The sequence below is a fragment of the Pantoea sp. X-Soil-ISGK-421 genome (assembly GCF_059730785.1).
This window is the reverse complement of sequence record NZ_AP035979.1, coordinates 3726440-3782730: the sequence shown is the minus strand read 5'-3', so window position 1 is coordinate 3782730 and position 56291 is coordinate 3726440. Positions and strand designations below refer to the sequence as shown.

Below are 56291 nucleotides of genomic sequence, written 5' to 3'. Positions count from 1 at the left end.
GATATCAATCCGGATGCGCTGTTTGACGTACAGATTAAGCGACTGCATGAGTACAAGCGTCAGCACCTCAGTTTGCTGCATATGCTGCACTGCTATCGTCAGCTGCGCGATAATCCGGACAATCCTGATGTTGTGCCGCGCGTATTTATCTTTGGTGCCAAAGCCGCGCCCGGCTATTACCTCGCCAAAAACATCATCTATGCCATCAACAAAGTCGCGGACGTCATCAACAACGATCCGCAGGTCGGCGATCGCCTCAAAGTGGTGTTTATCCCGGATTACCGCATCACCGCCGCAGAGCTAATTATTCCGGCCGCCGATCTCTCCGAGCAGATTTCCACGGCTGGTTATGAGGCTTCCGGTACCGGCAATATGAAGCTGGCGCTGAATGGCGCGCTGACCATTGGCACGTTAGACGGCGCCAACGTGGAGATTGCCGAGGCGGTGGGCGAGAAGAATATCTTTATCTTCGGCAATCGCGTCGATGAGGTGAAGGCGCTGAAGGCCGGCGGCTACCACCCGAAAAAGCTGCGCAAACAGAATCCTTATCTGGATGGTTTGCTGAAGGAGTTGGAGAAGGGCACGTTCAGCGATGGCGATAAGCACGCGTTCGCCCTGATGCTGCAAAGCCTGACGAAGAACGGCGATCCGTGGCTGGTGCTGGCCGATTTTGATGCGTACATCGCGGCGCAGCAGCAGGTGGAAGCGCTGTGGAAAAACCAGGAGGCCTGGACGCGCGCAGCGATCCTGAACACCGCCCACACTGGCCGTTTTAGCTCTGACCGATCGATTCGTGATTATCAGCAGTTGATTTGGCAGGCGGCAAGATAATGTGCCAATTCCCTCGGCGATTTGTAGCGGCGCAATTTATTGCGCATTGTCTGGATGGGCACGACGCCGCCATTAAAATGCGCGATAAATCGCGCCGCTACGGTAAGTGCACACTTTATGATCAGGAGAAAGGATGACGCTCAATAAGTTGGATCAGGCGGCACAGGATGCCGGTATTGCACTGCGCTTTATCAATGCCCATGGCGAGCCGGAAACCATCAGCGATGACACCAAACGCGCGCTGCTGGCGGTAATGGAAACACCCACCGGCAAGGCACCACCATTGCCGCCGGTGCAGGTATTTGCCGCTCGTGCTAAACGCCAACTCACACCGCAAGGCAATGGCACCTATGCATGGCAACTGCTCACTGAACAAGGCAAAAACCTCGATGGTGAGGTGCAGGGCGGCGAACCATTGATACTGCCGCCGCGTCTGCCGCAAGGCTATCATCAGCTCACGCTGCGCAAAGGTCGTCAGCAGTGGCAAACGCGCATCATCATTGCCCCGCGGCGCTGCTATCTGCCTGAACCGCTTGAGCAGGGCGAAAAACGCTGGGGCGCGCTGGTGCAGCTCTATACGCTGCGTTCAGAAAATAACTGGGGCATTGGCGATTTTGGCGATTTGAAATTGATGCTGGAGGAGATTGCCGCTCAGGGTGGCGATTTTGTTGGCCTCAATCCGCTGCATGCGCTCTATCCGTCGCTGCCGGAACATGCCAGTCCGTATAGTCCAACGTCGCGTCGCTGGCTCAATGTGTTGTATATCGACATCAATCAGCTAGAGGATTTTCAGCACAGCAAAGAGGGTCAGCGCTGGTGGAAGCGCGCCACAACGCGCAAGACGCTGGAGAAAGCGCGTGCCAGCGAGTTTGTCGATTACAGCGCGGTGGCTGAACTGAAATTAGCCGCGCTGCGTTTTGCCTGGCAAAACTATCAGCCACGCGCGGCAGCTGACGTCGAATTCCAGCAATTTATCGCCGACGGTGCCGCGCATCTGCGCTATCAGGCCGCTTTTGACGGCATTCTCGCCGAGCGCTGCCAACAGCATCCCGATGAATGGGGCTGGGCAAAATGGCCGGAAGGCTGGCGCAACGCGTTGTTGCCGGAAGTGCAGCAATGGTGTGCAGAACACGACGATGAGATTCAGTTCTGGAGCTGGCTGCAGTGGCTGGCGCAACAGCAGTTTGCCGCGTGCTGGCAGCGCAGCCAACAGCTCGGTATGGCGGTGGGTTTATATCGCGATTTAGCGGTCGGCGTGGCGCAGGGCAGTGCCGAAACCTGGCAGGATCCGGAACTCTATAAGCTTGGTGCATCAGTCGGCGCACCGCCGGATCGTCTCGGTCCGCAGGGACAAAACTGGGCGTTACCGCCGCTCGATCCGCATGTCATGCGTGCGCGCGGCTATCAGCCATTTATCGATCTGCTGCGCGCCAACATGCGCGACTGCGGCGCACTGCGCATCGATCACGTGATGGCGCTGCTGCGTTTATGGTGGATACCCTACGGCGAAAGTGCCGATAAAGGGGCTTACGTAGCGTATCCGGTGCACGATCTGCTGGCGATCCTCGCGCTGGAGAGCCAGCGCCATCGCTGTATGGTGATCGGCGAAGATCTCGGCACGGTGCCGAAAGAAATTGTCAGCCTGCTGCGCAACAGCGGCATTTTCTCGTGGAAAGTGCTGTTCTTCGAGCAGCATAGCGATGGCCGCTATCGTCAGCCGCACGAGTATCCCTCTCAATCAATCGCCAGTGCCAGTACGCATGATTTGCCGACGTTAAGCGGGTTTTGGCACGCAGATGATTTAGCGCTGGGTGACAAGCTGGGCATTTATCCCGGCGACGGCGTGCTGCAATCCCTGCAGCAACAGCGGGTGAAGCAAAAGCAGGCGCTGCTGGATGCACTGCATCAAGCCGCTACGCTGCCCGCACGCAGCGGTAAACGCGCCGACGGTTTGGCATTATCTCCCGCGCTAACGTTGGCGTTTCACCGCTATCTGGCGCGTACTAACAGCACATTGCTTGGGCTACAACCGGAAGATTGGCTGGGTATGTCTACGCCGGTTAATGTGCCGGGCACCGTTAACGAATACCCAAACTGGCGGCGCAAGCTTAGCGTCACGCTGGAAGCCATGTTTACAGAGGAGGTACAAAAGGTATTAAAAGCGGTGAGCGAAGGAAGGAAAGGAAAATAAAAACGCGCGGCAGCATCGGGTTGCTGCCGCGTGCTAAATCAATAGTAAGAGTGTTCGCCGCGCTGGTGCTCGGTCAAATCACGCACGCCTTTCAACTCCGGGAAGGCTGCCAGCAGCTCTTTCTCGATGCCATCTTTCAGCGTCACGTCGATCATCGAACAACCGTTACAGCCACCGCCGAATTGCAAAATAGCGATGCCGTCATCGGTGATTTCCATCAGCGATACGCGACCGCCGTGGCCCGCCAGCTGCGGGTTAATCTGCGCTTGCAGCAGATATTCCACGCGTTCCACCATCGGCGCATCGTCAGAGACTTTACGCATTTTGGCGTTTGGCGCTTTCAGCGTCAGCTGTGAACCAAGGTTGTCGGTAACAAAGTCGATTTCCGCGTCATCGAGGTACGGTGCGCTCAGCTCATCAACAAAGGCTGACAGTTTCTCGAACTTAAATTCTGTATCAGTCGCTTCTACTGCATCAGGTGGGCAGTAAGAAACACCGCATTCTGCGGTTGGCGTACCCGGATTAATGACGAATACGCGAATCTGAGTGCCATCTTCTTGTTTTGACAGCAATTTTGAAAAGTGCTCTTGCGCAGCATCAGTAATAACGATCATGGCGATTGCTCAATAGTTGACTAAATTACTTGGTTATAATACGCCCAACACCGACGCTCTACAAGGTACGGCACAGGCAACCAATGTGTACGCTGGCCGCGCCTTGCGCCAGCAGGATGCGGCTTATTTCCGCCACGGTACTTCCGGTCGTCACAACATCGTCGATAAGCAGGATATGGCGTCCGCGTACCGGCATTTCAAGGCGAAAGGCACCGCGTAGGTTCTTTTTACGCGCGCTGGCACTCAATGAGTGCTGTACCGCGCCGTGGCGCACACGTTTTACGCCTTCGCGATATTCACAGTCCAGCCAGCGTGCCAGCGGCTTTGCCAGCAGCGCCGCCTGATTATAGCCGCGTTGCCAGGCGCGCCGACGATGGAGCGGAACGCTCAGCACCAAATCTACACGCGGTAGCCGATAATCACGACGCATTGTTAACAATTTTAACAAAATCAGCCGCGCCAGCATCACCCTGAGTGCGGTTATGCGAGAAAACTTCAGCTGTTGCACCCATTCACTCACTGGCGGCAGATAATCGCTGACGCAGGTCAGGCTGTGCCACGGTGGCGGATGGCGCAGGCAGCGCCCGCAAGGTTGTGTAGCGCTGGCCGGTAAACCGCAGCACGGACAGAGTTCCGGCAGCCGCGGAATTTGTTGAACACAGCGGCTGCACAAACCGTGGCTGGCAATCTGCAACGGCAGGCGGCATAGCCAACACAGTGCCGGGATTGGTAGCATAGCGACCTCCTTTTCACTTTTCCGGAGTGTAACCGATGAGTTCGCTTTACTGGCACACCACAGGCACGGGCGATCGCGATCTTGTGCTGCTGCACGGCTGGGGTTTGAACGCCGAAGTGTGGCAAGGCATTGTTCCGCGACTCAGCCCGCATTTTCGCCTGCATCTGGTGGATCTGCCGGGCTTTGGCCGCAGCCAGGGTTTTGGGCCGCTGACCTTAGCGGAAATGGCGCAACAGCTGTTGCCGCAGTTACCGGATCGCGCGGTGCTGATCGGCTGGTCATTGGGGGGATTAGTCGCCAGTCAGCTGGCATTAACCCAGCCGGATCGCGTTGAAGCGCTGATCAGCGTGGCGTCATCGCCGTGTTTTACCGCGCAAGAGGCGTGGCCGGGCATCAAACCCGAAACGCTGCAAAATTTCCAGCAGCAGCTCGGCACTGATTTCCAGCGCACCGTGGAACGTTTTCTGGCGCTGCAAACCATGGGCACGGAAAATGCGCGGCAGGATGCGCGTCAGCTGAAAGACGTGGTGTTATCGCAGCCAATGCCGTCGGTTGAGGTGCTGGAAGGTGGCCTGGAGATTCTGCGCCAGGATGATTTGCGCGCATCGCTCGACGATCTGACGCTGCCGTTCCTGCGGGTTTATGGTTATCTCGATGGGCTGGTGCCGCGGCGTATCGCAGAGGAATTGGATACACGCTGGCCACATTCATCATCGGTGGTGATGGAGAAAGCCGCGCACGCCCCGTTCATTTCGCATCCTGAAGCGTTTACTCAATTGATAACGAACTTCATCCGCGCAGCCACATAAATTGCCACGCAGCCAGCGTTATTGGCTGGCTGCCATCCATCTTCTCCCCGCTAATCACGTCCTGCACATGTCGCGCCAACGGTAACTGCGTCGTGACGTCATGATTGCTGAGATTAAACACGCACAGTAAACCCTCTCCGCTATCCGGCTGATGCCGCCGCAATACCAGCAAGGTATTTTCGCTCTCCAGCAGCGTCATGGGATTATCGGGATGAAACGCGGTCTGGCGCGTACGCAGCTGAATCAGCGCGCTGAGGCGTTCAAACACCTGCTGCCGTAACGAATTGCCGCCGCTAATCCACTGCTCCATTTCACGCAGGCTGTACTTCTCACGGTTGATGGCGCGGTTATGACCGGCGGCGCGCACGCCCTCGTTATCATTGCGCGAGCCAAGAATGCTTTGAATGTAGATCGCCGGTACGCCGGGAAACGCCAGCAGAATCGCGTGCGCCAGCAGGAAGCGGCGCAGACGTGTGTCATCGTCGTCGCTTTGCTGATTAAGCGCATCAAAATAGGTCACGTTGATTTCGTACGGGCTGGTGGTGCCATCGGCATTGTTCTTGTAGGAGACCAGCGCGCCTTCCAGCGCCAAATCGCGTACCAGCGCCACAATCTCCACTTCCGATAAAATGCCGCGCGCCGGATTCAGTCCAATGCCGTCATGCGAGGCGAGAAAGTTAAAGAAAGTGGTAGTGCCGCCGCCTAAATCCAGTGTGCTGGCCCACTGACGCAGCGCGCGCGCCGATCCGGAGTGAATGGCGTGCAACACCAGCGGTGGCAGCGAAAACTGATACACCATTTGCGCTTCATCTTTGCCGTTGCCGAAATAGCTGATGTTGTCTTTGTGCGGCACGTTGGTCTCGGTAACGATCACCGTGCCAGGCGCCACTTCATTGGCGATGGCACGAAACAGCTTCACCAACTGATGCGTTTTCGGCAGATGAATGCAGTTGGTGCCCGGCGTTTTCCACATGTAGCCCACCGCGTCGAGTCGCACATAATCCGCGCCTTTGATCAGGTAATCGAGCAGCACATTTACCATGCGAATCAGCACGTCCGGATTACCAAAGTTGAGGTCGATCTGGTCGGCGCTAAAGGTGGTCCAGATATAGCGCGTCTCGCCATTGGCCATGGCAAACGGGGTAAGCAGCGGTGAGGTACGTGGGCGCGTTACCGCGCTGAGATCGGTCGCGGGCGGCATGCTGATAAAGAAATCATCCCAACCGGGATCCTGCGCCAGAAAGTGGCGAAACCAGCGGCTATGCGCCGACATGTGATTGCAGACAAAATCGAACATCAGGCGTGTTTCGCTGTGCAGCGCGCTGATGTGCTGCCAGTCGCCGCAGATCGGATTGACCTGATGATAATCGATAACCGAGAAGCCATCGTCTGAGGAATAGGGGAAGAACGGCAACAGATGCACCAGACTAAAAGTGGATTGCAGGTGCTGCTGAAAAAAACGCGAGAAGCTGGCGAGCGTCGGTTGTTCGGGTTCGCGGAACTGATCGGCGTAGCTGATCAGCACCACATCTTTCTCATCCCAGTGCGCCTTGCGTGGCAATTTAACCGTATCGCGCGCGGCACGAATGTGCGAAAGCAGGCGTTCACGCGCCGCGACAGGAAAGTTGCCGTGATAAATCTCATCGATTAAGGCGTTGATAATATCCATTGGATCGCAGAGCCACGCGGAAGGTTATTTTTTCAGCGTAGTTGGATGAGGAGATTTATCAAGCTGATACGCGCGGAGACATCTCCCTCTCCGCGCGTTATTTACAGCAGGAACTTAGCGTTTTTTACCCAATGCCGCGGCGAGCGCATCGCCCATCGCGCTGTTGCCGGCAGGCGAGCTGGCGGGTTTGCCACGACCTTTGTTATTGGCCGCTGGACGGGTGTTTTCCTTACCTGCGCTGCGGTTGCTGCCGCGCGCATTACTTTCACCTGGCTGCTCATCCAGACGCATGGTGAGCGCAATACGTTTACGCTGCATATCCACTTCCATCACCTTCACTTTGACGATATCGCCGGCTTTCACCACCTGATGCGGATCTTCAACGAACTTGTCGGAAAGGGAGGAGATGTGCACCAAACCATCCTGATGCACGCCGATATCGACGAACGCACCGAAGTTGGTGACGTTGGTCACCGCGCCTTCCAGCACCATGCCAGGCAGTAGATCGTTAAGCGTTTCCACGCCTTCCGCAAACTGCGCGGTTTTAAACTCAGGACGTGGATCGCGGCCCGGTTTTTCCAGCTCTTTGATGATGTCGGTTACCGTTGGCAAGCCAAAACGCTCATCGGTAAATTCGCGTGCATTGAGATCGCGCAAGCTGCCGGGATTGCCCATCAGCTCATTGAGCGCCTGCTCAGTGGCGGTCAGAATGCGCTCAACCAGCGGATAAGCTTCCGGGTGCACGGTGGAGGCATCCAGCGGGTTGTCGCCGTGATTAATGCGCAGGAAGCCCGCGCACTGTTCAAAGGCTTTTGGCCCGAGACGGCTCACCTTCAGCAATTGCTGACGATTCTGGAAGCGGCCGTTCTCATCGCGCCAGCTGACAATATTTTGCGCCATCATGCGGGTTAAACCGGCCACGCGGGTCAACAGCGCCACTGATGCGGTGTTGAGATCGACGCCAACGGCGTTCACGCAGTCTTCCACCACCGCATCCAGTTTCTTCGCTAACTGGCTTTGGCTGACATCGTGCTGATATTGGCCTACGCCAATGGATTTCGGATCGATCTTCACCAGCTCGGCGAGCGGATCCTGCAGGCGACGCGCGATGGACACCGCGCCACGAATCGAAACGTCGAGATCCGGGAACTCCAGCGCTGCCAGCTCAGATGCCGAATACACCGATGCGCCGGCTTCGCTGACAATCACTTTTTGCGCGTTGATGTGCGGGAACTGCTTTTGCACGTCGAGGAAGAAACGCTCGGTTTCGCGCGAGGCGGTGCCGTTACCAATCGCCACCAGTTCAACCTGATGTTTAGCGCAGAGCGCAGCGACAGCCGTTGCCGCTTTTGCCGCCTGGCCGGTATGCGGATAAATGGTATCGGTGGCGACCAGTTTGCCGGTGGCATCCACGACTGCCACTTTTACGCCGGTACGCAAGCCTGGATCGAGGCCCATGGTGGCGCGCATGCCAGCCGGTGCGGCCATCAGCAAATCGTGCAGGTTACGGGCAAATACGTTGATGGCTTCATCTTCAGCGCGTTCACGAATGGTGCCCATCAATTCGGTTTCAAGGTGCAGCAGCACCTTGATGCGCCACGTCCAGCTCACTACCGCTTTACGCCAGCTGTCCGCCGGTGCGTTATTCAGGCGCAAGTTGAGATGTTCGGCGATCAGCGTTTCGCCATAGCTTTCACGCGGGGCTTCTTCGAACTGCGGATCGGCATTCAGCGACAGTTGCAGCACGCCTTCGTTGCGGCCGCGGAACATCGCCAGCGCACGGTGCGACGGCACGCCGCTCAGCGCTTCGTGGTGATCGAAGTAGTCGCGGAATTTCGCGCCTTCTTCCTCTTTGCCTTCCACCACGCGTGCCACCACATGCGCGTTCTTCCACAGATATTCACGCACTTTGGCCAGCAGCGTGGCGTCTTCGGCAAAGCGCTCCATCAGAATGTAGCGTGCGCCATCCAGCGCGGCACGAACGTCGGCAACACCTTTATCGGCATCAACGTAGCCGGCAGCCAACTGCTCGGGATCCTGTGAGGGGTCCTGCCACAGCGTTTCGGCCAGCGGTTCCAGACCGGCTTCAATCGCGATCTGTCCACGCGTGCGGCGCTTCTGTTTGTACGGCAGGTAAAGGTCTTCCAGCTCGGTTTTATTCAGCGTGCTGTTGATGGCGGTGGCAAGTTCAGGCGTGAGTTTGCCCTGTTCGTCGATAGATTTCAGAATCGACTGGCGACGATCGTCCAGCTCGCGCAGGTAACCCAAACGGCTCTCCAGCAAACGCAGCTGGGTGTCGTCCAGTCCACCGGTCACTTCCTTACGATAACGTGCGATAAACGGCACGGTGTTCCCTTCATCAAGTAAGCGAACGGCAGCATCTACCTGGTCGGCGCGTGCCTTCAGCTCACCTGCGATAATCTGGCTCAGTGAATCTTTCATCATCATTAACAATGCTTACACAGGGTTGGAAATAGGGGACAGTTATACGGAATGAGGCCGAAAATTGCCAGCCAGCGGCCAGTGAATCCGTCTTTTTCTGAATGCAGCGCGCGCAATCTTGCTGATGGCGAATCGGTCGCTTATTGTTAGCCTCTTTGCTGCGAAGAAACGCCGTCACCACGAGTTGAAGTCATGAAAACCCAACTGATTACCCGCGAAGGCTATAACAAGCTGCGCGCTGAACACGACCATTTGTGGAATGAAAAGCGTCCCGAAGTGACCAAAATCGTCTCCTGGGCGGCCAGCCTGGGCGATCGCTCGGAAAATGCCGATTACACCTACAATAAACGTCTGCTGCGCCAGATCGATCGCCGGGTGCGCTATCTGCGCAAATGCCTCGCCGATTTGAAAATTGTTGATTACGCGCCGCAGCAGGAGGGCAAAGTGTTTTTTGGTGCCTGGGTGCAAGTGGAGAATGAGCAGGGCGATGTGAAGCGTTTTCGCATTGTTGGCCCGGATGAAATTTATGGCGAGACGATGAAAGAGTATATCTCGATCGATTCGCCGATGGCGCGCGCGCTGATCAAGAAAGAAGTGGATGACGAAGTGGTGGTCAACACGCCTGAAGGGCAGAAGATGTGGTTCGTGAACAGCATCGAATATGTGAAAGAGACGCCTTAAAGAGCGTGTGCTGGTCGCCATGAATGGCGACCCTACGACGGATGTGCGCGTTCGTATTATTTGCCTGGCGTGGTCGCGGTGGTGGTTGACGTGCTGCTGCCTTTATCGCCACCGCCCATGGTTGCTAACGCCACACCCAGCAGCGCGCCTACGGCGCCAACACCGATAGCATCAGAGTTACCTTTCGCGGTCGTGGATGCCTGCGCACCCGCCGCTTCGCCCGCGCTGGTGGCAGCCTGAACCTGAGTGAAGCTGGTCAGTACTAATGCGCCCAGCAGAATTACGGTTTTTTTCATTTTTATCTCTCCACATGAACTCAATGACCGCAGTGTCAGAGATCGCGTGTTGAGAAGAAAGGGCTGTTTATTTACTGATTTATCAGCCTTTATTTAATGCTGGTCTTGTTTGTTTTCGGCGTGGAATTGTTCCGAGAGCAGTTGCGCGGCCCAAAGCTAAATCACGAGATTTTATACTGCCCACCGCACGCTGAAAGTGTATTCCGCACCGTGTCCTTAAGCCAAATTGCGCTGCGCGCCGTTCTGCGCGTGAGAATTTCTGTCATGAACCAGTAACAGAAAGAAAATGCGCCAAATTTTCAGATAAGCGCTAAGCAGCTTGAAAGCACAGATAAAAAACGCGAAGCGAAGCGCATTTCAGGGCTAAAAATAAATATAAGCCGCTGTTTAATATGCTTTGTAACAATTTCGGCTAGAATATAAACCATTAATGACTGTCACACTGAGGCCTCTTTTTTTAACAATATTGGCTCAGGCAATGGCGCCTTTGGGAGTTGAACATGCAAGAGAACTACAAAATTCTGGTCGTCGATGATGATATGCGTCTGCGTGCGTTGCTGGAGCGCTATCTCACCGAGCAGGGCTTTCAGGTGCGTAGCGTTGCCAACGCCGAGCAAATGGATCGACTGTTAACCCGCGAATCCTTCCACTTGATGGTGCTCGACTTGATGTTGCCGGGCGAAGATGGTTTGTCTATCTGCCGCCGTTTGCGCAGTCAAAGCAACCCAATGCCAATCATTATGGTCACCGCGAAGGGCGAGGAAGTGGATCGTATCGTTGGGCTGGAAATTGGTGCGGATGATTACATTCCAAAACCGTTCAACCCGCGCGAACTGCTGGCGCGTATTCGTGCCGTATTACGTCGTCAGGCTAACGAACTGCCAGGCGCGCCTTCGCAGGAAGAAGCGGTTATCGCCTTCGGTAAGTTCAAGCTGAACCTCGGCACGCGCGAGATGTTCCGCGAAGATGAGCCAATGCCGCTGACCAGCGGGGAGTTTGCCGTGCTAAAAGCGCTGGTGAGCCATCCGCGTGAGCCGCTGTCACGCGATAAGCTGATGAATCTGGCGCGTGGCCGTGAATACAGCGCCATGGAACGCTCCATCGACGTGCAGATTTCCCGTCTGCGTCGTATGGTGGAAGAAGATCCGGCGCACCCACGCTACATTCAGACCGTTTGGGGTCTTGGCTACGTATTCGTTCCGGACGGCAGCAAAGCATGAGGCGATTGCGCTTCTCACCCCGCAGTTCGTTTGCCCGCACCTTGTTATTGATTGTTACCTTGCTGTTCGTCAGCCTGGTAACAACCTATTTGGTGGTGCTCAATTTCGCCATTCTTCCAAGCTTGCAGCAGTTCAACAAGGTCCTCGCGTACGAAGTGCGTATGTTGATGACCGATCGGCTGCAGCTGGAAGATGGAACACAGTTGGAAGTGCCACCGGCCTTCCGACGCGAAATTTATCGTGAGCTGGGCATCTCGTTGTATACCAACGCGGCGGCGGAAGAGAGCGGTTTGCGCTGGGCGCAGCATTACGAATTCCTCAGTGAACAGATGGGCCAGCAGCTGGGCGGCCCCACCGACGTGCGTGTCGAGGTCAATAAAAACTCGCCGGTGGTGTGGCTGAAAACCTGGCTGTCGCCGGATATCTGGGTGCGCGTGCCGCTCACTGAAATCCATCAGGGCGATTTTTCCCCGCTGTTCCGCTACACGCTGGCAATTATGCTGTTGGCGATTGGCGGTGCCTGGCTATTTATCCGCATCCAAAACCGACCCTTAGTGGATTTGGAACATGCGGCGTTGCAGGTCGGTAAAGGCATTATTCCGCCGCCGCTACGCGAATACGGTGCATCTGAAGTGCGTTCGGTAACGCGGGCGTTTAACCAAATGGCGGCCGGTGTGAAGCAGTTGGCCGACGATCGTACCTTGCTGATGGCGGGGGTCAGCCATGACTTGCGTACGCCGCTGACGCGCATTCGTCTCGCCACCGAGATGATGGGCGAGCAGGATGGTTATCTGGCGGAGTCGATCAACAAAGATATCGAAGAGTGCAACGCGATTATCGAGCAGTTCATCGATTATCTGCGTACCGGTCAGGAGATGCAGACCGAGCGCGCCGACCTCAATAGCGTGCTGGGCGAAGTGGTCGCGGCAGAGAGCGGCTACGAGCGCGAGATTGAGAACGCAGTGATGACCGAAGATGTGATGCTGGATATCAACCCGTTATCGATTAAACGCGCGCTGGCGAATCTGGTGGTCAATGCGGCGCGTTACGGTAACGGATGGATTAAGGTTAGCAGCGGCAAGGAGCTGAACCGCGCGTGGTTCCAGGTGGAAGATGATGGTCCGGGCATTAAACCAGATCAGTTACAGCATCTGTTCCAGCCATTTGTGCGCGGCGACAGCGCGCGTAGCACTAGCGGCACCGGCCTCGGTTTAGCGATTGTGCAACGTATTATCGATGCGCATGAAGGCTCGCTGGAGATTGGCGAAAGCGATCGTGGTGGGTTACGTATCCGCGCGTGGTTGCCGATCCCAGAAGGCAGCGGCAGTACCGCGGTAGTGAGTATTAATCATAGTGTTTGATGCCAGGTGCGCATGAATGCGCCCCCTACGGTTGGTTTGTAGGGTGGGCATTTATGCCCACCTGGATTTCACATCACAGCTGTGGACCGGCCTGCACCAGCGCCTTCCCGGCGTCGTTATCGGTATACTTCTCAAAGTTGGTGATAAAGCGCTGCGCCAGATCCTGCGCGGCTTGCTGCCAGGCTGCTTCCGTTGGCCAGCTGCGGCGCGGATCGAGAATTGCGCTGTCCACCTGCGGTAAATGCTTCGGCATCTGCAGATTAAACACCGGCAAGGTTTCCGTCTCAACATCGTCCAGCTCACCCGCCAGAATCGCGTTGATGATAGCGCGCGTGTCTTTCAGCGAGATGCGCTTGCCGCTGCCATTCCAGCCGGTATTCACCAGATACGCCTGCGCCCCCGCCGCTTCCATGCGCTTCACCAGCACATCCGAATACTGCGTAGGATGCAGCGTCAGGAACGCCGCGCCGAAGCAAGCGGAGAAGGTCGGCGTCGGCTGGGTTACGCCGCGCTCGGTGCCGGCCAGCTTGGCGGTAAAGCCAGAAAGGAAGTGATATTGCGTCTGTTCTGGCGTTAGGCGTGAAACCGGCGGCAGCACGCCAAAAGCATCGGCGGTGAGGAAAATCACCCGCTTCGCATGGCCCGCTTTTGAGACCGGCTGCACGATGTTTTCGATATGCTCGATCGGGTAAGAGACGCGGGTGTTCTCGGTCTTGCTGCCGTCGGCGTAATCAACAGTGCCATCGGCGCGCACCACCACGTTTTCCAGCAGCGCATCACGGCGAATAGCACGATAAATTTCCGGCTCCGCCTGCGCTGACAGATTGATGGTTTTGGCGTAGCAGCCCCCTTCAAAGTTGAACACGCCATCGTCATCCCAGCCGTGCTCATCATCGCCAATCAGCTGACGATCCGGATCGGTGGATAAAGTGGTTTTGCCGGTGCCGGAGAGGCCGAAGAACACCGCCACATCGCCCGCTTTGCCGACGTTGGCCGAACAGTGCATCGACGCGATGCCTTTCAGCGGCAGCAGGTAGTTCATGATGGCGAACAGGCCTTTCTTCATTTCGCCGCCGTACCAGGTGCCGCCAATCAGCTGCATGCGCTCGGTCAGGTTGAAGGCGACAAAATTCTCCGAGTGCAGACCCTGCGCCTGCCAGTCCGGGTTGGTGCACTGCGCCGCGTTCATCACCACGAAATCGGGTGTGAAGTTAGCCAGTTCGGCCTCGCCCGGACGGATAAACATGTTTTTCACGAAGTGCGCCTGCCAGGCCACTTCCATCACGAAGCGCACGCTGAGGCGCGTGTCAGGATTGGCACCGCAGAACGCATCAACCACAAACAGACGTTTGCCGGAAAGCTGCTGGGTGCAGCGATCTTTCAGCGCCTGCCAGGTTTCCTGTGACAGCGGCTGGTTATCATTTTTGCCGTTGCCGACATCGTTCCACCACAGTGTGTCACGCGTGGTGTCATCCCGAACAATGTACTTATCTTTGGGCGAGCGCCCGGTGAAGATGCCGGTATCCACGGCAATGGCGCCGCTCTGCGTCAGAATGCCTCGCGCATAACCTTCCAGCTCTGGGCGAGTTTCTTCCTGAAACAGGGTGTCGAAATCAGGGTTGTACACCACTTCCGTGGTGCCGCTGATGCCCATAGAGGCGAGGTCTTGCGATGTCAGGCCGTTAACGCGCATGTGACTGCTCCTTTAATCGGTATCTGTTACTGCATATTTTTTATGGGGGATTCTGCTGCCTGCCTGCATAGCCACGCAGGGCAGATCGCGCGCAGTGTACTCTTATGAGCACAGCGGAAAAGAGAAGATAGTCAGAAATGCGAGCTGGAACGTGACAAGTAGAGAAATCTGCCACTTATGAAACTAAAGTCAGCGTTATTAAGCTAATAACCGTGATAAATGATAGGGATACGTTCAGAAGAAATGCGGGCGGATGAACCGCCCGGCAGGCGATTAATGCACTTGATCGCTGTTGTTGGTCGGCGCGTTACGAATGGCGGCAATATCCACAGCATCGTAAACATAGTGCGAACCGCAATAGTCGCAATGCATATCGATTTTGCCATCTTCTTCAAGGATTTCGTCCACTTCTTCCTCTGGCAGCGTTCTCAGCACTTCGCCGCAACGCTCGCGGGAGCAGGTGCACTTGAAGCTGACCGGCGACGGATCGAACACGGTGGCTTCTTCCTGATGATACAGGCGCCACAGCACGTCGGTAGCGGGCAGCTCAATCAGCTCTTCGCTTTTCACGGTTTCGGTCAGCGTGGCAAGGTGATTGAAATCATCCAGGCTTGGCTCTTGCGCTGGCAGCACCTGCAACAGAATGCCCGCCGCACCTTGCTCGCTGGTGCGAATAAACAGGCGCGTTGGTAACTGCTCAGAACGCATGAAGTAATCTTCCAGGCAGCCCGCCAGCGTATCCGCTTCCAGGCCAACTACGCCTTGATAACGCTCGCCTTTCTCTGGCGAGATGGTGATTACCAAATAACCGTTGCCCACCATCTCTTTCAGGCTGCTGCCCGGTGCGATCTCGGCGTCTTCTTTCACGCGCGCCACGCCACGCAGCTCCTGGCGGTTGTTACCGTTGATCACCGCCAGCGTCAGCGGACCGTCGCCCTGCACTTGTACCGTGATGTCGCCATCAAACTTCAGCGTCGCCGTCAGCAAGCTGGTGGCCACCAGCAGCTCGCCCAACAAGGTTTTTACCGGTTCAACGTAGTCATGATTTTTGACGATTTCACGCCAGGTTTCCGTCACGTTAACCAGCTCGCCACGCACGGCGACATTTTCAAACAGGTAGCGGTGCAGTTGATCGTTTGCAGACATAGTGTTTCTCTCGTTGGGGGCGCGTTATTTATCGCCCGACAATTTAAATTTCATCAGATCGCGGCGCTCTTTCTTGTCCGGGCGGCGATCGGGGTGCGGCATGGTTAAGGAATTCATCTTGCGCGCCAGCGCGGTCTTTTCACGCTTTTCGATGCTGGCGGCCGTTTCGGCATACAGCGCCTGGGCTTCAGTGGCCGGACGGCGCTGATCGGTGACGGCGGTAATCACTACCGTGCGTTCATCGTTGCCCTGACGCAGCGTCAGTTCGGCGTTCAGCTCCACCAATTTGCTGGGCTTGCTGCGCTGGCCGTTGTAATGCACTTTGCCGCCTTCCACCATTTCGCGTGCCAGCGCACGCGTTTTGTAGAAACGTGCGGCCCACAGCCATTTGTCGAGGCGGACGCCTTCGCTCACTTTCTCTTTCATCGTATTGCGGCTCCTGCTTTAGCGCAGCGTCTCACACAATTGACGATAATCTCTTACCGCCGGATGGCGCTGGAAACATAGATCGGGCCGGCCGGAATCCGGATTACTGACGCCTAAACACCAGCGAATACCCCAGCGTGTGGCTGCATCAAGAATCGCTTCGCTATCATCAATGAATAGCGTGCGCGCGCTGTCAAACGCAGTGTGTTGCTGAACGGCCTGCCAGAGACGCGGATCCTCTTTCGGATATCCAAAGGTATGGGTGGAAAGTAATAAATCAAGGTGGGCAGCTAATCCGGTCTGCTCCAGTTTGACATCCAGATTGTACGGATGCGCATTGGTCAGCAGAATCGTGCGCTTACCTGCAGCACGCAGCGCCTGCAATAGCGGCAGCGTATCTTCACGCATTGCCGCGCGGTGGCGCTTCTCCCACGTCATGGCGCGAATATCCAGCGCCAGTTCCTGCGACCAGTAATCGAGACAATACCAGTTTAGCGTATGCACCACGGCCTGATACTTCTGCTCAATCAGCTGATGCGCTTCGCCGAGCGTGATGGCGCGTTCACGACTTAAGGTTTCCGGAACGTGTTCCAGCCAGAAGTGGCGGTCGAAGGCGAGATCGAGCAAGGTGCCGTCCATATCCAGTAGCACGGTATCAATCTCTGACCAGTTAAGCGTAACCTGCATTTTCTTTCTCGCCGCAAAAAAGTGGGCGACAGGGTAGCACAGAAGGGAAGGGCTCAGAACAGCGAGCGCACGCTCTGCATAGTGTTCAGATTGTGGTTGAAGCACTTATCGTAATACTGCTGAATTTCCGCCATGCGCAGGCGATTGCGATGAATACGACGCAGCGCCAGCAAGCCGTTGATCACGACGCTGGCAATCAGCACCAGCATCAACAGCGCGGTACCCAAATAACGCCATTGCGCCATGGCATCGGGTTCGTTATGCAGCGCGATATGGCGCGTGCCATTTGCATCGGTGGTAATGCTAGTAATGATGCCGCTGGCGGCGAACGGCGTGTGCAGCAGCATGCCGGACATCCGTTGCAACTCGCGCCATTGCGAAGGGGCATCCAGATCGAACAGCGGTACCGACGGCTGCGGCTGCGTCACCATCTGACGACCTTCATCACTGATAATCAGGAAGCCACCCGGCGGCGGGCTATTAAGGTTTTCCGCCGCGCGACGGGTTTCACGCGAGAAGAAGCTGGACGTGGCGGTGTTAACCAGGTTTTCCAGCGCTTCCGCACTCACCGGGCGCAGCAGTACGTTCATGCCATTCAGCTTGCCGGAATCGGCACGGTGGATGAGCGAATCCCAATCCTTAGCATTGCCGAGATTCACCAGCGCATTTTTTAGTCGTACACAATCCTGCTGCTGGCTGCACAGATCCTGAGTTTTCAATACCAAATCGGAGAAGTCATCCAGCAGAATCATGCCCGATTTCTGAATCGCTGAGGCCAGTTGCGGATTGAGTTTCGGATCGGTGTTGGTTTCCGGATGCAGCTGATGCGTGGTGGTATCAAGCAGCGCGGAGGCTTTATCGATAATGTCCGATTGCGGCTGTGGCAGCGGGGCCGCGTTGTTCCAGTAAATCGCTGAACAGTCGAACGGCAAGTAGGCGTAGCTGCGGTTGCTTTGATAATTGCCTGGCACCGAACACATACCGGTGCCGCCCACTTTCAAACTATCGCCAATGTGCAGCGGCAGCGCATTTAGCTTATCAACGCTGTTTACTTCAATACTTTCAGTCCCTTTTACCCATGCCAGACTGAGTTTGATCGGCATGCTAAGCGGAATCCAGGTGAACAACATCACCAGCACCAACAGCGAGCCGCACGCCAGCACCAGATTTTTACGCCAGCGCTGCACCGGGAAATTACGCACTTCGTCCTGCAACGACAGGAAGCGGCCCTGACGCACCACCTGACGATTGAGGTACATGTCGACATCGGTGGTCTGACCTAAATCGTGCGCGACATACGGTTGCCAGTGCGTAGGATAGATGAGATCAATAATGCCGAGCGAGATGTTGCTCTGTTCTTGATTCGATTCGCCGAACAGGCCCCAGCGCTTAGGCGCACCGCGCAGGCAATGCACATCGCGCAAACCTTTGGCGCCGGGGAAGCGATAGAGGAACCACAGGCTGACGGCGATCATCAGACAGCCGAGCAAGGCAATCCACCCCATTAAACTGCCGGGCAGTACCAGACTCAGGAAGAACAGCAGAAAAGCAAGACAGATGACGATCGCTTCACGCGTGCCGTCGGCGCGTGACAGTTGATACTCTTCTGCAGTCTCTTTACGAACCTGCAGTAGCTCAACGTTCTCGCTCTCTTCTTTGCGAATCGATGCGTTGGTGGACACAGGGCGCACCAGCGGCGGCAGCGCGGGTTGTTCCACGGCGTAATTCACCAGCGAGTGACCGTTGAGCGAAATGACCAGCGGCAGCGTTTGCGTGCGGATGAGCTCAACGTAGTTCTCTTCGGCGATGTACTGTTCCCACAGCGGCGGCAGATGCACTTCGACTTCGTCGAGATAGTAGCGCCACTTCTGTGGATCGTCGGTGGAGAGACCATAGCGGGTGATGGAACGCGTTACGGGGTAGACATTATTGCTTTGTGCGGTGAGCGTCAGCGCTTCAGGTTCGCGTGACTTCTTTACAGATTGTGCACTGCTCTGTTGTTGCTGTTTGGCCAGCAACGCAAGGTACTTTTCAACGGCATCGCGCTCTTCGTCAGTGAGCTTTCGATTTGGCGGACTGATAAACGGCAGCGGTTTCGCCAACGGCGGACGATGCCGCATAGCGTACCAATAGCCGATACCTGCTAATAAGGAACAGGCGAGCATGACAGCCAGAATGACAATATAAGTGCTCATGCTTTGCTCAATCCAGCCAAAAAACTGCCTTCACGTTAACGATGTGCTCCCGATGAATCCATCAATAAAGTCAATTTTGGCGAGCAGATGTCATTCTGACAAGGGAAAAGTCAGATAAAATAACGCGCAAAATCATTTAATTATAGTTTGGTAGATTATTCCTCAACGGGATGTTAACCAGACACGACTCAATTAAATATCGGCATTTTCTGAATTTAACAAAACACCGTTGACTTATTGTGAATTTCTAACTGTATAGATAACAAGAAGTTGTTAGCAGCAGTAAGTGAATGTGTGTCACCATAGTTTACTTTAGCTGCGTGTCGCACAATAGTTCTGGCTTCGGTATGCTGGCGTCATCACGTTTCACAGGGTTGTGCTAAGTTTGAGGCTGATATGAAAACCCCAATGAAAAAACCTGACATCCTCCATGTGGAAGCGGTTGCCCGTTCCCGCCTGTTCACCATTGAAGCGATCGATCTCGCTTTCAGCAATGGCGCGCGCCGCGTCTATGAACGCATGAAGCCATCCGACCGTGAAGCGGTGATGATTGTGCCCATCATCGGCGATGATGTGATCCTGATTCAGGAGTACGCCGTGGGTCTGGAAAGTTACGAACTGGGCTTTCCGAAAGGGCTGATCGATCCTGGCGAAAGCGCCTTTGAAGCGGCCGATCGCGAACTGAAAGAAGAAGCGGGATTTGGTGCCACCAAACTGGAAGCGCTTGGCAAGCTCACCATGGCGCCCTCTTACTTCTCCAGCAAGATGAACATCGTGGTAGCGGAAGGCTTGTACGAAGAGAAGTTGGAAGGCGATGAGCCGGAGCCGCTGATTGTGCATCGCTGGCCGCTGAATAATTTGCTGGCACTGTTGGATGAACCCGATTTCCGCGAAGCACGTAATGTCAGTGCGCTGTTCATGGTGCGCGAGTGGCTGGTGAAGCAGGGTCGGTTAAGCTACTAAAATCATTTCACAGAATAAAAAAAAGCCGGCAGAGTTGCCGGCTTTTTTGATCAGAACAGTTCGTGGCTTTCGCCGTTGTCCATGATGGTGGTACCTACATCATGAACCGAATACTCCGTCGGCTGGGTACCGTTGATGAAGTACTCCTGGCGCGAATTGCCGCCGTTAGCCAGCTTGCCGGTGCCACGATCGATGTTGACGGTGACCACGCCATCCGGCGGCGTCAGCGGCTGCACCGGCACGCCTTCCAGCGCAGATTTCATATAGTCATCCCACGCTGGCTGCGCACTCTTCGCGCCGCCTTCGTAACCGGAGATTTGATCCGGAATCGCGCCTGACATGGTTGAACGACCCAGCGCGCGTGAATCATCGAAACCAATCCACACTGACGTCACCACGCCCGGACCGTAACCTGAGAACCACGCATCTTTCGAGCTGTTGGTGGTACCGGTTTTACCGCCGATATCGTTACGTTTCAGATCGCGACCGGCACGCCAACCCGTTCCCATCCAGCCGGGTTCGCCGAAGATGTTGGTGTTCAGCGCACTCTTGATCAGGAATGACAGCGGCGTGTTGATCACGTGCGGTGCATACTGCTGCTCGCCACCAGGCTGCGCAGGAACTTGCTCCAGCTCAGGCTGGGGCACGGTTTGGTTCTGCGATTGATCGGAAGTGGCGACATTTTCAATGCTCTCTTCATTCAGCGCCACCGACTTTTTGGTATCGCCATAGATCACCGGCAAGTTGCACTGCGGACAGGCAATTTTCGGTTTCTCTTCAAAGATCACGCCACCTTGTTCGTTCTCAATCTTACTGATGAAGTACGGATCGACCAGGAAGCCGCCGTTCGCCATCACCGCGTAGCCGCGCACCACCTGCATCGGGGTAAATGAAGCCGCACCTAGCGCTAACGATTCGGTATGCACGATGTTCTGCGCCGGGAAGCCGAAACGCTGCAGATATTCCGCCGCGTAATCCACGCCCATCGCACGCATCGCGCGCACCATCACCACGTTTTTCGACTCACCCAAACCCTGGCGTAAACGGATAGGACCGGCATAGGTTGGCGGTGAGTTTTTCGGACGCCAGTCGGCACCGGCACCGGCATCCCAGCGCGAAATCGGTACGTCATTGAGAATTGATGCCAGCGTTAAACCGCGATCCATCGCTGCGGTGTAGAGGAACGGCTTGATGTTGGAGCCGACCTGGCGCAGCGCTTGGGTTGCGCGGTTGAACATGCTTTGGTTGAAGTCGAAACCGCCGACCAATGCGCGAACGGCACCATCTTCTGGATTGAGCGACACCAGCGCGGAGTTCACTAATGGAACCTGGCCCAGCCACCAATCGTTATTCACTTTACGCACCCAAATCTGCTGGCCGGCTTGCAGCACCTGCGTCACACTGCGCGGCGTTGGGCCTTGCAGCGTGTCAGATTTGTAAGGGCGCGCCCAGCGTACACCCGCCATGTTGAGTGTCACGCTGCTGCCATCTTTCAACATTGCCGTGGCTTGATCGGCGCTGGCGCTGGTGATCACGGCCGCATTGAGCGGGCCATACGTTGGCAAGTTTTTCAGTGCGTTCTGAATGCGGGTTTGATCCCAGCTGGCTTCGCCCACTTTCCACAGCACGTTGGTCGGTCCGCGATAGCCGTGGCGCATGTCATACGCCATCACATTGTTACGCACCGCCTGCTGCGCGGCTTCCTGAAGGTGACGCGTAACGGTGGTGTAAACCTTGTAGCCGTCTTCATAAGCCTTATCGCCGTAACGCTTCACCATCTCCTGACGCACCATTTCACTTAAGTAAGGTGCCGAGAAAGCGATTTCCGGGCCGTGATAGCTGGCCGTGAGCGGCGAGTTGCGTGCTTCGTTATATTGCTGCTGCGTGATGTAGTTTTGATCCAGCATACGCGCCAGCACCACATTACGACGCGACAGCGCACGCGTATGAGAATAGAGCGGGTTAAAGGTTGACGGTGCTTTCGGCAGACCGGCAATCATCGCCATTTCACTCAGCGATAGCTGATCAATAGGTTTACCAAAATAGACCTGCGCCGCTGCGCCCACGCCATAAGCGCGATAGCCGAGATAAATCTTGTTGAGATACAGCTCAAGAATTTCATCTTTGCTCAGCAGCTGTTCGATGCGGATGGCGAGAAACGCTTCCTTAATCTTGCGCATTAAGGTGCGCTCTGGACTGAGGAAGAAGTTACGCGCCAGCTGCTGAGTAATGGTACTGGCGCCCTGTGAGGCGTGACCGGACATCAGCGCAATACTGGCCGCACGGAAAATCCCCACCGGATCGACACCATGATGCTCGTAGAAACGGCTATCTTCGGTGGCAATAAACGCTTTGATTAACTCAGGCGGCATCTGTTGTAGGGTCAGCGGGACACGTCGCTTCTCGCCGTACTGGGCGATCAGATCGCCATCCGCGCTGTAAACCTGCATAGGAGTTTGCAGGCGCACATCTTTCAATGTGTTCACATCGGGCAGCTGCGGCTCTATGTATTTGTACAAACCATAAACCGTGCCGGCTCCCAGCAAAATGCAACACACTGCAAGGATCAATAAATACTTTACGAACTTCACCTGAGAATTCCCATCTGTTGTCGTTTGAGCAGTTTATAAGCAACCGCGCGGTAGTATAAAGACAAGCCTGACGCATTCATATACCCGCCATAATTGAAGTTGCCGGTGCGTTGGCTGCGTGTGTTCACCTCAGTCACTTACTTTAGTAAGTGGCTGGGGATGCGCCCACTTGCCGCCTTCCTGCAATGCCAATTCTTTAGGGTATCAGCACGCTTACCTTTTAATGATAAGGAGATCGCGCGTATGGCTTTTCAGCGCTGGCAAATTGGACTGGATATCCAAAACGGGCAACTGTGCGCCCTTGGCATCGAACGCCGACGTCATGGGTGGCAGTTACGACACTGGTGGCAACAAACGCTGCCGCAAGATACGTTAAGAAACGGCGTGCTGCAAACCACGCCTGCGTTACTGGATATGTTAGGGCGTTGGCAGCGCCATCTGCCGAAACGCTATTCACTGCGCGTTGGGCTACCGCCGCAACTGGTATTGCAACGTACCTTGCCACTGCCAGAAACCTCGCTGCGTGAGCCAGCGTTGGGACGCTATGTGGCGGCTTCCGCGCAACGCCTGTTTCCTGTCGAGCCTGCGTCGCTGTCGCTGGATTATCGCTCGCCGGGCAAGGATTCGCCGCTTTGCGTTACTGCGGCGCGGCGCGAGGTCATTGCACAATGGCTGACGCCGCTCAAGCAGGCGGATTTGCGGCCGGATGTGCTTGAATTGAGTAGCCTGGCGCTAACGCAGATCGCCCTGCGCATGCCTTTGCGTCACAACCACTTATTGATACATCCGCTCAGCGATCATTGGCTGTGGACGCTGGCGGGTGAAAGCACCCTGTCAGGTGCGGCCACGGAACCTCTTACGCTCGCGCAGTTGCGCGAAACCTTCCCGCAGATGGAATGCGTGTTCTGCACGTCAACGCAGGTTTTACCTGAGCCGCAGGTTAAGCGCTGCAAGCCGTTTTCGCTGCTGCACTATCTACAGCCGCCGTTGCCTGCGCAAGAAGGTCATTTCGCTATCGCGCTTGGACTGGCGCTGCGTCCGGAGGATGCGTGATGCTGGCGGTCAACTTACTTCCCTGGCGCATCCAGCAATCGCAGCGACGACGCCAGCAGAGCATGTCGCTGCTGGCCCTTACGTTGGTATTCACCTTGTTCATCCTCTGCTTACTCTGGTGGCGCGGCGTAATTACACGGCAGCAACAGGCGCAAGCGCTGATGGATAGCACCTATAGCCTCAACTCGCTGCAACAACAGCTGGAACAGCAGCAATTATTGCTACAGCAGCGAGAATCACTCCTTCAGGCGCAGCGGGCGCTGCAGCAACGACAAGATCAGCATCAGCGCTGGCAGCATTTTTGGCAGCAGTTGCCGGAATTAATGCCCGACACCTTGTGGCTTAATCGCCTTGAGCGGCGACAAGGACAACTGCTACTGGAAGGGCAGGCGCAGAGCATGGCGGCAATTAGTGACTTTCGTCATCAGCTAATGACCCAGCAGCTGTTCAGCAGCGTAAAGCAGGGCGGTGTGAAGCGCGAGCTTGGCGGTGACTATCGTTTCGCTTTACATGCGCGTGTGCAGGAGGTGGCAGATGAATGAACTCTTGCTGCGCTGGCTGATGCTCACGCTGCCGCTGCGCATGGTGTGGCTGTTGATGTTATCCCTGCTGCTCTTTGCGCTGACGTGGATTGTGCTGCTTCGTCCACAACAACAGATGAATGACACGCAAGAGCGGCAGTTGGAACAGATGCAGCAACAGCAACAGCAGCGGCTGCAACAGCTGGCTGCACTTCCGGCCATGAGGGACTTACAGAGCGAGATTAGCGCGCTGCAGCAATCGTTGCTGGATGCTGGCTTTCAGCAAACGCTGGAGAGGATTGTGGCTGCGCGCGGCAGTCAGCTTGAGGCCTGGCAGCCGGACAGCCAGCCGCAACAGCTGCAGTTACGGCTCATCTGGTCGCAATTTCTGCCCCTGTTTAGCGAGCTGGCCACCACCTCATTACCTGTTCCACAGCGTTTTCAGCTGCAAGCCGAGCAGGGCGTACTGCAAACGCAGCTTTGGCTGGAGAGCGAAGATGCGGAGTAATACGTTGCTATTACTACTTTGCAGCTCCCTGGCATTCGCCCGCGATCCTTTCCAGCCGCTGGCAGAAACGCGGTGCCAGGCGCAGGTTGCCGCACCAGAAGGCTGGCGCTTGCAGGGCATCATCGGCACGGCGCCGCGCTTCGTGGCGTGGCTGGTGTCGCCGCAAGGCAAAAGCTATCAACTACTTGATCAAACGCCCTTCCCACAGCCACCCTGGCAAGTGGTAAAGCTTACATCCCGCACGTTGGTGTTGAACGCTGTGCAAAGTTGCACCCCGCAGCAAATCACATGGGTAATAAAAGGAGGTTTTTATGAAATGGATGACGTCACTGCTCCTGCTTTGTCTGAGCATGCCGCTAAGCGCCAATGATGATCGGTTAAGCCTAACGTTTGATGACGCGCCAGTTGAACGCATTTTGCAGGCATTGGCAGATTATCAGCAGACCAATCTGCTGATTGCGCCGGGCGTTGAAGGTCGGCTGTCGCTGCGCTTAGATAATGTTGACTGGCATCGCGCGCTTGCGCTGGTGACGCAACTGGCAAAACTCACCGTGGTGCAGGAAGAGGGCGTGTTGCTGGTCTATCCGGAAAGCTGGCAACAGCTGCAGGCGCAACAGGAAAAGGTGGAGCGCGAGGAGGAGAAACAGCAAACGCCGCTGGCTCAACAAACGGTGATGCTGCATTACGCCAGTGCCAGCGATATCTACCGGAGCCTTCAGGCCGAGCGTTCGTTGATGACGCCGCGCGGTAGCGTCACGGTAGATAGTCGCACCAACAGTTTGCTGCTACGTGATACGGCCGAGGCGCTGCGAGACACCGAGCGTTGGCTTAAAGCGCTGGATCTACCGCTTGAGCAGGTTGAGCTTGCCGCGCATATCGTCACCATTAATGAAGAGCATTTACGTGAGCTGGGCGTTAATTGGGGTACGTCGCCAGCGGAGGTGGTGACGCAGGCGCTGCGCAACCCGCTACTCGACATTCCACTGGCGGTGGGCAATCCGGCGTTTCGCGCTGGCGTGACGCTGGGCCAGTTCAGCGGTGAATTGCTCAATCTTGAGCTGAGTGCGCTGGAGCAGGAGAACCAAATCGAAATTATCGCCAGTCCGCGGCTGTTTACCTCGCATCAGCAAACCGCCAGCATCAAGCAAGGAACCGAAATTCCTTACGAGGTGAAATCGGGCAACAGTGGTGCGACGGCCATCGAATTTAAAGAGGCAGTGCTGGGCATGGAGGTAACGCCCGTGGTGCTGGGAAATGGTCGAATCCAGCTCAAGCTGCGGCTCAGCCAGAACTTGCCGGGACGCAGTTTAAGCATCGGCGACAATCAGGTGCTGAGTATTGATAAACAAGAGATCGAAACGCAGGTGACGCTGCGCGATGGCGAAACCTTAGCGCTCGGTGGCATTTTCCAACAGCAGCGCTCGCAGAGCGAAAAACGCGTACCCTTGCTGGGCGACCTGCCGCTGCTGGGGAATTTGTTCCGCCAGCAATCTGATGAGCAGAAGAAAAAGGAGCTGGTGATCTTTATTACCCCCAGACTGGTCAGGGAAGCAGCGCTTACTGCCGGATAAAGCGGAAAATTCGTTCTGTGAGGCCAACTGCGTTGACGCAGGGCTGGAATTAGCTTACAAGGTTTAGCGATTTTCAAAACGGTGTAACGGAACGCGGCAGAATAACCTTCCGAATGACGTCGGTCACAAGCGATACTGACGTCAAAAGAAATATCTCCAAAATAATTCGAGCTTCAGTAAGACGTTAAATGAGTGAATTTACTGTGCTTACATCAGTAAGCGATTACAGTGGATGACCCCGGCCAGCGTGCCTGTAGCACGAAATATAGTGGATTAGCGAAGGTGCGTTACCGTCTCGCGAACCACAGACCGGTCCTGTTAAGAGGTCGCCGGGGGCAATTTATTCGGTTGCCAAACGGCCATGAGTGTTGAGATAATTTTCCGTCTGACTCTTGTTAACGCTCATGAGGTCTCAGTTCCTGTCCCGCCAGCTACGCTGAACGCGGGGTATCATCAACGAATTCTTAGTAATACCGATAAAATGGCAGAGAAACGCAATATCTTTCTGGTTGGGCCGATGGGTGCCGGCAAAAGCACTATTGGTCGTCAGTTGGCTCAGCAACTCAATATGGAATTTTTCGATTCCGATCAGGAAATTGAGCGACGCACCGGAGCGGATGTAGGCTGGGTATTTGATGTGGAAGGCGAAGAAGGCTTCCGCGATCGTGAAGAAAAGATCATTAATGAGCTGACCGAGAAGCAAGGCATTGTGCTCGCGACCGGTGGCGGCTCAGTCAAATCCCGCGAGACCCGTAATCGTCTCTCCGCCCGCGGTGTGGTCGTATACCTTGAAACCACCATCGAAAAGCAGCTTGCTCGTACCCAGCGTGATAAAAAGCGTCCGCTGTTGCAGGTTGAATCACCGCCGCGCGAAGTACTGGAAGCGCTAGCAGGTGAACGTAATCCGCTTTATGAAGAGATCGCTGATGTCACTATTCGCACTGACGATCAAAGTGCAAAAGTGGTGGCCAATCAGATCATCAACATGCTGGAAAAGAACTAATCCAGCGCCCTGAGGGCTCAGCAATAGGTATCGGTCATCATGGAGAAGATCACTGTTTCACTCGGGGATCGCAGTTACCCCATTACCATCGCTGCCGGACTGTTTAACGATCCGGCTTCTTTTTGGCCGCTCAAAGCAGGCGACAATGCCATGCTGGTGACAAACCAGACGCTGGCGCCGATCTATCTCGAACCCCTGTCAGCGCTTCTTAGCAATGCCGGTGTAAAGGTGGATCAAGTCATTTTGCCTGATGGTGAGCAGTACAAAACGCTGGCTGTAATGGACGAGGTGTTCACCGCGCTGCTGAAAAAGCCGCACGGCCGTGATACCACGCTGATTGCACTCGGTGGTGGAGTGATTGGTGACTTGACCGGATTTGCTGCAGCCAGCTATCAGCGTGGCGTGCGCTTTATTCAGGTGCCGACCACCTTGTTGTCTCAGGTTGACTCCTCCGTCGGTGGAAAAACCGCGGTAAACCATCCACTCGGCAAAAACATGATTGGGGCGTTTTATCAGCCTGCGTCTGTCGTTGTGGATACCCATTGCCTGGCCACTCTGCCGCCGCGCGAATTAGCGTCCGGTCTGGCGGAAGTGATCAAATACGGCATTATTCTTGATGGCGAATTCTTCCAGTGGCTGGAGCAGAACCTTGATGCTCTGCTGGCGCTGGATGAAAAAGCCCTTGCTTACTGTATCCGTCGCTGCTGCGAGCTAAAAGCAGAAGTGGTAGCGGCTGATGAGCGCGAAACCGGCGTACGCGCACTGCTCAATCTGGGCCATACTTTTGGTCATGCGATTGAAGCGCATATGGGCTACGGCAACTGGCTGCACGGCGAAGCGGTGTCGGCTGGCATGGTGATGGCCGCACGTACCGCTGAACGTTTGGGTCAGTTCACCTCGGGCGAAACCGATCGTATTATCGCGCTGCTGTTGCGTGCCGGTTTGCCAGTGCATGGCCCGGCGAGCATGGCAGCGGAAGATTATTTGCCACACATGATGCGCGATAAAAAAGTGCTGGCGGGCGAGTTGCGTCTGGTGCTGCCTCTCGCTATTGGCCGCTCTGAAGTGCGTGCAGGTGTTGCACATGATATGGTGCTGGCTGCAATTAACGATTGCCAGAAACCCTGATTATTAGACGTGACGAGTGGTGATGCGGCGTGTGGGAAGCGCGTCGTTTTACGGAGGAGGCTAAATGGATGAGTTCAAACCGGAAGACGAGTTAAAACCTGACGCCAGTGATCGCCGTCCGACGCGGCCACGCAAATCGTCTTCTGCGCCAAAAGTGAAAGTACCGGTTTCTCGTCAGCATATGATGATGGGCATTGGTATTTTGGTTCTGCTATTGGTGGTGCTGGGTATAGGTTCAGCATTAACCGGCCCAGACGAGAAGAAACCCGCAACGAATACCGCTAATAACGGCGCGGCACCTTCTGCCGGTGGCAGCGAAAAGAACATCGACCTTTCGGGATCGACGTCTATGAGCGGCCAGCAAAATGCCACTCCTTCAGCTGAAAGCAGCGCACCGCAAAACACGGCGGGCACGGCTGCACCAGCGGGCAATGACTCACAATCCATCTCGATGCCATCGGTCTCTTCTACGCCGACCCAGGCTGCGCCTGTGGATACGCCAGCCAACCAACAGCGCGTCACGCTGCCGGGCGATCTCAATACTGCGCTGAACAATCAGCAAGGTTCAGTTGATGCTGCGGCACAAGGTGCGCAGGGCAACAGTTCGCTGCCAACCGCACCGGCAACGGTTAGCGGCAATGGTAAAGCGATTACGCCGCCCGCGATGCGTCCAGAAACACCTGCGCGCACCAGCAATAACGGTACACGCGAGACGCATGCGTCGACCCCGCATAAAGCACCGGCCGCTTCTAAACCGGCACCCGTGAAAGATAACAACACACGCACCACCGCGACGCGCAATGCCGCGCCTGCGACTTCGAGCGGTGCCAGCAAGTCGCTGCCGTCAGGCGGAAATTACACGCTGCAGCTGAGCGGTGCGTCGAAAGAAGAGAGCCTGAACGCCTGGGCGAGAAAACAGAACCTGAGCGGTTATCACGTGTATAAAACCACGCGTAACGGTGAGCCTTGGTATGTGTTGGTCAGCGGTGCTTACGCCACGCCAGCCGATGCGAAACGCGCCGTGGCATCACTGCCAGCGGAAGTGCGTGCAGCCAATCCGTGGGTAAAACCGCTTAGCCAGGTGAAGAAAGAAAGTCAGTAATTGATGTGGGGCCGCGCAAATGCGGCCCCGTTTAAAGCGCAGAGCTGCTGTCGGTTTCACCACAGCCAATAATTAAGATGTAATAACCACGACAGCATGAAAAAAAATCGCGCTTTCCTGAAATGGGCCGGAGGGAAATACCCGCTCCTTGATGACATTCGTCGTCATTTGCCACAAGGTGATTGTCTTATCGAACCCTTTGTCGGCGCTGGTTCTGTGTTCCTCAACACCGATTATGACCGCTATCACCTGGCGGACATCAACGGTGATCTCATCAATCTGTATAACATCGTTAAAACGCGCACTGCGGGTTTCATTGAAGACGCGCGTCAGCTCTTCAATGCCGAAGGTAATACCGCGGAAACCTACTACGCGCAGCGCATCGCTTTCAATGCGAGCAAAGATGAATATCAGCGCGCAGTACTGTTCTTGTATCTCAATCGCCACGGTTATAACGGGCTTTGCCGCTACAATCTGCGCGGTGAGTTTAACGTGCCTTTTGGCCGTTATCGTAAGCCGTATTTCCCTGAAGCGGAGCTGTTATGGTTTGCCGAACGGGCGCAAAAAGCGACCTTTGTCTGTGAATCGTACGATGTTACTCTGAACAACGCCGTTGAAGGCTCAGTCGTTTATTGCGATCCGCCGTATGCACCGCTTTCAGCGACAGCGAATTTTACCGCGTACCATACCAACAGTTTTAGTCTGCGCGAGCAGCAGCATCTGGCGGAATTGGCCAATAAGCTGGCGCAGCAAAATCGCATCCCGGTACTGATTTCTAATCACGATACGGTGCTCACGCGTGAGTGGTATCAGAATGCGGATTTACACGTAGTCAAAGCCCGGCGTTCCATCAGCCGAAGCATAAGTGGTCGCACTCAGGTCGACGAACTGCTGGCGCTTTTCCGCTAGCCTGTTTCGTCCGCGACCAAGGCATTACGCCAGCTCCGGCTGGCGCACAAAATTGGGAGAATCGGATGAAACAATTTTTACTGGCCCCTTCAATTCTGGCTGCAGACTTCGCCCGTTTAGGTGAAGACACGGCCAAAGCGCTGGCGGCAGGTGGTGATGTGGTCCATTTCGATGTGATGGATAACCACTACGTTCCCAATCTGACGATGGGGCCGATGGTGCTGAAAGCGCTGCGCGATTACGGCATCACTGCACCTATTGATGTGCATCTGATGGTCAAACCTGTGGATGCATTGATCCCGGAATTCGCAAAAGCAGGCGCCACCTTCATTACTTTCCATCCGGAAGCCAGTGAGCATGTTGACCGCACGCTGCAGCTGATCAAAGAGCACGGCTGCAAAGCCGGACTGGTATTCAATCCTGCCACGCCGCTCGACTACCTCGATTATGTAATGGATAAGCTGGACATCATTCTGTTGATGTCGGTCAACCCAGGTTTTGGCGGTCAATCCTTCATTCCCGGAACGCTCGATAAATTGCGCGAGGCACGTCGCCTGATCGATCAAAGCGGCTACAACATTCGTCTGGAAGTTGATGGCGGTGTGAAAATCGATAACATCGGTCAAATTGCTGCCGCCGGCGCTGACATGTTTGTTGCGGGTTCTGCGATCTTTGGTCATCCGGATTACAAAAAAGTGATCGATGAAATGCGTGGCGAACTGGAGAAAGTTAATGGCTCATTTCACTGATATCCGCGCGCTGGCGTTTGATCTGGACGGTACGCTGGTTGATAGCGCGCCAGGTTTAGCACAAGCCATCGATCATGCGCTGGCCGATCTGCAACTGCCGCCGCCGGGTGTGACATTAGCCTCCACCTGGATTGGTAACGGCGCAGACGTGATGATGAGCCGTGCGCTGACCTGGGCGCTAGGACGCGAGCCACATGCTGAAGAGCAACGCGATGCGCGTGCGCTGTTTGATAAGTATTACGCGCAAACGGTGGAAGCGGGCAGCACGCTGTTCCCGCAGGTGAAAGAGACGCTGGCAGCGCTGCAGGCGAAAGGCCTGCCGCTGGCGATCGTCACCAATAAGCCCACACCGTTTGTTGCTCCGCTGCTTAAGTCGCTCGGTATTGCCGAATACTTCACGCAGATTATCGGCGGTGACGACGTGATAGTGAAAAAGCCCCATCCGGCGGCCATTTTCCTGGTACTCGGCCATTTTGGTGTGCTTCCCGGACAATTGCTGTTTGTCGGCGATTCCCGCAATGATATTCTCGCGGCCCAAGCGGCAGGCGTACCGAACATCGGTATGACATTTGGCTACAACTACGGTGAGCCGATTGCGACCAGCCTTCCCGATTTAACTCTCGACTCTTTTGACGAACTTTTGCCCGCTATCGGGCTGTGATTATCAGGACATAACATGAGCAAACCCATCGTTTTCAGCGGCGCCCAGCCTTCCGGTGAACTGACCATTGGCAACTATATGGGTGCGCTGCGTCAGTGGGTGCAGATGCAGGATGACTTCCACTGCATTTACTGCATCGTCGATCTGCACGCCATCACCGTACGTCAGGATCCTGTTGCGCTGCGTAAAGCCACGCTGGATACCTTAGCGCTCTATCTTGCCTGCGGCATCGACCCGGCTAAAAGCACCATCTTTGTTCAGTCGCACGTGCCAGAGCACGCGCAGCTGAGTTGGGTGCTGAACTGCTACGCCTATTTCGGCGAATTGAGCCGCATGACGCAGTTCAAAGATAAATCAGCGCGCTACTCGGAAAACATCACCGCGGGTTTGTTTGATTATCCGGTGTTGATGGCGGCCGATATCCTGCTGTATCAAACCAATCAGGTGCCGGTTGGCGAGGATCAGAAGCAGCATCTGGAACTGAGCCGCGATATCGCGCAGCGTTTCAATGCGCTATACGGCGATGTGTTCAAAGTGCCAGAGCCGTTCATTCCGAAATCGGGCGCACGCGTGATGTCGCTGCTTGAGCCGACGAAGAAAATGTCCAAGTCAGACGACAACCGCAATAACGTGATTGGTCTGCTGGAAGACACTAAAGCGGTGGTCAAGAAGATCAAACGCGCGGTGACTGACTCCGCCGAGCCACCAGTGGTGCGCTACGACGTCAAAGAGAAAGCCGGTGTTTCCAACTTGCTGGATATTCTCTCAGGCGTGACCGGCAAAACCATTGCCGAGCTGGAGCAGGAGTTCGAAGGCAAAATGTACGGCCACCTGAAAGGCGCGGTAGCGGATGCGGTTTCCGGCATGCTGACCGATCTGCAGGAGCGCTACCATCGTTTCCGTAACGACGAAGAGCTGCTGAATCAGGTGATGCGCGATGGCGCAGCGAAAGCCCGCGCGCATGCGCAGGAAACGCTGAAGAAAGTGTACGAAGCGGTCGGCTTTGTCGCGCAGCCGTAAGCGGCTGGCGGGATAACGCGTAACGGCGGGTCGTTATGACCTAATGCCGATCAGTTATGCGCAGAGCGACTTTCGTTCGCCATTGGCTGTGGCAGTTGCAGTTCAGCCGTGCGGCGAACGAGAAGAGGGCGTCTGGCCACGCCCTCTTCACTCCCGGGCCCTGCGCCAGCCCAACCCGCCGCTACGCGGTGCCTTCACTCGACAAGATTCCTGACGGACCGGCGGCGATTCGCTCCTGCTCAGCGCCGCCTCTCACCGCATCCATGCGGTTCGCCCTGGAATCCCTCTCTCGCTCAGCGGGTTAGGATGTCGCCTCAACACCCACGCTGCTACTGCAGTGCATATTAAACTGCATAATCGCTGCCAGAATTGTAGGGTCGTCATTAATGACGACCATTTCAATGGCCGCACAAGGGTGGTGTCCTTGTCGCCATAAATGGCTAATGCTCGTCATTTAAGAGATGAAAACCCTAATTACCGAGTGCGCACAATGTAGCGGCGCAATTCATTGCGCGATAAATCGCGCTGCTACGGAAGGTGCGGCGATTTGATACGGCGCTTAACTGACGAGCATTAGGTCTCTATGACCCGCCGTTTTTTATTTGATGCGATGTAACGCCAGTTCTGCGCCATCCCAAAACAGGCGGGCGTTGCCGTCAGCCAGCACGCTGATTACCGCGCCGGGTGCCGGTCCCCACGCCTTATTGCCACAGCTCACGTTAAAACCGTAGCGGAAGGTGAAATCACGATCTTGTCCCGCGCCATTGGCGGCAGTGAGACGCGGTTTAGTTGCGCAGTTATCGACCGCAGGATGGATGCTGCGTTCGGCGGTACCACGTGTCCAGGTTATCGCGTTCGGCTTAAATGCCACGCGCGCGCCCATAAACTGCGGGTCATTCTTGATATACAGCTGCCCGACTTCCTTCCTGGGCGTTACCGCCACCACCTGCCATTCGCCGATGACGTTCGACCAGGTAACGGGTGCAGCGGTGACAACCGCGCTCAGCGGCAATAACAACGCGCAAACCAGTGAAGCAACGCGCATGGAAACTCCTTATCAATGAGAAAGATGGCTATTAGTCTGGCGACAAAGCGCAGTGCTGTACAGTTTTTGCCGCTTCAGAACCAGCGTAACTGGGAACGCAGCTCCACTACGCGACCCACAATAATCAGAGCCGGACTGGCAAACTGCTGCGCCAGGGTTGCCAGCTCCGCCAGGGTTGCGGTCTCTACGCGCTGCTGCGGCGTGGTACCGTTTTGCACAATCGCCACCGGCATCGCTGCATCCATGCCGTGCTGCATCAGTTGCTTTTGGATTTCAGGCGCCTGCGCCAACCCCATATAGAACACCAGCGTTTGTTGCTCGGCGGCCAGTTTGCGCCATTCGATTTCACCGTGCTGCTGCAAATGGCCGGTCACGAAGCGCACGCTTTGCGCGTGGTCACGATGCGTAAGCGGAATGCCGCTGTAGGCGGAACAGCCCGACGCGGCGGTGATACCCGGCACTACGCTAAACGGGATGTTGTGCTGCGCCAGCAGTTCCAGCTCCTCGCCGCCGCGACCAAAGATAAAAGGATCGCCGCCTTTCAGTCGCACTACGCGCTTGCCGCTCTGCGCTTGCTCCAGCAGAACCTGGTTAATCTGCGCTTGCGGTACGCAGTGATTACCCGCTTGTTTACCCACAAAGATGCGCTCAGCATCGCGGCGCACCAGGTTGAGAATCGGCTCGGAGACTAAGCGGTCATACACCACCACATCGGCCTGCTGGATATGCTGCAGGCCTTTTAATGTCAGCAGTCCCGCATCGCCCGGCCCGGCCCCCACCAGCACCACTTCGCCTTGCTGCGACAGCGGCGCATCGAACAAGGTCTCGACGATGTGCTTCGCGCGCGGCCGATCGCCATTTGCAAGGCTTTGTGCCAGACGATCGCTAACGAAGAAACGCTCCCAGAAAGCGCGACGCTGCGCCATGCTGTTGAAGGACCGCTTTACGCGGCTTCGCAGCGAACCGGCCAATGACGCTAGCTCGCCGAGATGTTGTGGCAGCATCGCTTCAAGTTTTTCTCGCAGTAAACGCGCCAGCACCGGTGCGCGGCCGCCAGAAGAGACGGCAATCATCAGCGGTGAGCGATCGATAATCGATGGCATAATCGCGCTGGCTTCCTGCGGTGCATCCACCAGATTGCAGAAGATGCGTCGCTGCTCCGCCACATCACCGACCTGCTGGTTAACCGCATCATTGTCGGTGGCGGCAATCACCAACCAACAGCCTTCTAACCAGCATTCATCAAACGCGCCGGGTAATAAAGTCAACTTTCCCTGTTGTGCCCACTGCTGAAACGCAGGGGAGAAATCCAGTGCGCCAACGTGCAGATCGGCACCGGCTTCCAACAGTAAACGCGCTTTGCGTTCTGCCACATCACCACCGCCAACCAGCAAACAGCGTTTACCTTGCAGGCGGCAAAACAGCGGAAAGTAGTCCATCGCTCATCCTAAAAAAGCCCGCTCAAGGCGGGCTGAAAAAAGTGTTATGCCGTTTTGAGCGGCGTGGTTTGCGCTTCTGCCTGCGGGCGTTGCGCCTGCGGGGTGGCGTACCAGTAACCGAGACCCATCAGCACCATGCCGGAGAACATGTTGCCCAGCGTCACCCACAGCAAGTTGTGGCCGATGCCGCTCAAAGTGAGGTCTGCATTATGCTGACCAAACCACGACAGCGCAAAGACCGTCATGTTGGCGATGGAGTGCTCATAGCCGGAAGCGATAAATGCCAGCAAACACCACCAGATGGCGATGAACTTCGCCGTTCCTTCGGTACGTACCGCCATCCAAATCGCCAGGCATACCAGCCAGTTACACAGCGCGCCTTTAAAGAACAGCGCCATCGCCGGCTGCACGGTTTTTGCCAGCGCCGCACTGTGAAGCAGCGATCCGGCATTCGGCAGCAGCGGACCCGCTGCAGAGTAATAAATCAGTGCGACCAATACCGAACCGAGCAGATTACCCAGCCAGGTTTGCGGCAATACGCACCACATCTGGCCTTGATTAATGCTGCCCGCTTTCACACCAATGGTCAGGAACATGGTGTGGCCGGTGAACAGCTCGGAACCGGCGATGATCACCAGCGTTAAGGCGATACCAAAGGTCGCGCCCATCAACAGTGGACGATAAGCCGGATCGACCAGATTGCCGAGCGTGAAGATCAGGATAATCGCCAGGCCAACGTAAGCGCCCGCCATCGCCGAGCTGATCCAGAAGGCCAGCGGGCTGTGCTGCGCAGTACGCACAATGCGCGCCGCGTTGGCGGCGCATTTATTCAGGGTGTCAGTGAACATAGTGACGTCTCATAAAGTGAAGGAATGCTGTCAGGCACATATCTCAACCTTGCCCGCCCTTACGCGCACCGGATAGCTCGCCACCGAGCGCGCTTCGTCTTCCAGACACAAGCCGTCACTCAGGCGGAAGCGCTGTTTCTTCAGTGGACTCGCCACCCACAGCGCCTGCTGGTGCTCTGCAATCAGGCCGCGAGATAACACGCTAGCCTGGGCAAAAGGATCGATATTGCTTATGGCGTAGAGTTGCTCATCGTCACGCGGACGGAAGATGGCAATCTGCTGGCCTTTGATCAGCGCGCATACACCGGTCGCAGGCAGGATTTGGCTGAGTTCACACACTGAATGCCACTGGCTCATGCGTCGCTCTCCTCAATCAGGGTGACCGCAATACGTTCGGCGGGTTGCGCCGGACGGTGCTGATCGCGTTGGTTGATATGCTGCACCAGCGGATCGCGTCGATCGCTGTTGATAAAGGTACTGAAGTGGCTCTGCTGCTGCGGATCTTGCACCGTCGCGGCCCATTCACATTCCACCTCGGCACGCAGACGCGTCAGTTCATGCTCCAGCTGCGTATTCAGACCGAGCTTGTCGTCGACAATCACGCTGCGCAGATAATCGATGCCGCCATCCATGCTTTCCAGCCACAGCGAGGTACGCTGCAGGCGATCGCCGGTGCGGATATAGAACATCATGAAGCGATCGAGATAGTGCAGCAGTGTGTCGCGATCGAGATCGGCGGCCAGCAAATCGGCGTGACGTGGCTTCATGCCGCCGTTGCCGCAGACATATAGGTTCCAGCCTTTCTCGGTGGCGATGATGCCCACGTCTTTACCCTGCGCTTCGGCACACTCGCGCGTGCAGCCGGAGACGCCAAACTTCATCTTGTGCGGGGTACGAATGCCTTTGTAGCGGTTTTCCAGTTCGATGCCGAAACCGAGGCTATCGCCGACGCCAAAGCGGCACCAGACGCTGCCCACGCAGGTTTTCGCCATGCGCAGCGCTTTAGCGTACGCCTGGCCGGTTTCAAAGCCTGCGTCAATCAGCTGCGTCCAGATAGCTGGCAAGTCATCGCGCTGTGCGCCAAACAAACCAATACGCTGCGAGCCGGTGATTTTGGTGTAAAGATTGTACTGACGCGCCACGGCGCCAATCGCCATCAACCCTTCCGGCGTGATCTCGCCACCGGCTGAGCGCGGGATCACCGAATAAGTGCCGTCTTTCTGGATATTACCGAGGAACAGATCGTTACTGTCCTGCAGCGGTGCCAGCTGCGGCTTCAGCACATACTCGTTCCAGCAGGAAGCCAGCAGCGAACCCACCGTGGGTTTGCATACTTCACAGCCGTAACCTTGACCATATTTGGCTAGCAGTGCATCGAAGGATTTGATCTCTTCCACGCGAATCAGGTGATACAACTCCTGGCGTGAGTAGGGGAAGTGTGCGCACAGATGATTGTTAACTTCGATACCCTGACGACTGAGTTCGCCATTCAGTACCTGGGTAATCAATGGAATACAACCGCCGCAGCCGGTTCCGGCGCGGGTTTCGGTTTTCAGTGCGGCGACCGTATGGCAACCGCCTTGCACGGCTTTGACGATATCGCCTTTACTGACGTCGAAGCAGGAGCAAATTTGCGCGCTGTCCGGCAGGGAATCTACGCCCATTACCGGCTTCTCACCGCTGCCTGCGGGCAAGATCAGCAGGGCCGGATTTTCCGGTAACGCGATATTATTCAGCGCCAGCTGCAGCAGATTGCCGTAATCGCTGGTATCACCGACTAACACGGCACCTAACAGCGTGCGGTTATCTTCGCTAACAATCAGGCGCTTATAGATATTTTTTTGCTCATCAAGCCACACGAAGCTGCGCGCGCCCGGCGTGCGACCATGCGCATCGCCAATTCCGCCGACATCAACGCCCAGCAATTTCAGCTTGGCGCTCATATCTGCCCCAGCAAAGGCATTGTCGCGACCAACCAACCTGTCGCTGGCGACCTGCGCCATTTTATAGCCCGGTGCGACTAAGCCATAAATGCGGTTCTGCCAGGCGGCGCATTCACCGATGGCGAAGATGTCTGCATCGCTGCTCTGGCAATTGTCGTCAATGGCGATACCGCCGCGCTGGCCTAGCTGCAAACCGCACTGTTTGGCGAGTTTGTCCTGCGGGCGAATGCCGGTGGAGAAGACGATGAAATCAACATCCAGCGCGCTGCCGTCGGCAAACTCCAGCGTTTTACCGCCTTTGGCATGATGGACGATTTGCTGCGTGTTTTTGCCGGTATGCACGCGTACGCCCATCTGCTCGATTTTGCGTCGTAGCTGCTCGCCGCCTTGCGGATCGAGCTGCTCTGCCATCAGCACCGGCGCGAACTCAATCACGTGGGTTTCAATGCCGAGGTTTTTCAACGCGCCTGCCGCTTCGAGCCCCAGTAATCCGCCACCAATGACTGCTCCGCGCGTGGTGCGGCGTGAACAGGCTTCGATGGCGTTGAGGTCTTCAATGGTGCGATAGACAAAGCAGTCGCTGCCTTCCGCGCCCTTGATCGGCGGAATCCACGGATATGAGCCGGTGGCGAAAATCAGCGTGTCGTAATGCACCGCGCGACCGGTATTAGAATGGATCAGTTTTTCATCACGGTTGATGGTGATAGCGCGTTCGCCTAGCAGCAGCTTGACCTGATGTTTTTCATAGAAACCTACGCGTACCAGCGACAGTTCTTCAGCAGTATGGTGGGAGAAATAGGCGGAAAGGTGGACGCGGTCATAGGCGACGCGGGGTTCTTCACAGAAAACGGTTATCGCAAACTGATTGGATTCATCTTTGTCGATAAGTTCTTCTATAAAGCGGTGGCCGACCATGCCGTTGCCAATAATAACGACACTGTGCTTGCTCATGCTTGCCTCAAAAAATTGCGGTATCTGCGCTTACCTTAACGTGTCGCTTTTGGCGCTTATTGATGTACATCAAGCGCGTCCCTATATACCTATTTTGAGGTATGTAACTGATTTTGAACGAATTAGTTAAGTGGCTTATTTGGTTGATAATTACCCAATCATTTTCTTCGTCGCACATTCCGTAGTGGCGCGATTTATCGCGCAATAAATTGCGCCGCTACGGAATGTGCCCGCGGTGGCATTGGTTTTCATGCTAGCTTTAGATTTTGTGTTTTACAGGAGAACGGCATGGCAAATCCGTCACTGAAGTGGATCAACAACCTGCGCGTAGCGGGCCAGCAAGGCTTGTGGCAAATCGAAATCGACAACGGCAAAATTGCGCACCTTCGCCCGCAGCCGTCGCAAACCGCAGCACAGCCTGACACGTTGGATGCTGAGGGCGGACTGGCGAGCGCGCCGTTTATCGAGCCGCATATTCACCTCGACACCACGCAAACTGCTGGCGAACCTGCCTGGAACCAATCCGGCACGCTGTTTGAAGGCATCGAACGCTGGGCGGAGCGCAAAGCGCTGCTGAGTCATGAAGATGTGAAACAGCGCGCGCAGCAAACATTGAAGTGGCAAATCGCCAACGGTATTCAGCATGTGCGCACCCACGTTGATGTTTCGGATCCCACGCTCACCGCGTTAAAAGCGATGCTGGAGGTGAAAGCGGAAATGGCACCGTGGATCGATATTCAGATTGTGGCGTTTCCGCAGGAAGGGATTCTCTCTTATCCCAATGGCGAAGCCTTGCTGGAAGAGGCGCTGCGCATGGGCGCGGATGTGGTGGGCGCGATTCCACATTATGAGTTCACCCGCGAATATGGCATAGAGTCGCTGCATAAGACGTTTGCGCTGGCGAATCGCTACGATCGGCTGGTGGATGTGCATTGCGACGAGATCGATGATGAACAGTCGCGCTTTGTCGAAACCGTGGCGGCGCTGGCGCATCGCGATGGCAACGGCGAGCGCGTGACCGCCAGCCATACCACGGCGATGCATTCTTACAACAATGCGTACACGTCGCGGCTGTTCCGCCTGCTCAAGCTCTCTAATATCAACTTTGTGGCCAATCCGTTGGTAAACATCCATCTGCAAGGGCGCTTTGATAGCTATCCGAAACGTCGTGGCATCACGCGGGTGAAAGAACTGCTGGACGCGAATATTAACGTCTGTTTCGGGCACGATGATGTATTCGATCCCTGGTATCCGCTTGGCACCGCCAGCATGTTGCAGGTGCTGCATATGGGATTGCACGTTTGTCAGCTGATGGGCTACGAGCAGATCGATAATGGATTACAGCTGATTACGGCGAACAGCGCCAAAACGATGCAGCTGAAGCATTACGGTATGGAACCAGGCAATGATGCCAGTCTGATTATTCTGCCGGCGGAAAGCGGATTTGATGCGGTGCGGCGTCAGGTGCCGGTGCGTTATTCGCTGCGCAAAGGGGTGCTAGTCGCCGCGACCCAGCCCGCCAGCAGTGCGATCTATTTAGCGGAAAAAGAAGCGGTAACGTTCAAACGCTGAAGAGCAGGGCGGAGCTCTCTCCGCCCGTCAAACTTAGTGCGTTACGTGGCCGTGCTGGCGATGTTTGGTTACAAAGCCCAGCAGAACACACATCACAAACACCACGGCGTACAAACCGTTAGCGGTAGAGAGCGCAGCATGCGCGCCACCTTGCGCCACGATTGGGCCAGTGACGACGAACGTCAGCATAGTGCCAACGGTGCCGCAGGTCAGGATGAAGTTCACCAGCTTCGGTGAAGAAACCTTGGTTTGCAGCGAACCCAGCGTGATGATGGTGGTGTAAATGGCGCTTGAGCTGAAGCCTAACGTCATGATGATCCAGTGCAGCATGCTGGCGTCTTTGGCGGTGACGAACCAGTACATCAAACCGGTTGCCAGCGCAGCCAGCACCATCAGAATGCGTTGCAGATCGAAGAAGCGCAGCACGAAGCTGAACACCCACATACCGACCATATACGCGGTCCAGAAGTTACCTACCAGTTGACCGGCAGCGGCGATATCCATGCCCATCGATTTGGTGGCGTATTCTGGCACCCACGAAATAAAGCCGAGCTGGCCCAGGATGTAGCACAGTGCTGCAATCGACAGGAACAGCACGCCGATGCCCCACTTCTCTTTCTCAACGCCCGGCTTAGCGGCTTCGCTTTTCAGTACCGGGAACTCAATGAACAGCGTCAGCACAAAGATCGCGACATAAATGATGCCGATGCAGGCATAAACCCAATACCATGGCAGCGCGCGCGCCAGCAGGACACCGGCAATGATCGGGAAGATGGTGCCCGCCATGCTGAAGAATGAATCGGTGAACAGCAGACGTGCGCCGCGTTGACGACCATCGTAAAGATGGGTGATCAGGAACGTACCGATCGACATGGTGATACCGCTGACTACGCCGAGCACGAACATGCATAGCGAGAAGACGGTGAGATCGTGGCTGGTCATCAGACCCGCAACGGCGAGGATCATCAGTACGAAGCCAAAGATCAGCTGGCGCTTCAACGGCACAATCACCATCAGCCAGGCGTTCAGGAACACCGACACCAAAATGCCTGCATTAAGGAAAGTGAAGGTGTTGCTCATTTCAGAGATAGGACGCTGGAAATACTGCGCGATATTGTCCAGCACCATACCGGTAACGATCACCAGTGCGCCAGTGAGCGCGTAAGAGAAATAGCTAATCCAGGTAAGGCCGAGCCGATTACGGTTTGTCATGTTCTGAACCTGTTAAGCGCCGAGGTTGGCAAAAAGTGTCATGAATTGTAAGTGCAAGCGTGATCTTAATAAACAACGAGTGAAACAAGGCTGAGATATTTCATTAATAGTGTGATTTTAGTCACGCAAATGATTGCGTGGCGGCAAAAGTATGACAATAGCAACATCCACGTAAATATCGGTAAAACGCTGGCTCTTGGATCACATGCTCTTTACAATCGATCTCGTTTTTAAGCTAGCTCTCCATGGTAAGGAATCTTTCATGCTTAAGCGTACTTTGACAGCGGCGGTTGCCCTGTTAGCACTCTCTTCCGTATCTTCTGCTGCGCTGGCAGCAAAAGGGGATACGCATGTGCTGCTCACCACCTCTGCGGGCAATATTGAACTCGAACTGAATAACCAGAAAGCCCCGGTTTCGGTGAAAAACTTCGTTGATTACGTCAACAACGGTTTCTACAACAACACCATTTTCCACCGCGTTATTCCTGGTTTTATGATTCAGGGCGGGGGTTTCACCACCGATATGCAGCAGAAACAAACGGTAGCGCCAATCAAAAACGAAGCCGACAACGGCTTGCGTAATCTGCGTGGCACCATTTCGATGGCACGTACCGCAGATAAAGATAGCGCCACCAGCCAGTTCTTCCTCAACGTAGCCGATAACGCGTTCCTCGATCACGGTCAGCGTGATTTCGGCTATGCGGTATTTGGTAAAGTTGTGAAAGGCCAGGATGTGATCGATAAGATTGCGCAGGTCCCGACTAAAGATGTGGGTCCGTACCAAAATGTGCCGTCAAAACCGATTGTTATCCTCTCCGCCAAAGTCCTGCCTTAATTCTAAAACGCGCCATTTTCTATAGGCGCGTCATTTGCACTCCGGCAAAGCAAAAAAATGCTGCTTATACTTAGGGCTCATTGCTTGCCGGAGGCGCTATGAGCAGCAAACTCACCGAGAAACAGAAAGCCACCTTGTGGCAGCAGCGCCGTGCTGCAAGCTATCAAGCCAGCTGTCGTCTGGCCGGTTACACGTCCAATGAGCCGCTAATCGACGCCGAACACGCAGAAGAACGACTTGCGTCGCTAAGGAGACAATATGGCGGATAACAGTCTGGCAGTACGCGATCCCTATTTGTGGCATAACGATAGCGTGCTGAAGAATCGCCTTGAAATTCACGATGAAACGCAGCTGCGTAAAGCCGAACTGGCTTTTAGCACCGCACGCCTGGCGACCTTAGAACTGGGTCAGCGCAGCCTCGGTTTGCCGCGCCTATGCCACATTCATCGCACCCTGTTTCAGGATCTCTACAGCTGGGCGGGAGAACTGCGTACCATCGATATCTGGCGTGACGAAACACCGTATTGTCACTGCGAATATATTGAGAAAGAGGGCAATACGCTGATGCAGGCGCTTGAGGAAGAGCGCGGATTGGCCGACCTCGAGCAACAGGCGTTCGTGGCGCGCATTGCGCATTATTACTGTGAGATTTTCGTGCTGCATCCGTTCCGCGCCGGTAATGGCCGCGTCCAGCGTATTTTCTTCGAACAGTTAGCGCTGCATGCCGGTTATCAGCTGTCGTGGGAAACCCTTGAACGCGAGGCGTGGCGCGCCGCGATCTCGGCTGGCGTCGCAGGCGATCTCGAACCGCTCACCGCGCAGTTTGCGAAAGTGGTGAGTCCGGCGCAGATCTTATAACAACACTTCCAAACCGTGCTTTTGCACTACCGACAACAGCTTAAGAGAGATACCGCCGGGGCGTTTAGCACCGGTTTCCCACTTTTGCACGGTTGAAACGCTGGTATTCAAATAGCGGGCAAAAACCGGCTGGCTGATGTTTAAATTCTCGCGCAGGTTTTTTATCGCCTGCGCATCGAGCGCGACGACATCGCTTAGGCAACGTTCATCAAAGTTACGCATGCTTTGTTTACTGATAGCATCGGCTTCAAACAGACCCGATGCAGCGCTATGGATGGCTTCCAGAGCCGGACTTTTAAATTTACGCGTTATGGTCATGACACATCTCCACCAACTCCCGCACGGCGATCAACCGGTTCAGAGCCTCATTTGAAATAAGCGAGTAATGTTTTGCCAGCTCGCGAAAGCCTTCAAGCTCGCTTTCGCTCAAGCTAATCTGGTCTTGTTTGGCGAATAGGAAAGTATAAATCCAGTTTTTCCCGCCTTTCGCCAAAATGATGGCGCGATCGCGATTCTGCTGCAGACGCTTTTTAAATACTCCACCACCTAAATCATCGGCATAGCCAAGTCTTACTGCTGCCATAGCGCGGCAAAGTTCTTCATCACCAATTAAATGCCGCCGGGCTTGCTTGCTGAACCACTTCGTTTTGAACACACGTGCATTAGCTGACATAGCAACTCTCCAAAATATAGCACTGAGTGTGAGAGTAATCAGATTCTTTTTTTGTCAGCTAGCGGGTATTCAATTTGAAGGTGTTAACATGGCTCTTTTGCGACCTTTCTTGCGCCGGTCGCCAGCAATGACTCACATTTACGACTTAATATGCTGCTGCTAATCGATAACTACGACTCCTTTACCTGGAATCTCTACCAATACTTCTGCGAGTTGGGCGCTGACGTGCGCGTCGTGCGCAACGACGCCATTACGTTGGATGAGATTGACGCGCTGCCGCTGACGCATCTGGTGATTTCACCTGGCCCATGTACGCCGGATCAATCCGGCATTTCGCTCGCGGCTATTCGCCATTTCGCCGGACGCGTGCCGATTCTTGGCGTTTGCCTCGGGCATCAGGCGATCGCACAAGCCTATGGTGCGCAGGTGGTGCGCGCGCGCCAGGTGATGCACGGCAAAACCTCGCTGATCCAGCACACCAGTCAAGGTGTGTTTCGCGGTCTGAACAATCCGCTTACTGTGACGCGCTACCATTCATTGATTGTGGCGCGCGATTCGCTGCCTGCTGAGTTTGAAGTCACCGCGTGGAGCCTGCGCGATGGCCAGCCGGATGAGATCATGGGTTTCCGCCATCGTCGCTTGTCGCTGGAAGGCGTGCAGTTTCATCCGGAAAGCATTCTCAGTGAGCAAGGGCATCAGCTGCTGGCTAATTTCCTCAACGCGTAACTTATGTTTGCCTTCGTGTGATTTTTTATGCATATTTTGTGATTATAATTTCACATCAGCTCAACAAATAACCCGATGAGGTCGTCAATGGCAGCGGAAAAACTAGCGGTAACCCGGGAAACGTTCGATAACGTTATTTTGCCTGTTTATGCACCTGCGCAGTTTGTGCCGGTTAAAGGCAAAGGCAGCCGAGTGTGGGATCAGCAGGGCAAAGAGTATATCGATTTCTCCGGCGGTATCGCGGTGACTGCATTGGGCCATTGCCATCCGGCGCTGGTGGAAACGCTGAAAACGCAGGGCGAAACGCTGTGGCACACCAGCAACGTGTTCACCAACGAACCGGCGCTGCGTCTGGCCAGCAAACTGATCGCTGCTACCTTTGCCGATCGGGTATTTTTCGGTAACTCCGGTGCGGAAGCCAACGAAGCGGCATTCAAGCTGGCGCGTTATTACGCCTGTAAAAAACACAGCCCGTTCAAAAGCAAAATCATCGCCTTTCACAATGCCTTCCACGGCCGCACGCTGTTTACCGTGTCGGTTGGTGGCCAACCGAAATACTCCGATGGTTTCGGTCCAAAACCGGCGGATATCGTGCATGTGCCGTTCAACGATCTTGAGGCGGTCAAAGCGGTGATTGACGATCATACCTGCGCCATCGTGGTCGAGCCGATTCAGGGCGAAGGTGGCGTTGTGCCGGCTACGCAAGAATTTATGCAAGGTCTGCGCGCGCTCTGTGATGAACACCATGCGTTGCTGGTGCTGGATGAAGTGCAGAGCGGCATGGGCCGCAGCGGCAAACTGTTTAGCTATGAACATTACGGCATTAAGCCCGATATCCTCACCACCGCGAAAGCGCTGGGCGGCGGATTCCCGGTGAGTGCGATGCTGACTACCAACGAAATTGCCTCGGTGATGGCGCCGGGCGTACACGGCACCACCTACGGCGGCAATCCGCTGGCCTGTGCGATTGCCGAAACCGCGTTGGATATCATCAACACGCCGCAAGTGCTGGCAGGTGTAGAAGCACGTCGTCAGCAATTTGTTGAAGCGCTGCAAGCCATCGACAGCAAATTCGCTATCTTTAGCGAGATTCGCGGCAAAGGTCTGCTGATGGGGGCCGCGCTGAAGCCGCAGTTTGCCAGCAAAGCGCGTGACATTCTCAACGCTTGCGCAGCGGAAGGGCTGATGATTCTCACTGCGGGCACCGATGTGATTCGTTTTGTGCCGTCACTGGTGATTGAACCTACCGATATCGCCGAAGGCATGACGCGTTTCGCCCGCGCGATTGAAAAGGTACTGGCCGCTTAATCCGCTTTAGGACGTAACACCTTGAGCCAGCGACCATGATGCGGTCGCTGGCTCCACGCCAGTGAAGAGATGGTGTGCATGACGTTAAGGTGCTGCAAGATCCGCTTCACATGCTGTTCGACAATCGTCACCGGCCCTTCATTAAGATTCTCCGGCGCCTCCAGAATATTACTGTCGTTGCCCGGCCCGTCATATGCCAGCCGCTGCTGACAACGCTGCAGCGCGATTTCACAGGATTGCAGATAACGTTCTGCCAGCTTCGCCGTCAACATGGTGTGTTCGCGCGCCAGGATCGTCATGGCGTTAATATGCTCGACAATGAACTGACTGTGCGTTACCCACATGCGCATATCTTTTAGATATTGCAGGTTAAAGCCCGGCTCGCTCGATGCCTGGTTCAATGAGTTGAACAGCGCATTGTGCGCCTGATTAACCTTCATGCGCTGATAAGCCAGTTTCTCGGGCGACTGTTCCGGTCCCAGCAACAGTCGCAAGGCATCCTGATACGCTTCCAGCGCATCGTGTGCGTTCTTGCGCAGCAGCCCGCTTTGCCACTGCGGCCACAACCAAATCATCCCGGCGAAGGCAATCAAACAGCCCATCAGGGTATCCATCATGCGTGGCAGTAAAAATTGCGCGCCGTTAAGTGACAGCAGCTGCAGCGAATACACTGCGGTGACGGTGAAGCCAATCATCGACCAGCCATAATATTTCCGCGTGATCAGATAACTTGCCAGCGTGATCCCCAGCATAAACAGCAGCGTGATCGATTCCGGCACCGCCAGCTGTAGCGAGGCGGCAGCGATCAGCAAACCCGCAAAGGTGCCCAGCGCACGGTGCTGAATACGCACGCGTGTCGCGCTGTAGCCGTTCTGGCTGACGAACATGATGGTCATCAGAATCCAGTAAGGTTTGGGAATGTTGAAGAACAGCGCCAACGCGCTGCCAAACATCAGCATCACGGCGAAACGAGCGGCGGTGCGTAACGCGGAAGATTTGAACGACAGATAACTGCGCAACGCCGGCAACAGCGGCAAACGGCGCTGGCGATCGGCCATCAGGTCACGTGTGTAGAGTGGCTTCTGCGTGCGCAACACGCGGGCGATGCGACTGAAGTGATACAGGCAGAAGTTGCCGACCGGATTATCCGGATGCTGGCGCGCAATTTTCTCCAGCGCGCCGAGCTGTTTCTCCATGTGAAAACGATCGGGTAATTGATGGTAGAGGATCGCATCGGCCAGCACGCGCAGCCGGGCTGAGATGATTTTGGCGTTCCAGCGAATCACCGCTTCGGCGTGGCTCTCCTCCACGAGCTTTTGCACCTCTTCGGGCTGATGCAAACTCACCGAGATGTGTTCCTGTAAATCCAGCGCCACCTGAAAAGCGCGTGTCAGACGTTTGTGGCTGTTATCACGGCTGGCCGACAACATGTGCATTTGCTGGTAGCAGGTCGTGATGAGATCGACCGCCTTTTGCTGGCGTGCCAGCAGGGGGGGCAGCGCTTTTTCCGGATCGGTCAACTGCGTCAGTAAGGTGTATTTGGCATCGCAATAATCGGCCAGCTCACGGAACAGCAGGCTAAGCGATTCGCGCATCGGCTGCTCTTTCCACAGCCAGAACCAGAACCAGTTGAACAAGCCGTACCACAGCGTGCCGCCTATGTAGAGCAGCGGCGGCACCCACATCGGCATGCGTCCCACTAAACTGAGCGTAAAGATGGCGGCGATTAACGTCGCGGGGAGCAGGCGCGCATGCAGTGGGCCGATTTCACCGGTCACGCCAATCAGCAGCGGCAGCGCCAGCAAAATCAGCGGCAGCGGAATTTGGTACGCGGTGAGGATTTGCATCAGGAAACTGCCGGTGGCAAACAGCGAACCCCCTACAATCAGGCGTTTGAAGAAGCGTTTGTGCGGCGTATCCAGCCCCGCCATATTGCAACAGGCAGGCACTAACGAGAACAGCAGACCTTTTTGCAGATCGCCAAACAGCCAGCCGAGAGCCACAGGCAGGCACAGCACCAGCGTTTGCCGCAGCGCATAGTTAACTTCAGGATGATAGATGATTCGGCGCCACATCAGCTCATCGCAAATAGAAACGGCGCGATGTTGCCATCACGCCGTGGGTGAGAAGAAATTAGCGGGTGCCGTAAACGACGATGGTTTTACCGTGTGCGGAGATCAGATTCTGATCTTCCAGCATTTTCAGGATACGACCCACGGTTTCGCGTGAGCAGCCCACGATCTGACCAATCTCCTGACGGGTGATTTTGATTTGCATCCCGTCCGGGTGAGTCATCGCATCTGGCTGTTTGGCCAGATTTAGCAGCGTTTGCGCGATACGTCCGGTCACATCGAGGAAGGCAAGGTTGCCCACTTTCTCAGATGTCACTTGCAGACGACGCGCCATTTGCGACGAAAGTCGCATTAAAATATCCGGGTTTACCTGAATCAGCTGACGGAATTTTTTGTATGAAATTTCAGCCACTTCGCAGGCAGACTTCGCACGCACCCAAGCACTGCGTTCCTGGCCTTCTTCGAAAAGACCGAGTTCGCCGATAAAATCTCCCTGATTGAGATAGGAGAGAATCATCTCTTTGCCTTCTTCATCTTTAATCAGTACCGCTACGGAACCTTTCACGATGTAGTACAGCGTTTCCGCTTTCTCACCCTGATGGATGAGCGTGCTTTTGGATGGATATTTGTGAATATGGCAATGGGACAGGAACCATTCGAGTGTAGGGTCTGTTTGCGGTTTGCCGAGAACCATTCGCTATTATCCTCTGTTGTAATCGTGCCCAAAATACAGGGGGCATTTTTCCCTGTCAGGCGGTTTAATCGTCGAGCGTTTCCAGTAAAGGAAAAATTATTCCGGGTGGACTCTTAAGCTACGCTTTTGATTCTTCCCGCCTTCGTCTGTAATGACGAAAATATTTTCAGCACTGTTTGTAGCACAGCTTTAGCGAGCTGTCTTGTGTTGTCTCGCTTCAGCAGAAGGGGGATTACTCTGGATTGCTGTTTGTCAGGTGAAAGCGTACTCTGGCGGCAAAACCGCCTCTTCAGGAGAAAGAATAATGCAGGCACGAGTGAAATGGGTGGAAGGTTTGACCTTTCTCGGAGAATCCTCATCCGGCCATCAGGTATTAATGGACGGTAATTCCGGTGATAAAGCGCCAAGTCCAATGGAGATGGTGCTGATGGCGGCGGGCGGTTGTAGCGCTATTGATGTGGTGTCGATCCTGCAAAAAGGGCGCAGCGATGTCGCCGATTGCGAAGTGAAACTCACTTCAGAACGTCGGGAAGAAGCGCCACGTATTTTTACCCACATCAATCTCCACTTCATCGTCAGCGGCAAAGCGTTGAGCGACAAGGCGGTTTCACGCGCTGTTGATTTGTCAGCGGAAAAATATTGCTCGGTGGCGATCATGCTGGGCAAAGGCGTGGAAATTACGCATAGCTACGAAGTGATCGCGCTTTAATGCTGGCAGGTGCGCATTAATGCGCACCCTACAAAACGCTCTCATTTCGTAGGGTCGCCATTCATGGCGACCAATGACACTCACTCAATCCGCTTCCCTTCAATGAGTCGCTGCACCAGCGGTAGCATAATCAGCTCCATCGCCAGTCCCATTTTTCCGCCCGGCACCACCAGCGTATTGATGTGGGAGATAAACGATCCCTGAATCATCGACAGGAGATAGGGGAACGCGATGCCTTCCAGACCGCGGAAATGAATCACTACGAAACTTTCGTCGAGCGACGGAATTTCGCGTGCCGCAAATGGGTTGGACGTATCAACGGTTGGCACACGCTGGAAGTTAATGTGGGTGCGTGAGAACTGTGGCGTGATGAAGTTGATGTAATCCTCCATCGAACGCACCACCGAATCCATCACCGCCTCACGCGAATGACCGCGCTCGCCCGTGTCGCGCACCAGCTTCTGAATCCACTCAAGATTAACAATCGGGACTACGCCAACCAGCAAATCGACATGCTCTGCGACATTTTGCTGCTGCGTGACCACGCCGCCGTGCAAGCCTTCATAGAACAGCACATCAGTGTTCTCCGGCAGCGGTTGCCAGGGGGTGAAAGTGCCCGGCACCTGATTCCACGGCACGGCTTCGTCGTATGTGTGCAAATATTTACGCGATTCGCCCAAACCGGTTTGGCCGTAATGCCTGAACGTCTGCTCAAGCAAGCCGAAGTCGTTGGCTTCCGGGCCGAAGTAACTGATATGGCGACCCAGATCGCGCGCCTTGCGGATCGCCATGTCCATTTCCGGACGCGTGAAGCGATGGAAACTGTCGCCTTCTACTTCCGCTGCATGCAAATTCAGCTGCTGGAAAATCTTACGGAAGGCAAGGCTGGTGGTAGTGGTTCCGGCGCCGCTGGAACCGGTAACGGCAATAATTGGATGCCTGGCTGACATAACAGAGCTCCCTGTGAGGTCCGGCGATGAGCATTGTTACCACGAATTGCCGCGGGGTGCATCAGCCGCGGAATTCACCTTTTGGCATGATATTGATGGATTCATGCAGTTCCGACCACACCAGCACCACATCGCCACGCTCCAGCTGGCGGCGCACGTCGGCAACTTTTTGCAGTAAACTGCGTTCCTGCTCGCCATAATCAGTACCTTCGCGTAACACAAAGGTTTCAATCAGGTTTTCCAGCGTGTCCGCTTCGAGTTCTTGCCAGGGAATAATCACAATTACACATCCAGATACGTTGAGAGCCAATCGGGTACGCGCTGTTCCAGCCACATTTTCGGTTTAAGCAAGGTGCCGCCGACAAAGCCAACGTGGCCGCCTTGCTGCGTCAGTTGATACTGAATCGATGCTGAAAGCTGGTCAGGTTGCGGAATAACCGCATCGGTCATAAAGGGATCGTCTTGCGCATGAATAATCAGCAGCGGTTTACGCACGCCGGTCAGCAGCGGCATCGCGCTGGCACGTTGATAATAGTCGTTCGCGTCAATAAAACCGTGCGCACGTGCGGTTATCGCATCATCAAATTCGCGTAAGCGGCGAAAAGCGCGCAGTTGGGCGAGATCGACCGGCAACGTGCCGGGCCAGGCGTGTAATTTACGCGTGGCGTTTTTCTTCAGCCGCGTCAGCAAATAGTGCTGATAGAAACGCGAGAAGCCGACATCCAGTTTGGTGCTGCATGGCTCGAGCGCCAGCGGCGCCGAGATGGCAATGGCCGCATCAATCGGTACATCGTGACCTTGCTGACCCAGCAGGCAAGCGAGCATGTTGCCGCCCAGGGATACGCCGACGGCGGCGGTTGGCACGGTGCCCCATTCGCGCTGCAGCCAGTTAAGAAAGTAGGTTGCGTCTTCGGTTTCACCGGAGTGATAGATGCGCTTTAAGCGGTTCGGTTCGCCGCTGCAGCCGCGGAAGTGCATTACCACCGCCAGCCAGCCACGCGCTTGACACGCCTGCATCAGGCCGTGCGCGTAGGGACTGCGAAAGCTGCCTTCCAGACCGTGAAACATCACCATGCGCGGCTTATGACGCGCCTGCGCCGGGTCTTCACTCCACGCTAAATCAACAAAATCGCCGTCCGGCAGGTCAAGACGCTGCCAGTGCGGACGTAAGGTAACGCGGCGACGTAGAATGCGCGGCAGCAGCGTTTGCAGATGCGCGTTAGTGAATCCGCGCAGTGGTTTAAAGCGCTCGCCGCTGGGGCGATCAAAATAGCTTGGGTAAAGGCTTGTCTGATGCATAAGTCGCTGATAGCTTCGATGGGTTGTTCGCTTTACTGGGTGAGGAGCACCCGAATATACATGGAACTGAGTCTTTTTTTATCAATGTTAGGTTTTCTCTGGGTCGCGGCCATCACGCCCGGGCCCAATAATATGTTACTTACGGCCTCGGGTGCTAATTTTGGCTTCCTGCGCACCCTTCCGCTGCTCATTGGTATCATGATCGGCATGCAAGTCATGTTGCTGATGGTGGCATTTGGCATTGGCGGTCTTATCCTGCTTTATCCTTCACTGCATCTGATCCTGAAAATTGCCGGTAGCCTTTATCTCCTGTGGCTGGCGTGGAAAATCGCCACCGCCGAGTATGAAAAGCTGGAAACCGATGAGGTTACGGTGAAGCAAATGCCGTTCTGGCAAGGCGGTTTGCTGCAGCTGATCAACCCGAAAGCCTGGCTGATGGCGCTGGGTGCGGTGGCGAGCTTTAGCCTGGCAGGCAGCGAATATCTGCATTCGGTGGTGGCGATCAGCATCGGCATGGCGCTGGTGAACGTGGTCTCTGGCGTGATTTGGATGGGCTTTGGCTCGCTGATTGGACGTCTGCTGCGCAGCCCACGCGCGTGGAAAATCTTCAATCTGGCGATGGGTTTACTCACTGCCGCGTGCGTGTTGCTGATTTGGCGCTGAGTTAACTGGAAGCGCGTTCTACGCGCTTCCACGGCAACACTTCCTGCACCACCGGTGAGTTCGGCTGCCGGATGCGCTGCAGCAGCAATTGCACGCTGCGTGCCCCCATGTGATTCATTGGCTGCTCAATGGTCGTCAGCGGCGGATTCAGGCTGCTGGTAAAGTTGATACCATCAAATCCCACCACCGCTAAATCCTCTGGTACGCGTAACCCCGCTTCCAACGCTGCGTGGATGACGCCGACAGCCAATACATCAGAGACCGCAAACACGGCATCAGGACGTTCCGGCTGCGACAGCAGTTCACGTAATGCCGCGCTGCCCGCTTCGCAGGTGATATTCTCGGCGTAGGCCACGCCTCCCCACGTAAGATCCAACTGCTCCAACGCCGCGCGATAACCTTCTTCACGCTGATGAGAGTAGAGGTAGCGCATATCGCAGTTCACGAGTGCAATACGGCGGCGGCCTTTCCCCGCCAGATAACGCACGGTTTCGAAAGCCGCTTCTTTATTATCAATCGTCACGCTGGACGCTTCGATCGATGGATCGTATTCCGCGCACTGCACCCAAGGCGCATCGCCAATCAGCGCTTTCAGCTCCTGCAAACAGCCGGCCGCGTCCATGGTGATCACGCCATCCACCACCTTGCCGGTGAGCAGCGCAATATAGGCCGCTTCGCGTCGCAGCTGTGATCCTGAGTTGCACAACAGAATGTGGTAACCCTGCGCTTCCGCTTCCGCCTCAATGCCTTGAACCACACGCGAGCAGAAGGGATTGGTAATGTCGGGGATCAACACTAACAACATATGGCTTTGCGCGGTGCGCAACTGGCGCGCCAGCAAATTGGGCTGATAGTCGCAGATGTCGATGGCTGCCAGCACTTTGGCACGCGTATCCGGGCGCACGCCGGGATTTTGGTTCAAAACCCGTGAAACAGTGGCTTTTGACACGCCAGCCAGGTGCGCGACTTTTTCAATCGACATGTATTTAGGACCGCAAGTGAAAGGTGAAAAATGAGAAGTCTATCAATATCACAGACGTAATGTGAGCGCGTGACATATTTATCGATTTCTACCTTCTTTCCATTTGTGTTTTTTGCATAGCCTTGCCCGATGTTGATCTAAGAACAGATCGGCATTAGGGATAATTTTTAATTCCTTTATGAAATTACTGTCGCTGGAGAAACTGCCCAGACAAAAACACATTGGGGTGAATGATGATGGCGATGAAAAAAACAATAACGGCGGTCGCGGCGGCTCTGGCCCTGATGGCGTTCCAGGCGCAAGCGGTCAACGTTACCGTGGCATACCAGACGTCGGCTGAACCGGCCAAAGTGGCGCAGGCGGATAATACTTTCGCCAAAGAGAGCGGTGCCACCGTCGACTGGCGCAAATTTGATAGCGGTGCCAGCGTGTTGCGCGCACTGGCATCGGGCGACGTACAGATTGGCAATATCGGTTCAAGCCCGCTGGCGGTCGCCGCCACGCAAAAGCTGCCAATTGAAGCTTTCCTGCTGGCCTCACAGCTCGGTAACTCCGAAGCGCTGGTGGTGAAGAAAACCATCAAAGATCCTAAAGACCTGATTGGTAAGCGCATCGCCGTACCGTTCATCTCGACGACGCATTACAGCTTCCTCGCCGCGCTCAAGCATTGGGGCATCAAGCCTTCACAAGTCACGTTAGTCAACCTGCAGCCGCCAGCGATTATTGCCGCCTGGAAACGCGGTGACATTGACGGTGCTTACGTCTGGTCTCCGGCAGTGAATGAGCTGGAGAAAGATGGCAACGTGCTGACGGATTCTTCGCAGGTCGGCAAGTGGGGCGCGCCAACGCTGGATGTGTGGGTGGTGCGTAAGGACTTCGCGCAGCAGCATCCAGACATCGTCACCGCCTTTGCCCGAAGCGCCGTTGAAGCGCAGCAAGCTTATATTGCCAATCCGGAACAATGGCTGAAGCAGTCAGACAACCTGAGCAAGCTGGCGCGTCTGAGCGGTGTACCGGAAGCGGATGTACCGGTGCTGGTGAAAGGCAACACGTATCTGACCGCGCAACAGCAGGTTGAGCAGCTCGGCAAGCCGGTAAACAAGGCCATTGTGGATACCGCCAACTTCCTGAAAGAGCAGGGCAAAGTGCCTGCGGCGGACAACGATTACAGCAGCTTCGTCACGACGCGATTCGTTGCGCCCTTAGCAAAATAACCGGAGGCCCTATGCTCAACATCACCCATCTCAATGCGCGTTATGCCGGACAACCCGCGCTGCAGGACATCAACCTGCAGTTGGGCAGCCGAGACCTGCTGGTGGTGTTAGGCCCCTCCGGCTGCGGAAAAACCACGCTGCTCAACCTGATCGCCGGCTTTCTGCCGCTGGAATCTGGCAGCATTACGCTGGATGGCAAAGTGGTGAAAGGGCCAGGCGCCGAGCGCGGCGTGGTGTTTCAAAATGAAGGATTGCTGCCATGGCGCAACGTGATTGATAACGTGTCGTTCGGTTTGCAACTGGCGGGGATGGCGAAGGTGGAGCGTCATACCATTGCGCGCCGTTTAATCCGCAAAGTGGGACTTGAAGGTGCAGAGCAGCGTTTTATCTGGCAGCTCTCTGGGGGTCAACGTCAGCGCGTGGGGATTGCGCGTGCGCTGGCGGCTGATCCGCAGTTGCTGCTGTTAGATGAGCCGTTTGGTGCGCTGGACGCCTTTACCCGTGAACAGATGCAAACCTTACTGCTGACGCTGTGGCGAGAGACTGGCAAACAGATTCTGCTGATCACCCATGACATCGAAGAAGCGGTGTTCCTCGCCAGCGAACTGGTGCTGCTGTCACCGGGACCGGGCCGCGTCGTGGAGCGTCTGAAACTTGATTTTGGTCAGCGCTTTGCGGCCGGGGAACCATGCCGCAGCATCAAATCCGATCCGGCGTTTATCGAGCGTCGTGAATATGTACTGAATCAAGTGTTTTCCCAGCGTGAGGCATTTATATGAGTGCGTTGCTTGATGAGAAAACCCAGCCGCGTCGTGGTGGACTGCGCTGGCCGTTCTCCCGCCAGTTCTCACTCAGCTTGCTGAGCGTAGGCCTGTTGCTGCTGCTGTGGTGGGGCATAACGGCGCTGGGCTTAGTTGCCCCACTGTTTTTACCGCCGCCGCAAGTGGTGCTGCAGAAGCTGATATTGATCGCCAGCCCGCAAGGCTTTATGGACGCTACGCTTTGGCAGCATTTAGGTGCCAGCCTGGCGCGCATGCTGGTGGCGCTGTTCTTTGCCGCGCTGATTGGCATTCCGGTGGGCATCGCCATGGGCCTGAGCCCGGCGATTCGCGGCTTGCTTGATCCGCTGATCGAACTTTATCGCCCAGTGCCGCCGCTGGCCTATTTGCCGCTAATGGTGATTTGGTTCGGCATCGGCGAAACCTCGAAAATTTTACTGATTTATCTGGCGATTTTCGCCCCGGTGACCTTATCGACGCTGGCCGGCGTGAAGAATGCGCAGCAGGTGCGGATTCGTGCCGCGCAGGCTCTTGGCGCATCGCGCTGGCAGTTGCTGCGCTTTGTCATTTTGCCTGGCGCGCTGCCTGAAATCCTCACCGGTTTGCGCATCGGTCTCGGCGTAGGTTGGTCAACGCTGGTGGCAGCCGAGCTGATTGCCGCCACGCGTGGACTGGGCTTTATGGTGCAGTCGGCCGGTGAGTTTCTCGCCACCGACGTGGTGCTGGCCGGGATCGCCGTGATT

General features: G+C 55.5%; 55 protein-coding genes (2 of these 55 running past the window's edge). 30 read left to right on the top strand and 25 right to left on the bottom strand.

Features of this window, described 5'->3' with window-relative positions; translation table 11 throughout:
* Both malP and malQ read left to right on the top strand, forming a co-directional pair.
* On the top strand, positions 1–831 hold the final stretch of the coding sequence (gene malP / locus AC6I8K_RS17545) for a maltodextrin phosphorylase (protein WP_497827129.1). 1575 nt of this gene lie to the left of the window's left edge; the window shows 831 of its 2406 coding nt (coding positions 1576–2406); the start codon falls outside the window, past its left edge; the stop codon is at positions 829–831.
* Between the two features lie 133 nt (positions 832–964).
* Complete coding sequence (gene malQ / locus AC6I8K_RS17540; RefSeq protein ID WP_497827128.1) at positions 965–3022, top strand: 4-alpha-glucanotransferase; 2058 nt, start codon at positions 965–967, stop codon at positions 3020–3022.
* A gap of 38 nt (positions 3023–3060) precedes the next feature.
* On the opposite strand, the gene nfuA is transcribed toward malQ, so the two are convergent.
* Entirely contained in the window at positions 3061–3636 is a 576-nt protein-coding gene (nfuA, locus tag AC6I8K_RS17535) for a Fe-S biogenesis protein NfuA (protein WP_064741235.1), read from the bottom strand.
* A 58-nt stretch (positions 3637–3694) separates the two neighbouring features.
* On the bottom strand, positions 3695–4372 hold the full coding sequence (gene gntX, locus AC6I8K_RS17530; protein WP_064741234.1) for a DNA utilization protein GntX: 678 nt from the start codon (positions 4370–4372) through the stop codon (positions 3695–3697).
* A 35-nt stretch (positions 4373–4407) separates the two neighbouring features.
* Between gntX and bioH the strand changes: the two genes are divergently transcribed.
* Positions 4408–5181 (top strand): pimeloyl-ACP methyl ester esterase BioH, encoded by a 774-nt coding sequence (gene bioH / locus AC6I8K_RS17525; RefSeq protein ID WP_064741233.1) that lies wholly within the window; start codon positions 4408–4410, stop codon positions 5179–5181.
* On the opposite strand, the gene AC6I8K_RS17520 is transcribed toward bioH, so the two are convergent.
* The gene (locus AC6I8K_RS17520; protein WP_497827127.1) at positions 5162–6850 is read right to left on the bottom strand and encodes an alpha-amylase family glycosyl hydrolase; all 1689 of its coding nucleotides are present in this window, start codon (positions 6848–6850) and stop codon (positions 5162–5164) included. The genes bioH and AC6I8K_RS17520 overlap by 20 nt on opposite strands.
* Before the next feature lie 114 nt (positions 6851–6964).
* Positions 6965–9292 carry a Tex family protein gene (locus AC6I8K_RS17515; RefSeq protein ID WP_497827263.1) on the bottom strand — a complete coding sequence of 776 codons (2328 nt, stop codon included), beginning with the start codon at positions 9290–9292 and terminating at the stop codon, positions 6965–6967.
* A 192-nt stretch (positions 9293–9484) separates the two neighbouring features.
* Between AC6I8K_RS17515 and greB the strand changes: the two genes are divergently transcribed.
* On the top strand, positions 9485–9973 hold the full coding sequence (gene greB, locus AC6I8K_RS17510; RefSeq protein ID WP_064741231.1) for a transcription elongation factor GreB: 489 nt from the start codon (positions 9485–9487) through the stop codon (positions 9971–9973).
* 56 nt (positions 9974–10029) lie between these two features.
* Here greB and yjbE read toward each other — a convergent pair whose 3' ends face one another.
* Entirely contained in the window at positions 10030–10269 is a 240-nt protein-coding gene (gene yjbE / locus AC6I8K_RS17505; protein WP_064741230.1) for an exopolysaccharide production protein YjbE, read from the bottom strand.
* Positions 10270–10769: 500 nt separating this feature from the next.
* On the opposite strand from yjbE, the gene ompR reads away from it, so the two are divergent.
* Together ompR and envZ are read left to right on the top strand one after the other, a co-directional pair.
* Entirely contained in the window at positions 10770–11489 is a 720-nt protein-coding gene (gene ompR / locus AC6I8K_RS17500) for an osmolarity response regulator transcription factor OmpR (protein ID WP_001157751.1), read from the top strand.
* Entirely contained in the window at positions 11486–12850 is a 1365-nt protein-coding gene (gene envZ / locus AC6I8K_RS17495) for a two-component system sensor histidine kinase EnvZ (RefSeq protein WP_064741228.1), read from the top strand. Before ompR ends, envZ begins: the two co-directional genes overlap by 4 nt.
* A gap of 73 nt (positions 12851–12923) precedes the next feature.
* On the opposite strand, the gene pckA is transcribed toward envZ, so the two are convergent.
* The 5 genes from pckA to AC6I8K_RS17470 all read right to left on the bottom strand — a co-directional run bounded on the left by pckA (position 12924) and on the right by AC6I8K_RS17470 (position 18997).
* The gene (pckA, locus tag AC6I8K_RS17490; RefSeq protein ID WP_483816358.1) at positions 12924–14543 is read right to left on the bottom strand and encodes a phosphoenolpyruvate carboxykinase (ATP); all 1620 of its coding nucleotides are present in this window, start codon (positions 14541–14543) and stop codon (positions 12924–12926) included.
* 273 nt (positions 14544–14816) lie between these two features.
* Positions 14817–15689 (bottom strand): Hsp33 family molecular chaperone HslO, encoded by an 873-nt coding sequence (hslO, locus tag AC6I8K_RS17485; protein WP_064739738.1) that lies wholly within the window; start codon positions 15687–15689, stop codon positions 14817–14819.
* Between the two features lie 24 nt (positions 15690–15713).
* Positions 15714–16115 (bottom strand): ribosome-associated heat shock protein Hsp15, encoded by a 402-nt coding sequence (hslR, locus tag AC6I8K_RS17480; RefSeq protein WP_064739737.1) that lies wholly within the window; start codon positions 16113–16115, stop codon positions 15714–15716.
* Positions 16116–16133: 18 nt separating this feature from the next.
* Positions 16134–16802, bottom strand: coding sequence for a GMP/IMP nucleotidase (gene yrfG / locus AC6I8K_RS17475; protein WP_064739736.1), 669 nt, complete (start codon positions 16800–16802; stop codon positions 16134–16136).
* 53 nt (positions 16803–16855) lie between these two features.
* Entirely contained in the window at positions 16856–18997 is a 2142-nt protein-coding gene (locus AC6I8K_RS17470) for an intracellular growth attenuator family protein (RefSeq protein WP_483816357.1), read from the bottom strand.
* 396 nt (positions 18998–19393) lie between these two features.
* Between AC6I8K_RS17470 and nudE the strand changes: the two genes are divergently transcribed.
* A complete protein-coding gene (gene nudE, locus AC6I8K_RS17465) occupies positions 19394–19960 on the top strand; it encodes an ADP compounds hydrolase NudE (RefSeq protein ID WP_064739734.1) in 567 nt (188 codons plus the stop codon).
* Positions 19961–20010: 50 nt separating this feature from the next.
* On the opposite strand, the gene mrcA is transcribed toward nudE, so the two are convergent.
* Positions 20011–22551: a peptidoglycan glycosyltransferase/peptidoglycan DD-transpeptidase MrcA gene (gene mrcA / locus AC6I8K_RS17460; RefSeq protein ID WP_064739733.1), complete on the bottom strand. Its 2541-nt coding sequence runs from the start codon at positions 22549–22551 to the stop codon at positions 20011–20013.
* Positions 22552–22794: 243 nt separating this feature from the next.
* Between mrcA and pilM the strand changes: the two genes are divergently transcribed.
* The 12 genes from pilM (at position 22795) to trpS (ending at position 32776) form a co-directional block, all read left to right on the top strand.
* Positions 22795–23604: a pilus assembly protein PilM gene (pilM, locus tag AC6I8K_RS17455; protein ID WP_483816356.1), complete on the top strand. Its 810-nt coding sequence runs from the start codon at positions 22795–22797 to the stop codon at positions 23602–23604.
* Positions 23604–24146: a PilN domain-containing protein gene (locus AC6I8K_RS17450; protein WP_497827126.1), complete on the top strand. Its 543-nt coding sequence runs from the start codon at positions 23604–23606 to the stop codon at positions 24144–24146. Before pilM ends, AC6I8K_RS17450 begins: the two co-directional genes overlap by 1 nt.
* Positions 24139–24633: a HofO family protein gene (locus tag AC6I8K_RS17445; protein WP_483816354.1), complete on the top strand. Its 495-nt coding sequence runs from the start codon at positions 24139–24141 to the stop codon at positions 24631–24633. The genes AC6I8K_RS17450 and AC6I8K_RS17445 overlap by 8 nt, the downstream gene beginning before the upstream one ends.
* On the top strand, positions 24623–25003 hold the full coding sequence (locus tag AC6I8K_RS17440) for a HofP DNA utilization family protein (protein ID WP_483816353.1): 381 nt from the start codon (positions 24623–24625) through the stop codon (positions 25001–25003). Before AC6I8K_RS17445 ends, AC6I8K_RS17440 begins: the two co-directional genes overlap by 11 nt.
* A complete protein-coding gene (gene hofQ / locus AC6I8K_RS17435; RefSeq protein ID WP_497827125.1) occupies positions 24945–26204 on the top strand; it encodes a DNA uptake porin HofQ in 1260 nt (419 codons plus the stop codon). Before AC6I8K_RS17440 ends, hofQ begins: the two co-directional genes overlap by 59 nt.
* Before the next feature lie 481 nt (positions 26205–26685).
* Positions 26686–27207, top strand: a complete 522-nt coding sequence (gene aroK / locus AC6I8K_RS17430; RefSeq protein ID WP_008107887.1) for a shikimate kinase AroK — start codon at positions 26686–26688, stop codon at positions 27205–27207.
* 39 nt (positions 27208–27246) lie between these two features.
* Complete coding sequence (gene aroB / locus AC6I8K_RS17425) at positions 27247–28335, top strand: 3-dehydroquinate synthase (RefSeq protein WP_064739727.1); 1089 nt, start codon at positions 27247–27249, stop codon at positions 28333–28335.
* Positions 28336–28399: 64 nt separating this feature from the next.
* Positions 28400–29437: an SPOR domain-containing protein gene (locus tag AC6I8K_RS17420; protein WP_483816351.1), complete on the top strand. Its 1038-nt coding sequence runs from the start codon at positions 28400–28402 to the stop codon at positions 29435–29437.
* A 96-nt stretch (positions 29438–29533) separates the two neighbouring features.
* Positions 29534–30346, top strand: coding sequence for an adenine-specific DNA-methyltransferase (gene dam / locus AC6I8K_RS17415; protein ID WP_064739725.1), 813 nt, complete (start codon positions 29534–29536; stop codon positions 30344–30346).
* Positions 30347–30411: 65 nt separating this feature from the next.
* Positions 30412–31095, top strand: a complete 684-nt coding sequence (gene rpe, locus AC6I8K_RS17410; RefSeq protein ID WP_007892266.1) for a ribulose-phosphate 3-epimerase — start codon at positions 30412–30414, stop codon at positions 31093–31095.
* Positions 31079–31756 (top strand): phosphoglycolate phosphatase, encoded by a 678-nt coding sequence (locus AC6I8K_RS17405; RefSeq protein WP_497827124.1) that lies wholly within the window; start codon positions 31079–31081, stop codon positions 31754–31756. The genes rpe and AC6I8K_RS17405 overlap by 17 nt, the downstream gene beginning before the upstream one ends.
* A gap of 15 nt (positions 31757–31771) precedes the next feature.
* A complete protein-coding gene (gene trpS, locus AC6I8K_RS17400; protein ID WP_064739723.1) occupies positions 31772–32776 on the top strand; it encodes a tryptophan--tRNA ligase in 1005 nt (334 codons plus the stop codon).
* A gap of 598 nt (positions 32777–33374) precedes the next feature.
* On the opposite strand, the gene AC6I8K_RS17395 is transcribed toward trpS, so the two are convergent.
* From AC6I8K_RS17395 to nirB, 5 genes are all read right to left on the bottom strand, one after another.
* Entirely contained in the window at positions 33375–33821 is a 447-nt protein-coding gene (locus AC6I8K_RS17395; protein WP_064739722.1) for a hypothetical protein, read from the bottom strand.
* Positions 33822–33895: 74 nt separating this feature from the next.
* Positions 33896–35260 (bottom strand): siroheme synthase CysG, encoded by a 1365-nt coding sequence (cysG, locus tag AC6I8K_RS17390; protein ID WP_497827123.1) that lies wholly within the window; start codon positions 35258–35260, stop codon positions 33896–33898.
* Between the two features lie 44 nt (positions 35261–35304).
* Positions 35305–36108 (bottom strand): nitrite transporter NirC, encoded by an 804-nt coding sequence (gene nirC / locus AC6I8K_RS17385; protein ID WP_483816349.1) that lies wholly within the window; start codon positions 36106–36108, stop codon positions 35305–35307.
* A 30-nt stretch (positions 36109–36138) separates the two neighbouring features.
* Complete coding sequence (gene nirD, locus AC6I8K_RS17380; RefSeq protein ID WP_497827122.1) at positions 36139–36465, bottom strand: nitrite reductase small subunit NirD; 327 nt, start codon at positions 36463–36465, stop codon at positions 36139–36141.
* On the bottom strand, positions 36462–39002 hold the full coding sequence (gene nirB, locus AC6I8K_RS17375) for a nitrite reductase large subunit NirB (RefSeq protein ID WP_497827121.1): 2541 nt from the start codon (positions 39000–39002) through the stop codon (positions 36462–36464). Before nirB ends, nirD begins: the two co-directional genes overlap by 4 nt.
* 288 nt (positions 39003–39290) lie before the next feature.
* Here nirB and AC6I8K_RS17370 point away from each other — a divergent pair, with 288 nt between their 5' ends.
* A complete protein-coding gene (locus AC6I8K_RS17370; RefSeq protein ID WP_497827120.1) occupies positions 39291–40574 on the top strand; it encodes a cytosine deaminase in 1284 nt (427 codons plus the stop codon).
* Between the two features lie 33 nt (positions 40575–40607).
* Here AC6I8K_RS17370 and tsgA read toward each other — a convergent pair whose 3' ends face one another.
* Complete coding sequence (tsgA, locus tag AC6I8K_RS17365) at positions 40608–41786, bottom strand: MFS transporter TsgA (protein WP_483816345.1); 1179 nt, start codon at positions 41784–41786, stop codon at positions 40608–40610.
* Between the two features lie 262 nt (positions 41787–42048).
* Between tsgA and ppiA the strand changes: the two genes are divergently transcribed.
* The 3 genes from ppiA (at position 42049) to AC6I8K_RS17350 (ending at position 43479) form a co-directional block, all read left to right on the top strand.
* The gene (ppiA, locus tag AC6I8K_RS17360; RefSeq protein WP_064739715.1) at positions 42049–42621 is read left to right on the top strand and encodes a peptidylprolyl isomerase A; all 573 of its coding nucleotides are present in this window, start codon (positions 42049–42051) and stop codon (positions 42619–42621) included.
* A 98-nt stretch (positions 42622–42719) separates the two neighbouring features.
* The gene (locus tag AC6I8K_RS17355) at positions 42720–42890 is read left to right on the top strand and encodes a YhfG family protein (protein ID WP_073991683.1); all 171 of its coding nucleotides are present in this window, start codon (positions 42720–42722) and stop codon (positions 42888–42890) included.
* Complete coding sequence (locus AC6I8K_RS17350) at positions 42880–43479, top strand: putative adenosine monophosphate-protein transferase Fic (RefSeq protein WP_064739714.1); 600 nt, start codon at positions 42880–42882, stop codon at positions 43477–43479. The genes AC6I8K_RS17355 and AC6I8K_RS17350 overlap by 11 nt, the downstream gene beginning before the upstream one ends.
* Here AC6I8K_RS17350 and AC6I8K_RS17345 read toward each other — a convergent pair.
* Both AC6I8K_RS17345 and AC6I8K_RS17340 read right to left on the bottom strand, forming a co-directional pair.
* On the bottom strand, positions 43474–43797 hold the full coding sequence (locus AC6I8K_RS17345; protein WP_483816343.1) for a helix-turn-helix domain-containing protein: 324 nt from the start codon (positions 43795–43797) through the stop codon (positions 43474–43476). The genes AC6I8K_RS17350 and AC6I8K_RS17345 overlap by 6 nt on opposite strands.
* Entirely contained in the window at positions 43781–44152 is a 372-nt protein-coding gene (locus AC6I8K_RS17340; protein WP_483816342.1) for a type II toxin-antitoxin system RelE/ParE family toxin, read from the bottom strand. The genes AC6I8K_RS17345 and AC6I8K_RS17340 overlap by 17 nt, the downstream gene beginning before the upstream one ends.
* Positions 44153–44302: 150 nt before the next feature.
* On the opposite strand from AC6I8K_RS17340, the gene AC6I8K_RS17335 reads away from it, so the two are divergent.
* Together AC6I8K_RS17335 and argD are read left to right on the top strand one after the other, a co-directional pair.
* Positions 44303–44878, top strand: a complete 576-nt coding sequence (locus AC6I8K_RS17335; RefSeq protein ID WP_064739711.1) for an aminodeoxychorismate synthase component II — start codon at positions 44303–44305, stop codon at positions 44876–44878.
* Positions 44879–44965: 87 nt separating this feature from the next.
* The gene (argD, locus tag AC6I8K_RS17330) at positions 44966–46186 is read left to right on the top strand and encodes a bifunctional acetylornithine/succinyldiaminopimelate transaminase (RefSeq protein ID WP_064739710.1); all 1221 of its coding nucleotides are present in this window, start codon (positions 44966–44968) and stop codon (positions 46184–46186) included.
* Here argD and AC6I8K_RS17325 read toward each other — a convergent pair.
* Entirely contained in the window at positions 46183–48261 is a 2079-nt protein-coding gene (locus tag AC6I8K_RS17325) for a YccS/YhfK family putative transporter (protein ID WP_064739709.1), read from the bottom strand. The two genes, argD and AC6I8K_RS17325, sit on opposite strands and share 4 nt — an antisense overlap.
* A gap of 58 nt (positions 48262–48319) precedes the next feature.
* Positions 48320–48952: a cAMP-activated global transcriptional regulator CRP gene (crp, locus tag AC6I8K_RS17320; protein WP_003852956.1), complete on the bottom strand. Its 633-nt coding sequence runs from the start codon at positions 48950–48952 to the stop codon at positions 48320–48322.
* Between the two features lie 304 nt (positions 48953–49256).
* On the opposite strand from crp, the gene AC6I8K_RS17315 reads away from it, so the two are divergent.
* On the top strand, positions 49257–49661 hold the full coding sequence (locus AC6I8K_RS17315) for an OsmC family protein (protein WP_497827119.1): 405 nt from the start codon (positions 49257–49259) through the stop codon (positions 49659–49661).
* Between the two features lie 80 nt (positions 49662–49741).
* Here AC6I8K_RS17315 and AC6I8K_RS17310 read toward each other — a convergent pair whose 3' ends face one another.
* The 3 genes from AC6I8K_RS17310 to AC6I8K_RS17300 form a co-directional block, all read right to left on the bottom strand.
* On the bottom strand, positions 49742–50611 hold the full coding sequence (locus AC6I8K_RS17310) for a phosphoribulokinase (protein ID WP_483816340.1): 870 nt from the start codon (positions 50609–50611) through the stop codon (positions 49742–49744).
* Between the two features lie 61 nt (positions 50612–50672).
* Complete coding sequence (locus AC6I8K_RS17305; protein WP_007892223.1) at positions 50673–50891, bottom strand: YheU family protein; 219 nt, start codon at positions 50889–50891, stop codon at positions 50673–50675.
* A 2-nt stretch (positions 50892–50893) separates the two neighbouring features.
* Complete coding sequence (locus tag AC6I8K_RS17300; protein ID WP_064739705.1) at positions 50894–51910, bottom strand: hydrolase; 1017 nt, start codon at positions 51908–51910, stop codon at positions 50894–50896.
* 60 nt (positions 51911–51970) lie between these two features.
* Between AC6I8K_RS17300 and AC6I8K_RS17295 the strand changes: the two genes are divergently transcribed.
* A complete protein-coding gene (locus AC6I8K_RS17295; protein WP_064739704.1) occupies positions 51971–52573 on the top strand; it encodes a LysE family translocator in 603 nt (200 codons plus the stop codon).
* A gap of 1 nt (position 52574) precedes the next feature.
* Here the strand turns inward: AC6I8K_RS17295 and AC6I8K_RS17290 are convergent, their stop codons facing one another.
* A complete protein-coding gene (locus tag AC6I8K_RS17290; RefSeq protein ID WP_064739703.1) occupies positions 52575–53555 on the bottom strand; it encodes a LacI family DNA-binding transcriptional regulator in 981 nt (326 codons plus the stop codon).
* A gap of 233 nt (positions 53556–53788) precedes the next feature.
* On the opposite strand from AC6I8K_RS17290, the gene tauA reads away from it, so the two are divergent.
* The 3 genes in view from tauA to tauC are tightly spaced (at most 11 nt apart) and all read left to right on the top strand, a layout consistent with a single transcriptional unit that may run on beyond the window.
* A complete protein-coding gene (tauA, locus tag AC6I8K_RS17285) occupies positions 53789–54769 on the top strand; it encodes a taurine ABC transporter substrate-binding protein (RefSeq protein WP_497827262.1) in 981 nt (326 codons plus the stop codon).
* A gap of 11 nt (positions 54770–54780) precedes the next feature.
* Complete coding sequence (gene tauB / locus AC6I8K_RS17280) at positions 54781–55548, top strand: taurine ABC transporter ATP-binding subunit (RefSeq protein ID WP_497827118.1); 768 nt, start codon at positions 54781–54783, stop codon at positions 55546–55548.
* Positions 55545–56291, top strand: the 5' portion of a protein-coding gene (tauC, locus tag AC6I8K_RS17275) for a taurine ABC transporter permease TauC (RefSeq protein ID WP_483816337.1). Its footprint extends 81 nt past the window's final position; only the first 747 of its 828 coding nucleotides appear in the window; its start codon is at positions 55545–55547; the stop codon falls past the right edge of the window. The genes tauB and tauC overlap by 4 nt, the downstream gene beginning before the upstream one ends.

What these genes read in the sequence shown, in the direction of transcription:
- AC6I8K_RS17335 (WP_064739711.1), top strand. Translation starts at nt 44,303, where the DNA reads ATGCTGCTGCTAATCGATAACTACGACTCCTTTACCTGGAATCTCTAC.
- pilM (WP_483816356.1), top strand. Translation starts at nt 22,795, where the DNA reads ATGGCTTTTCAGCGCTGGCAAATTGGACTGGATATCCAAAACGGGCAA.
- tauA (WP_497827262.1), top strand. Translation starts at nt 53,789, where the DNA reads ATGATGGCGATGAAAAAAACAATAACGGCGGTCGCGGCGGCTCTGGCC.
- AC6I8K_RS17340 (WP_483816342.1), bottom strand. Translation starts at nt 44,152, where the DNA reads ATGTCAGCTAATGCACGTGTGTTCAAAACGAAGTGGTTCAGCAAGCAA.
- AC6I8K_RS17520 (WP_497827127.1), bottom strand. Translation starts at nt 6,850, where the DNA reads ATGGATATTATCAACGCCTTAATCGATGAGATTTATCACGGCAACTTT.
- AC6I8K_RS17290 (WP_064739703.1), bottom strand. Translation starts at nt 53,555, where the DNA reads ATGTCGATTGAAAAAGTCGCGCACCTGGCTGGCGTGTCAAAAGCCACT.
- AC6I8K_RS17295 (WP_064739704.1), top strand. Translation starts at nt 51,971, where the DNA reads ATGGAACTGAGTCTTTTTTTATCAATGTTAGGTTTTCTCTGGGTCGCG.
- tauB (WP_497827118.1), top strand. Translation starts at nt 54,781, where the DNA reads ATGCTCAACATCACCCATCTCAATGCGCGTTATGCCGGACAACCCGCG.
- nirB (WP_497827121.1), bottom strand. Translation starts at nt 39,002, where the DNA reads ATGAGCAAGCACAGTGTCGTTATTATTGGCAACGGCATGGTCGGCCAC.
- greB (WP_064741231.1), top strand. Translation starts at nt 9,485, where the DNA reads ATGAAAACCCAACTGATTACCCGCGAAGGCTATAACAAGCTGCGCGCT.
- hslR (WP_064739737.1), bottom strand. Translation starts at nt 16,115, where the DNA reads ATGAAAGAGAAAGTGAGCGAAGGCGTCCGCCTCGACAAATGGCTGTGG.
- AC6I8K_RS17315 (WP_497827119.1), top strand. Translation starts at nt 49,257, where the DNA reads ATGCAGGCACGAGTGAAATGGGTGGAAGGTTTGACCTTTCTCGGAGAA.
- AC6I8K_RS17515 (WP_497827263.1), bottom strand. Translation starts at nt 9,292, where the DNA reads ATGAAAGATTCACTGAGCCAGATTATCGCAGGTGAGCTGAAGGCACGC.
- ppiA (WP_064739715.1), top strand. Translation starts at nt 42,049, where the DNA reads ATGCTTAAGCGTACTTTGACAGCGGCGGTTGCCCTGTTAGCACTCTCT.
- nirC (WP_483816349.1), bottom strand. Translation starts at nt 36,108, where the DNA reads ATGTTCACTGACACCCTGAATAAATGCGCCGCCAACGCGGCGCGCATT.
- gntX (WP_064741234.1), bottom strand. Translation starts at nt 4,372, where the DNA reads ATGCTACCAATCCCGGCACTGTGTTGGCTATGCCGCCTGCCGTTGCAG.
- bioH (WP_064741233.1), top strand. Translation starts at nt 4,408, where the DNA reads ATGAGTTCGCTTTACTGGCACACCACAGGCACGGGCGATCGCGATCTT.
- ompR (WP_001157751.1), top strand. Translation starts at nt 10,770, where the DNA reads ATGCAAGAGAACTACAAAATTCTGGTCGTCGATGATGATATGCGTCTG.
- cysG (WP_497827123.1), bottom strand. Translation starts at nt 35,260, where the DNA reads ATGGACTACTTTCCGCTGTTTTGCCGCCTGCAAGGTAAACGCTGTTTG.
- AC6I8K_RS17345 (WP_483816343.1), bottom strand. Translation starts at nt 43,797, where the DNA reads ATGACCATAACGCGTAAATTTAAAAGTCCGGCTCTGGAAGCCATCCAT.
- AC6I8K_RS17440 (WP_483816353.1), top strand. Translation starts at nt 24,623, where the DNA reads ATGCGGAGTAATACGTTGCTATTACTACTTTGCAGCTCCCTGGCATTC.
- AC6I8K_RS17355 (WP_073991683.1), top strand. Translation starts at nt 42,720, where the DNA reads ATGAGCAGCAAACTCACCGAGAAACAGAAAGCCACCTTGTGGCAGCAG.
- envZ (WP_064741228.1), top strand. Translation starts at nt 11,486, where the DNA reads ATGAGGCGATTGCGCTTCTCACCCCGCAGTTCGTTTGCCCGCACCTTG.
- yrfG (WP_064739736.1), bottom strand. Translation starts at nt 16,802, where the DNA reads ATGCAGGTTACGCTTAACTGGTCAGAGATTGATACCGTGCTACTGGAT.
- crp (WP_003852956.1), bottom strand. Translation starts at nt 48,952, where the DNA reads ATGGTTCTCGGCAAACCGCAAACAGACCCTACACTCGAATGGTTCCTG.
- rpe (WP_007892266.1), top strand. Translation starts at nt 30,412, where the DNA reads ATGAAACAATTTTTACTGGCCCCTTCAATTCTGGCTGCAGACTTCGCC.
- dam (WP_064739725.1), top strand. Translation starts at nt 29,534, where the DNA reads ATGAAAAAAAATCGCGCTTTCCTGAAATGGGCCGGAGGGAAATACCCG.
- AC6I8K_RS17300 (WP_064739705.1), bottom strand. Translation starts at nt 51,910, where the DNA reads ATGCATCAGACAAGCCTTTACCCAAGCTATTTTGATCGCCCCAGCGGC.
- AC6I8K_RS17395 (WP_064739722.1), bottom strand. Translation starts at nt 33,821, where the DNA reads ATGCGCGTTGCTTCACTGGTTTGCGCGTTGTTATTGCCGCTGAGCGCG.
- AC6I8K_RS17445 (WP_483816354.1), top strand. Translation starts at nt 24,139, where the DNA reads ATGAATGAACTCTTGCTGCGCTGGCTGATGCTCACGCTGCCGCTGCGC.
- aroB (WP_064739727.1), top strand. Translation starts at nt 27,247, where the DNA reads ATGGAGAAGATCACTGTTTCACTCGGGGATCGCAGTTACCCCATTACC.
- trpS (WP_064739723.1), top strand. Translation starts at nt 31,772, where the DNA reads ATGAGCAAACCCATCGTTTTCAGCGGCGCCCAGCCTTCCGGTGAACTG.
- hslO (WP_064739738.1), bottom strand. Translation starts at nt 15,689, where the DNA reads ATGTCTGCAAACGATCAACTGCACCGCTACCTGTTTGAAAATGTCGCC.
- aroK (WP_008107887.1), top strand. Translation starts at nt 26,686, where the DNA reads ATGGCAGAGAAACGCAATATCTTTCTGGTTGGGCCGATGGGTGCCGGC.
- hofQ (WP_497827125.1), top strand. Translation starts at nt 24,945, where the DNA reads ATGAAATGGATGACGTCACTGCTCCTGCTTTGTCTGAGCATGCCGCTA.
- nirD (WP_497827122.1), bottom strand. Translation starts at nt 36,465, where the DNA reads ATGAGCCAGTGGCATTCAGTGTGTGAACTCAGCCAAATCCTGCCTGCG.
- AC6I8K_RS17420 (WP_483816351.1), top strand. Translation starts at nt 28,400, where the DNA reads ATGGATGAGTTCAAACCGGAAGACGAGTTAAAACCTGACGCCAGTGAT.
- AC6I8K_RS17405 (WP_497827124.1), top strand. Translation starts at nt 31,079, where the DNA reads ATGGCTCATTTCACTGATATCCGCGCGCTGGCGTTTGATCTGGACGGT.
- AC6I8K_RS17310 (WP_483816340.1), bottom strand. Translation starts at nt 50,611, where the DNA reads ATGTCAGCCAGGCATCCAATTATTGCCGTTACCGGTTCCAGCGGCGCC.
- AC6I8K_RS17370 (WP_497827120.1), top strand. Translation starts at nt 39,291, where the DNA reads ATGGCAAATCCGTCACTGAAGTGGATCAACAACCTGCGCGTAGCGGGC.
- pckA (WP_483816358.1), bottom strand. Translation starts at nt 14,543, where the DNA reads ATGCGCGTTAACGGCCTGACATCGCAAGACCTCGCCTCTATGGGCATC.
- AC6I8K_RS17450 (WP_497827126.1), top strand. Translation starts at nt 23,604, where the DNA reads ATGCTGGCGGTCAACTTACTTCCCTGGCGCATCCAGCAATCGCAGCGA.
- argD (WP_064739710.1), top strand. Translation starts at nt 44,966, where the DNA reads ATGGCAGCGGAAAAACTAGCGGTAACCCGGGAAACGTTCGATAACGTT.
- AC6I8K_RS17325 (WP_064739709.1), bottom strand. Translation starts at nt 48,261, where the DNA reads ATGTGGCGCCGAATCATCTATCATCCTGAAGTTAACTATGCGCTGCGG.
- tsgA (WP_483816345.1), bottom strand. Translation starts at nt 41,786, where the DNA reads ATGACAAACCGTAATCGGCTCGGCCTTACCTGGATTAGCTATTTCTCT.
- AC6I8K_RS17350 (WP_064739714.1), top strand. Translation starts at nt 42,880, where the DNA reads ATGGCGGATAACAGTCTGGCAGTACGCGATCCCTATTTGTGGCATAAC.
- nfuA (WP_064741235.1), bottom strand. Translation starts at nt 3,636, where the DNA reads ATGATCGTTATTACTGATGCTGCGCAAGAGCACTTTTCAAAATTGCTG.
- yjbE (WP_064741230.1), bottom strand. Translation starts at nt 10,269, where the DNA reads ATGAAAAAAACCGTAATTCTGCTGGGCGCATTAGTACTGACCAGCTTC.
- malQ (WP_497827128.1), top strand. Translation starts at nt 965, where the DNA reads ATGACGCTCAATAAGTTGGATCAGGCGGCACAGGATGCCGGTATTGCA.
- nudE (WP_064739734.1), top strand. Translation starts at nt 19,394, where the DNA reads ATGAAAACCCCAATGAAAAAACCTGACATCCTCCATGTGGAAGCGGTT.
- AC6I8K_RS17470 (WP_483816357.1), bottom strand. Translation starts at nt 18,997, where the DNA reads ATGAGCACTTATATTGTCATTCTGGCTGTCATGCTCGCCTGTTCCTTA.